Source organism: Arthrobacter sp. AB6 (genome assembly GCF_031844545.1).
Taxonomy (GTDB): Bacteria; Actinomycetota; Actinomycetes; order Actinomycetales; family Micrococcaceae; genus Arthrobacter.
Genome location: NZ_JAUZVL010000003.1, coordinates 225,416 through 279,432 on the forward strand (window position 1 = coordinate 225,416; position 54,017 = coordinate 279,432).

49 protein-coding genes, 1 pseudogene and 1 riboswitch (1 of these 51 cut by a window edge) are annotated in these 54,017 nt (G+C 66.3%); of the genes and pseudogenes, 33 read left to right on the plus strand and 17 right to left on the minus strand.

What is annotated here, in order from left to right; translation table 11 throughout:
• Together Q9R30_RS03800 and Q9R30_RS03805 are read right to left on the minus strand one after the other, a co-directional pair.
• Positions 1-473: the 5' portion of an RNA polymerase sigma factor gene (locus tag Q9R30_RS03800; protein WP_104999286.1), read on the minus strand. 106 nt of this gene lie to the left of the window's left edge; only the first 473 of its 579 coding nucleotides appear in the window; the start codon lies at positions 471-473; its stop codon lies off the left edge, out of view.
• 191 nt (positions 474-664) lie between these two features.
• Positions 665-1,336, minus strand: coding sequence for a protein tyrosine phosphatase (locus Q9R30_RS03805; protein ID WP_311216821.1), 672 nt, complete (start codon positions 1,334-1,336; stop codon positions 665-667).
• Positions 1,337-1,506: 170 nt separating this feature from the next.
• Between Q9R30_RS03805 and Q9R30_RS03810 the strand changes: the two genes are divergently transcribed.
• Positions 1,507-2,100: a DUF5655 domain-containing protein gene (locus Q9R30_RS03810; RefSeq protein WP_311216822.1), complete on the plus strand. Its 594-nt coding sequence runs from the start codon at positions 1,507-1,509 to the stop codon at positions 2,098-2,100.
• A gap of 73 nt (positions 2,101-2,173) precedes the next feature.
• Here Q9R30_RS03810 and Q9R30_RS03815 read toward each other — a convergent pair whose 3' ends face one another.
• Complete coding sequence (locus Q9R30_RS03815) at positions 2,174-3,025, minus strand: hypothetical protein (RefSeq protein WP_104999288.1); 852 nt, start codon at positions 3,023-3,025, stop codon at positions 2,174-2,176.
• Positions 3,026-3,282: 257 nt separating this feature from the next.
• Between Q9R30_RS03815 and Q9R30_RS03820 the strand changes: the two genes are divergently transcribed.
• Positions 3,283-6,720: a DEAD/DEAH box helicase gene (locus tag Q9R30_RS03820; protein WP_311216848.1), complete on the plus strand. Its 3,438-nt coding sequence runs from the start codon at positions 3,283-3,285 to the stop codon at positions 6,718-6,720.
• A 260-nt stretch (positions 6,721-6,980) separates the two neighbouring features.
• On the opposite strand, the gene Q9R30_RS03825 is transcribed toward Q9R30_RS03820, so the two are convergent.
• The gene (locus Q9R30_RS03825; RefSeq protein ID WP_104999290.1) at positions 6,981-8,270 is read right to left on the minus strand and encodes an ammonium transporter; all 1,290 of its coding nucleotides are present in this window, start codon (positions 8,268-8,270) and stop codon (positions 6,981-6,983) included.
• Positions 8,271-8,676: 406 nt separating this feature from the next.
• Here Q9R30_RS03825 and Q9R30_RS03830 point away from each other — a divergent pair, with 406 nt between their 5' ends.
• The 6 genes from Q9R30_RS03830 to Q9R30_RS03855 all read left to right on the plus strand — a co-directional run bounded on the left by Q9R30_RS03830 (position 8,677) and on the right by Q9R30_RS03855 (position 18,625).
• Positions 8,677-9,729, plus strand: a complete 1,053-nt coding sequence (locus tag Q9R30_RS03830; RefSeq protein ID WP_311216823.1) for a HupE/UreJ family protein — start codon at positions 8,677-8,679, stop codon at positions 9,727-9,729.
• Complete coding sequence (locus tag Q9R30_RS03835) at positions 9,726-13,367, plus strand: PQQ-binding-like beta-propeller repeat protein (RefSeq protein WP_311216824.1); 3,642 nt, start codon at positions 9,726-9,728, stop codon at positions 13,365-13,367. Before Q9R30_RS03830 ends, Q9R30_RS03835 begins: the two co-directional genes overlap by 4 nt.
• Positions 13,368-13,609: 242 nt before the next feature.
• On the plus strand, positions 13,610-14,743 hold the full coding sequence (locus Q9R30_RS03840; protein ID WP_311216825.1) for a Gfo/Idh/MocA family oxidoreductase: 1,134 nt from the start codon (positions 13,610-13,612) through the stop codon (positions 14,741-14,743).
• On the plus strand, positions 14,743-15,486 hold the full coding sequence (locus Q9R30_RS03845; protein WP_311216826.1) for a ThuA domain-containing protein: 744 nt from the start codon (positions 14,743-14,745) through the stop codon (positions 15,484-15,486). Before Q9R30_RS03840 ends, Q9R30_RS03845 begins: the two co-directional genes overlap by 1 nt.
• Before the next feature lie 270 nt (positions 15,487-15,756).
• Positions 15,757-17,658, plus strand: coding sequence for an alpha-amylase family glycosyl hydrolase (locus Q9R30_RS03850; RefSeq protein WP_311216827.1), 1,902 nt, complete (start codon positions 15,757-15,759; stop codon positions 17,656-17,658).
• Between the two features lie 109 nt (positions 17,659-17,767).
• A complete protein-coding gene (locus tag Q9R30_RS03855) occupies positions 17,768-18,625 on the plus strand; it encodes a prephenate dehydratase (protein ID WP_311216828.1) in 858 nt (285 codons plus the stop codon).
• Here the strand turns inward: Q9R30_RS03855 and Q9R30_RS03860 are convergent.
• Entirely contained in the window at positions 18,607-20,517 is a 1,911-nt protein-coding gene (locus Q9R30_RS03860; protein WP_311216829.1) for an FAD-binding monooxygenase, read from the minus strand. The two genes, Q9R30_RS03855 and Q9R30_RS03860, sit on opposite strands and share 19 nt — an antisense overlap.
• Positions 20,518-20,737: 220 nt before the next feature.
• Between Q9R30_RS03860 and Q9R30_RS03865 the strand changes: the two genes are divergently transcribed.
• From Q9R30_RS03865 to Q9R30_RS03890, 6 genes are read left to right on the plus strand one after another with little or no spacing between them, the layout of a single operon-like run.
• Positions 20,738-22,213: a fumarylacetoacetate hydrolase family protein gene (locus Q9R30_RS03865; protein ID WP_311216830.1), complete on the plus strand. Its 1,476-nt coding sequence runs from the start codon at positions 20,738-20,740 to the stop codon at positions 22,211-22,213.
• Positions 22,206-22,901, plus strand: a complete 696-nt coding sequence (locus Q9R30_RS03870) for a GntR family transcriptional regulator (protein WP_104999297.1) — start codon at positions 22,206-22,208, stop codon at positions 22,899-22,901. The genes Q9R30_RS03865 and Q9R30_RS03870 overlap by 8 nt, the downstream gene beginning before the upstream one ends.
• 58 nt (positions 22,902-22,959) lie before the next feature.
• Entirely contained in the window at positions 22,960-24,474 is a 1,515-nt protein-coding gene (gene hpaE, locus Q9R30_RS03875; RefSeq protein ID WP_311216831.1) for a 5-carboxymethyl-2-hydroxymuconate semialdehyde dehydrogenase, read from the plus strand.
• A gap of 38 nt (positions 24,475-24,512) precedes the next feature.
• Positions 24,513-25,610, plus strand: a complete 1,098-nt coding sequence (hpaD, locus tag Q9R30_RS03880; RefSeq protein WP_311216832.1) for a 3,4-dihydroxyphenylacetate 2,3-dioxygenase — start codon at positions 24,513-24,515, stop codon at positions 25,608-25,610.
• Between the two features lie 3 nt (positions 25,611-25,613).
• Positions 25,614-26,399: a 2-oxo-hept-4-ene-1,7-dioate hydratase gene (gene hpaH / locus Q9R30_RS03885; RefSeq protein WP_311216833.1), complete on the plus strand. Its 786-nt coding sequence runs from the start codon at positions 25,614-25,616 to the stop codon at positions 26,397-26,399.
• Positions 26,384-27,187: an HpcH/HpaI aldolase/citrate lyase family protein gene (locus Q9R30_RS03890; protein WP_311216834.1), complete on the plus strand. Its 804-nt coding sequence runs from the start codon at positions 26,384-26,386 to the stop codon at positions 27,185-27,187. The genes hpaH and Q9R30_RS03890 overlap by 16 nt, the downstream gene beginning before the upstream one ends.
• A 73-nt stretch (positions 27,188-27,260) precedes the next feature.
• On the opposite strand, the gene Q9R30_RS03895 is transcribed toward Q9R30_RS03890, so the two are convergent.
• Positions 27,261-27,518, minus strand: coding sequence for a metal-sensitive transcriptional regulator (locus Q9R30_RS03895; RefSeq protein ID WP_104999301.1), 258 nt, complete (start codon positions 27,516-27,518; stop codon positions 27,261-27,263).
• 121 nt (positions 27,519-27,639) lie between these two features.
• Here Q9R30_RS03895 and Q9R30_RS03900 point away from each other — a divergent pair, with 121 nt between their 5' ends.
• The 3 genes from Q9R30_RS03900 to Q9R30_RS03910 all read left to right on the plus strand — a co-directional run bounded on the left by Q9R30_RS03900 (position 27,640) and on the right by Q9R30_RS03910 (position 29,579).
• Positions 27,640-28,272, plus strand: coding sequence for a rhodanese-like domain-containing protein (locus Q9R30_RS03900; RefSeq protein WP_104999302.1), 633 nt, complete (start codon positions 27,640-27,642; stop codon positions 28,270-28,272).
• A complete protein-coding gene (locus Q9R30_RS03905) occupies positions 28,269-29,165 on the plus strand; it encodes a sulfite exporter TauE/SafE family protein (protein ID WP_104999303.1) in 897 nt (298 codons plus the stop codon). The genes Q9R30_RS03900 and Q9R30_RS03905 overlap by 4 nt, the downstream gene beginning before the upstream one ends.
• A 117-nt stretch (positions 29,166-29,282) precedes the next feature.
• Entirely contained in the window at positions 29,283-29,579 is a 297-nt protein-coding gene (locus Q9R30_RS03910) for a rhodanese-like domain-containing protein (protein WP_157240539.1), read from the plus strand.
• Between the two features lie 73 nt (positions 29,580-29,652).
• On the opposite strand, the gene Q9R30_RS19340 is transcribed toward Q9R30_RS03910, so the two are convergent.
• Positions 29,653-29,934, minus strand: coding sequence for a hypothetical protein (locus Q9R30_RS19340; protein ID WP_396136688.1), 282 nt, complete (start codon positions 29,932-29,934; stop codon positions 29,653-29,655).
• Positions 29,935-30,047: 113 nt separating this feature from the next.
• Here Q9R30_RS19340 and Q9R30_RS03920 point away from each other — a divergent pair, with 113 nt between their 5' ends.
• Together Q9R30_RS03920 and Q9R30_RS03925 are read left to right on the plus strand one after the other, a co-directional pair.
• Complete coding sequence (locus Q9R30_RS03920) at positions 30,048-31,457, plus strand: MBL fold metallo-hydrolase (protein WP_311216835.1); 1,410 nt, start codon at positions 30,048-30,050, stop codon at positions 31,455-31,457.
• An 11-nt stretch (positions 31,458-31,468) separates the two neighbouring features.
• The gene (locus Q9R30_RS03925) at positions 31,469-32,710 is read left to right on the plus strand and encodes an MFS transporter (RefSeq protein WP_311216836.1); all 1,242 of its coding nucleotides are present in this window, start codon (positions 31,469-31,471) and stop codon (positions 32,708-32,710) included.
• An 11-nt stretch (positions 32,711-32,721) separates the two neighbouring features.
• Here the strand turns inward: Q9R30_RS03925 and Q9R30_RS03930 are convergent, their stop codons facing one another.
• The 7 genes from Q9R30_RS03930 to Q9R30_RS03960 all read right to left on the minus strand — a co-directional run bounded on the left by Q9R30_RS03930 (position 32,722) and on the right by Q9R30_RS03960 (position 40,258).
• Positions 32,722-33,108 carry a hypothetical protein gene (locus Q9R30_RS03930; protein WP_104999307.1) on the minus strand — a complete coding sequence of 129 codons (387 nt, stop codon included), beginning with the start codon at positions 33,106-33,108 and terminating at the stop codon, positions 32,722-32,724.
• A 206-nt stretch (positions 33,109-33,314) separates the two neighbouring features.
• On the minus strand, positions 33,315-33,740 hold the full coding sequence (locus tag Q9R30_RS03935) for a heat shock protein transcriptional repressor HspR (protein ID WP_104999308.1): 426 nt from the start codon (positions 33,738-33,740) through the stop codon (positions 33,315-33,317).
• Positions 33,741-33,754: 14 nt separating this feature from the next.
• On the minus strand, positions 33,755-34,726 hold the full coding sequence (locus Q9R30_RS03940) for a DnaJ C-terminal domain-containing protein (protein ID WP_311216837.1): 972 nt from the start codon (positions 34,724-34,726) through the stop codon (positions 33,755-33,757).
• Between the two features lie 95 nt (positions 34,727-34,821).
• Positions 34,822-35,502 carry a nucleotide exchange factor GrpE gene (locus Q9R30_RS03945; protein WP_104999310.1) on the minus strand — a complete coding sequence of 227 codons (681 nt, stop codon included), beginning with the start codon at positions 35,500-35,502 and terminating at the stop codon, positions 34,822-34,824.
• 2 nt (positions 35,503-35,504) lie between these two features.
• The gene (dnaK, locus tag Q9R30_RS03950) at positions 35,505-37,382 is read right to left on the minus strand and encodes a molecular chaperone DnaK (protein WP_104999311.1); all 1,878 of its coding nucleotides are present in this window, start codon (positions 37,380-37,382) and stop codon (positions 35,505-35,507) included.
• 250 nt (positions 37,383-37,632) lie between these two features.
• Positions 37,633-37,923, minus strand: coding sequence for a hypothetical protein (locus Q9R30_RS03955; protein ID WP_104999312.1), 291 nt, complete (start codon positions 37,921-37,923; stop codon positions 37,633-37,635).
• 127 nt (positions 37,924-38,050) lie between these two features.
• Positions 38,051-40,258 (minus strand): efflux RND transporter permease subunit, encoded by a 2,208-nt coding sequence (locus Q9R30_RS03960; RefSeq protein WP_311216838.1) that lies wholly within the window; start codon positions 40,256-40,258, stop codon positions 38,051-38,053.
• A gap of 201 nt (positions 40,259-40,459) precedes the next feature.
• Here Q9R30_RS03960 and Q9R30_RS03965 point away from each other — a divergent pair, with 201 nt between their 5' ends.
• From Q9R30_RS03965 to pabB, 7 genes are all read left to right on the plus strand, one after another.
• A complete protein-coding gene (locus tag Q9R30_RS03965) occupies positions 40,460-40,993 on the plus strand; it encodes a MarR family transcriptional regulator (protein WP_311216839.1) in 534 nt (177 codons plus the stop codon).
• Positions 40,994-41,064: 71 nt separating this feature from the next.
• Positions 41,065-41,883, plus strand: a complete 819-nt coding sequence (locus tag Q9R30_RS03970) for a methyltransferase domain-containing protein (RefSeq protein ID WP_104999315.1) — start codon at positions 41,065-41,067, stop codon at positions 41,881-41,883.
• A gap of 50 nt (positions 41,884-41,933) precedes the next feature.
• A complete protein-coding gene (locus Q9R30_RS03975; protein WP_104999316.1) occupies positions 41,934-42,557 on the plus strand; it encodes a LysE family transporter in 624 nt (207 codons plus the stop codon).
• A 128-nt stretch (positions 42,558-42,685) separates the two neighbouring features.
• Entirely contained in the window at positions 42,686-43,219 is a 534-nt protein-coding gene (locus Q9R30_RS03980; RefSeq protein WP_311216840.1) for a low molecular weight protein-tyrosine-phosphatase, read from the plus strand.
• A 110-nt stretch (positions 43,220-43,329) separates the two neighbouring features.
• The gene (locus Q9R30_RS03985; RefSeq protein ID WP_311216841.1) at positions 43,330-44,406 is read left to right on the plus strand and encodes a GTP-binding protein; all 1,077 of its coding nucleotides are present in this window, start codon (positions 43,330-43,332) and stop codon (positions 44,404-44,406) included.
• A complete protein-coding gene (ykgO, locus tag Q9R30_RS03990) occupies positions 44,403-44,525 on the plus strand; it encodes a type B 50S ribosomal protein L36 (protein WP_104999318.1) in 123 nt (40 codons plus the stop codon). Before Q9R30_RS03985 ends, ykgO begins: the two co-directional genes overlap by 4 nt.
• Positions 44,526-44,541: 16 nt before the next feature.
• A complete protein-coding gene (gene pabB, locus Q9R30_RS03995; RefSeq protein WP_311216842.1) occupies positions 44,542-46,629 on the plus strand; it encodes an aminodeoxychorismate synthase component I in 2,088 nt (695 codons plus the stop codon).
• A gap of 6 nt (positions 46,630-46,635) precedes the next feature.
• Here the strand turns inward: pabB and cls are convergent, their stop codons facing one another.
• Positions 46,636-48,075 (minus strand): cardiolipin synthase, encoded by a 1,440-nt coding sequence (gene cls / locus Q9R30_RS04000; protein WP_104999320.1) that lies wholly within the window; start codon positions 48,073-48,075, stop codon positions 46,636-46,638.
• 133 nt (positions 48,076-48,208) lie between these two features.
• Between cls and Q9R30_RS04005 the strand changes: the two genes are divergently transcribed.
• Together Q9R30_RS04005 and Q9R30_RS04010 are read left to right on the plus strand one after the other, a co-directional pair.
• Positions 48,209-49,138 (plus strand): aminodeoxychorismate lyase, encoded by a 930-nt coding sequence (locus Q9R30_RS04005; protein WP_104999321.1) that lies wholly within the window; start codon positions 48,209-48,211, stop codon positions 49,136-49,138.
• Positions 49,139-49,203: 65 nt separating this feature from the next.
• Positions 49,204-49,668 carry a pyridoxamine 5'-phosphate oxidase family protein gene (locus Q9R30_RS04010; RefSeq protein WP_311216843.1) on the plus strand — a complete coding sequence of 155 codons (465 nt, stop codon included), beginning with the start codon at positions 49,204-49,206 and terminating at the stop codon, positions 49,666-49,668.
• A gap of 42 nt (positions 49,669-49,710) precedes the next feature.
• Here Q9R30_RS04010 and Q9R30_RS04015 read toward each other — a convergent pair whose 3' ends face one another.
• Entirely contained in the window at positions 49,711-50,409 is a 699-nt protein-coding gene (locus tag Q9R30_RS04015; RefSeq protein ID WP_104999322.1) for a TetR/AcrR family transcriptional regulator C-terminal domain-containing protein, read from the minus strand.
• A gap of 246 nt (positions 50,410-50,655) precedes the next feature.
• Here Q9R30_RS04015 and Q9R30_RS04020 point away from each other — a divergent pair, with 246 nt between their 5' ends.
• From Q9R30_RS04020 to Q9R30_RS04035, 4 genes are all read left to right on the plus strand, one after another.
• Entirely contained in the window at positions 50,656-50,910 is a 255-nt protein-coding gene (locus tag Q9R30_RS04020; RefSeq protein ID WP_104999323.1) for a hypothetical protein, read from the plus strand.
• A 293-nt stretch (positions 50,911-51,203) separates the two neighbouring features.
• Positions 51,204-51,318: riboswitch (SAM riboswitch) on the plus strand.
• Positions 51,319-51,331: 13 nt separating this feature from the next.
• On the plus strand, positions 51,332-51,610 hold the full coding sequence (locus Q9R30_RS04025) for a DUF1737 domain-containing protein (protein WP_104999324.1): 279 nt from the start codon (positions 51,332-51,334) through the stop codon (positions 51,608-51,610).
• On the plus strand, positions 51,607-52,017 hold the full coding sequence (locus Q9R30_RS04030) for a rhodanese-like domain-containing protein (protein WP_104999325.1): 411 nt from the start codon (positions 51,607-51,609) through the stop codon (positions 52,015-52,017). Before Q9R30_RS04025 ends, Q9R30_RS04030 begins: the two co-directional genes overlap by 4 nt.
• Positions 52,017-53,225: an O-succinylhomoserine sulfhydrylase gene (locus Q9R30_RS04035; protein WP_311216844.1), complete on the plus strand. Its 1,209-nt coding sequence runs from the start codon at positions 52,017-52,019 to the stop codon at positions 53,223-53,225. The genes Q9R30_RS04030 and Q9R30_RS04035 overlap by 1 nt, the downstream gene beginning before the upstream one ends.
• 41 nt (positions 53,226-53,266) lie before the next feature.
• Here Q9R30_RS04035 and Q9R30_RS04040 read toward each other — a convergent pair whose 3' ends face one another.
• Positions 53,267-53,701, minus strand: coding sequence for a DUF1905 domain-containing protein (locus Q9R30_RS04040; RefSeq protein ID WP_311216845.1), 435 nt, complete (start codon positions 53,699-53,701; stop codon positions 53,267-53,269).
• 52 nt (positions 53,702-53,753) lie between these two features.
• Between Q9R30_RS04040 and Q9R30_RS04045 the strand changes: the two are divergent.
• Positions 53,754-54,017, plus strand: a pseudogene (locus tag Q9R30_RS04045) (hypothetical protein); the annotation flags it as partial.

Here is a 54,017-nt window from a genome sequence, read left to right on the forward strand (position 1 = left end):
GCCACCTGTTCTATGGACAGGTCGGCCACTACGCGGAGGGCCAGGACTTCCTGGTGTTCATCGCTGAGTCCGTCCAGCATTGCGGCGGCGCCGCCATGAAGTTCAACGGCGTGTTCTTCTGCCGACGGCGTGGTCCTGGCGTCCAGCTCGGGATCGTAGGGGCTCAGCTGGGGCCTGCGCTCCAGCCGGCGGTAATAATCAACCATCCGCGCATGTGCCATGGAAAAAAGCAGTGACTTGGCGCCTTGAAGACCGCCCGTGAGATCGCCGATTTTCGGGTAGAAGGCAAGGAAGACGTCCTGGGTGACCGCCTCCGGATCATCCACCCCGCGCGCCCGGAGGTACCCCTGGACGGGGCCGGCGAAGGACCGGTAGGCAGCACCGAACAGCACAGCCGGATCTGTTCCGGCCGTACCCTCGAGTATGTCGGTCTCTTCTTGGGCCAAAGTGCTTAGCACCAGCGGCTCCTCCATCCCGGGACGCGGCTCACGCCTGTCCCGGTCTCGGGTTCGGACTGCCAGTCTCCATGGTGTTGCGTGCCGTCATTCGGCATCTGGTCCGGGCACGTTGCCGCACGTGCGGCTGGCGTTCGTGCAGACCCGGACTGCCGTACTGCGGGAACGGAGCCACTGCCGTTCCCGCAGTACAGACTACCGACTGGCGGTTAGCGGACCGAAACGGAGGGGGTGTCCACTACGCTGCCGGCTTCGGCGGGGACAGCCGGAACGGCGGGAACGGCGGGTTCGCCGTCGACACCGGGAACGGCGGGAACTGCCGGAACAGCAGGCGCTTCGGGAAGTTCAACATCAACAGCTGCGGACCCTGTAGCGGCGGCGCCGGCCTCGGCGGCGGCGTCAGCCTCGGCAACGACGTCGGCGCAGAAGCTTTCGATGTTTGCCTCGCCTTCAGCGGCGATCACCAGCGAGGAGAAGCCCTCGGAGGAAGCGTTGAGGCCGCCGTTGGTGAAGGCGGTGCACAGGCCGAAGGCTGCGGCGCCGGCTGCATCAACGGCAGTGTTGGCACCAGCGGAGGCGGAGGCCTGGGCGGAAGCGTTGTCGCCGGTAACGGTGGCGTCGCCTGCGGCTGCAGCGTCGGCGTCAGCGTCTGCGGAAGCGTCGGTGCCGGCAGCGGCGTCGGCAGTTGCCTGCGCGTCGCCTGCTGCTTCTGCTGCCAGCTTCGGGGCCGGTGCGCCGAAAAGGTCGTGGGCGGTCTGCTGCGCCTCGGCGGGGAGGACACCGGAAACGGCGGCGGCGCCGGTTCCGCCGACGGCAATGGTGCCTGCTGCCAGGACTCCGGCGGCTACTTTGCTGGTGGCAAGAACGGTGAACAACGACATAAGACACTCCAGAAACTAGACAACAGGTTTGATTCGGGCCCGGCGGGCGGACCCATCACCTCCTACATCGCAGGGGACGGCGGAAAGGTTACGGGTAGCCAAAAAATCTTTTCGCGGCCTCCTGCAGGAGGCTGCAGGGCGGCCGGGACCGGCAGCGCTACGATCGACCCATGCCTACGGATCCGGAACCAACAAAGAAGGCCAGCACCTGGCAAACAATGGTGGACAGCAATAAGGCGCTGCTTCTGCGGAAGACAGGCAAGGACACCGCTCACTGGGCAGGGCAGGCCCGCGCCGCCGGCATCAAGGACGACGGCGAGCTCCGCACCTGGATGCGGGACGGCTTCGGGGTGACGGGTTACGCCCGGTATGCAGTGTCTTGGGAAATGTTCGGATACCCGGACTTCATGCTCCGGGACGCCGATGAACTGATCGACGGGCAGTACGCCAACCACCCCCAGTTAAGGCCCATCGCGGACGCCATCCTGGGCTGGGCGTCCGCCACCGAAGGCGTGCAGATCCAGATGCGGAAGGGCTACGTCTCACTGCACAGCCCGCGGCGCAAGTTTGCCCAGGTTACCCGCACCACCAATACGGCCGTGGATGTCACCCTCCGGCTCAACGCCCCTGCTGAAGGCAGGATCGAGGCAGCCAGGACCCGGGCGGACGATCCCTTCACCCGGAAGGTGCGCCTGACATCCGTGGACCAGGTGGACGACGAACTGCTGGACATCCTGGTGGCCGCTTTGGAGCAGAACAGCTGACCGGCTAAGGGCACGGACCCGGGCACGCCTGGAACATGGCGGCCCGGGCCATCAAATGCGGCCAACAATGCCCCTAGGCGTTGGCCATCTCCGTGTCGGCTTCCTCGAACTCCACCGCGGCCACGATCTCCCGGGTTTCCGGGTTGATCATGAAGGCCTCGTCCTCCTCCTCCACCATGAGGAAGTCGCCGTGATCGGTGGAGAAGTGCCACGCAAGGACCCGCTCGCCGTCGTGGACGTAGTTGGGGTCGCCCATGGTGATCTTGAGGAGCTCATACCCCGCGATGCTGCAGAGCTCGCGGATGATGAGCTCAAAGTCGGGGGCCTCCTCCAGCGCTTCGGCTTCGGCCTGGGCCTTGCGCTCGGGCAGGTCGGTGATCATCGACACCAGCCGCTCGATGTACGCCCCGACCTCTTCGTCGTCAAGCACCAGCAGTTCAGCCTGGCCGCGCAGCCAGGCGGCGTTGAGCGCGGTGATGTTTTCGCTCTCCAGCAGCTCCTCGAACTCGCCGTCGAGCTCCTCCATCCGGAGGACGCCGTCGGGCGTGTCCTCCGTATCATCCAGGCCGCCGTCGAGGTAGTGCTCCTCGTCTTCTTCGGACAGGTCGTCGAACGCCTCAACTGCCCTGTTGAAGAGGTCAAGGTGGGCAGCGGCGCCCATGCCCGCCATGCCTTCGCGGATCAGCGTGTCAGTTTCGGACCTGTCGACGGCGGTGAACACGTACTGCGCGAAACCGCCCTCCAGGGCCTGGGTGAGGTAGAAGTCCACGTAGTAGCTGCGGACGGCCACGGGTGACATCTCTTCGGTCCGGAGCAGGGCGGTGTGCATGGCATCCACGATGCTGACGTTGGCCTCGACGACGTCCTCGTCGCTTGAGTCGATGCTGCTGCTGGTCAGGACGACGGGCTGCTGGCTGGTGATCATGGCAATCCTCACTGCTGTTGACGGGTGGTGCAGGGTACGTTTTCACGCTACGTCGGGCGGGCCGACGCGTTGCTGAGGAAGAAATGAACGTCGGGCGAAGTTTGCGGGGCGGAGAAGTTTCCGGCTCCGGGGACAGCCGGGGCCAGGCGCGAGCCGCGGGAACGGCGGCACGCCACGCCCGGCCGGCGAACTAAGATGGATCAGATAACCACCCACCGGCCGCGGCCCCCCGCGGCCTGCTGAAAGTAGCGCGCACCATTCCATCCCAACCGGACGAAAGTACGGCACTGGCAATACAGACCCCCGCCATCAACGACCGTTCCCTGGCGGCCGGGCTGGCGTACGCCATGGGCAGCCGCGTCTCGGGCATCTCGTTCGACGCCGCCACCGGGCTCATGCTGGGCAAGGTCCGCGGCGGGGCGGATGTGCCCTACTCCACCACTGCCAAGCTGGTCCGCAAGGCAGGCGGCTGGAGCTGCACCGTGGGCGTGTGCAGCTGCCCGGTCCGCAAGGACTGCAAGCACGTGGCCGCGCTGCTTTTCGCCGCCGAGGACAACCCCGCCATCCGCGTGCAGCTGCTGGCGCCGTCAACGTCCACACAGCTGTCCCGCAGCCCGTCCGCTCCCGCCCTGTCCGACTGGGAGCAGGCGCTCAGCCCGCTGATCTCGCAGGGAACCACTCCCTCAAGCGCCGGCGTTCCGCTGGCGCTGCAGTTCGAGATCGAAGAGCCCGCCCCGCATTTCTCCTACACCGGCCGGCGGGATCCGCTCCGCAGCGTGCGCCAGCTCAAGGCCCGGCCGGTGATCATGGGCGCCAAGGGCAAGTGGATCCGCGGCGACGTCTCCTGGACCACCCTGAACTACCTGAACTTCCGGCGCGAGTGCAACCCGGCGCACGTGGAGTGGATGCAGGAGTTCCTGGCCAGCCATTCCGCCGCTGCCGGCCGGACGTACAACCCCTCCGGCTTCTGGCTCAGCCTGAACTCCTACGCCGGCAAGAATCTGTGGAGCCTGCTGGCAGACGCCCGCAAAGTGGGCCTCGCCCTGGTGCATTCCCGCGGCACTGAACCGGTGCGGCTCGCTGAAGCCCCTGCCGCCGTCGGCCTTAACCTGGGCCGCTACGGCTCCCCGGCCACGGAACCTTCCGCCGGTGCCGCAGGTTCCCAGGGCACCACAGCCGCCGACGGCGGGCTGGAGCTGGTGCCCACCATCAACGTGGAGGGGGCCGAGGTTGATCCGGCGTCCGTGGGGACCATCGGCCGGCCCGCCCACGGAATCTTCTTCACCGCCGGAGAAGCGTCGTTGCCCGGCGTCCCCGACCCCGACGGGATCATCACCCTTGCACCGCTGGAAAGCGGACTGAGCGAGGAGCTGCTGGCGTTCGTGACGGCCGGCAGCACCCTGCACATCCCGGCCAAGGACGAATCGCGCTTCCTGACCGGTTTTTATCCGAAGCTGAAGCAGACTGCCCGGGTCACTGCCCGGGACGAGTCCGTCGAGCTGCCGGCGCTGGCTGTCCCCACCCTGTCCCTGCTGGCAAACTACGGCGCGGACCACCGGGTGCGGCTGCACTGGGAGTGGCACTACAAAACGGGAACCCTTGTCACCGCCCAGCCCCTCTGGCGCCACCCCGGGGACCATGGATACCGCGACGACACCGCCGAGGCACGCATCCTGGAAGGCATCGGCCAGCCGTGGGACATGGTGCCGGCGCTGGGTGAGTCCGCCGCCGGCGGCTGGGGCACCCCCCGGCTCGCGGCCTCCGCCGAGCTGAAGGGCCTGGACACCCTGGCCTTCACCGAGGAGGTCCTGCCGCGCCTGCGCGAGGCGCCCGACGTCGAGGTGGACACCGTGGGCGACATCGCCGACTACCGCGAGGCCGAGGAAGCTCCGGTGGTGTCCATCTCCACCAAGGCCACCGAGCAGCGCGACTGGTTCGACCTCGGCATCCAGATCTCGCTGGAAGGCCAGCCGGTGTCCTTCGCCGCGGTGTTCTCAGCACTGGCCGCCGGGCAGACCAAAATGCTGCTGCCCAGTGGCGCCTATTTCTCCCTGGACCTGCCCGAGCTGCACCAGCTGCGCGCGCTCATCGAGGAAGCCCGCTCGCTGCAGGACAACAAGGATGCGCCGCTACAGATCAGCCGCTTCCAGGCCGGCCTCTGGGATGAGCTGGCCCAGCTGGGGGTGGTGGACGAGCAGGCGGCCGCGTGGCGGTCCGCGGTGGGCGGCCTGCTGGAGGGCGGCATGGACGGCCTGCCGCTCCCCGCCACCCTCAACGCGGAGCTGCGCCCGTACCAGCTGGAGGGCTTCAACTGGCTCACCTTCCTGTACCGGCACAGCCTGGGCGGCATCCTCGCTGATGACATGGGCCTCGGCAAGACCGTGCAGGCGCTGGCCCTGATGTGCGCCGCCAAGGAGCTGGCGCTGGCGGCAGCTGATTCAGCGTCCGACGCCGGCGCTCCCTTTTTGGTGGTTGCGCCCACCAGTGTGGTGGGCAACTGGGCCGCGGAGGCGGCGCGCTTTGCGCCCGGCCTGAAGGTGCATGCCGTCAGCGAGACGTTCGGAAAGAGCGGGCAGGACGCCGCGGAGGTCCTGGCCGGGGCGGACATCGTGATCACGTCCTACGCCCTGTTCCGGATTGATTACGAGGCCTACGCTTCACGCACGTGGTCCGGCCTGGTGCTGGACGAGGCGCAGTTCGTGAAGAACCACCAGTCCAAGGCGTACCAATGCGCCCGCAAACTGCCGGCGGCGTTCAAGCTGGCCATCACGGGCACGCCCCTGGAAAACAACCTCATGGAGTTCTGGGCCCTGACGTCGATTGTTGCACCGGGGCTGTTTTCCAGCCCCAAGCGCTTCGCCGAGTACTACCAGAAGCCGGTGGAAAAGAACGGTGACAAGGGGCAGCTGGACAAGCTCCGCCGCCGGGTCCGTCCGCTCATGATGCGCCGCACCAAGGACCAGGTGATCAAGGACCTGCCGCCCAAGCAGGAGCAGATCCTGGAAGTGGTGCTGAACCCGCGCCACCAGAAGGTGTACCAGACCCACCTGCAGCGCGAACGGCAGAAGATCCTGGGGCTGATCGAGGACGTGAACAAGAACCGGTTCACCATCTTCCAGTCGCTGACCCTGCTGCGCCAGCTGAGCCTGGACGCCTCGCTGATTGACCCGTCGCTCTCCGGCGTGCGCTCAAGCAAGCTGGACGTGCTGTTCGAGCAGCTGGAGGACCTGGTGGCGGAGGGCCACCGTGCCCTCATTTTCAGCCAGTTCACCGGTTTCCTGGGCAAGGTGCGGGAGCGCCTGGACGAGGAAAAGATCGAGTACTGCTACCTCGACGGCGGCACCCGCAACCGTGCGGACGTGGTCAACGAGTTCAAGAACGGCGGCGCGCCGGTGTTCCTGATTTCGCTGAAGGCCGGCGGGTTTGGGCTCAACCTCACGGAGGCGGATTACGTGTTCCTGCTGGATCCCTGGTGGAACCCGGCCTCGGAGGCGCAGGCCGTGGACCGGACCCACCGGATCGGGCAGGCCCGGAACGTGATGGTCTACCGGCTCGTGGCCAAGGACACCATCGAGGAAAAGGTCATGGCCCTGAAGGCCCGGAAGTCGCAGCTGTTTTCGGATGTCATGGAAGGTGACGCCCTTGCGGGCGGAGCCATTACTGCGGAAGACCTTGCCGGCCTGTTCAAGGAGTAGCGGCGAAGGCGGGGCTTCGTGCCCTACGTCCGGTTCAGGGCTGCGCTTCAGCCTCAAACCGTCAGAGCGGCCGGGCGCCTGCCGGCTTCCCGATTGCGATCTGCACCGCTGTGGGAGGCTCCCCGGATCGGTGTTCCTGGGAGCGGCAAAAGGGCCAGGCCCCCGGAACTATAAGCCAGCTGCTGCTGGCACCGGTCCGGAGGCTGGCCCTCTGCCTGAATCGTCATCCGGATGGCATGCACCCGGACTTCTGGGTATCCCTACACGCGCTGCGGAGAGCCCAGCTCCACCGGATCCTCATCCGTAAGGTACGCGAGCTCGGAGTGTGCTGCGAGGTCGATGCCGCGCATCTCGTCCTCGGGATTGATCCGCAGGCCAATCGTCTTGTCCAGGATCTTTGCGAGGACCCAGGTGATGCCGAACGAGTAAACCAGCACCGTCACAGTGGCGAGGGCCTGGACACCGAGCAGTTCCACGCCGCCGCCGTAGAAGAGTCCGCTGACTGCGTTCGGTGCTGCGTCGGTGGCGAAGAGGCCGATCAGCAGGGTGCCAAGGATGCCGCCCACAAGGTGGACGCCAACAACGTCGAGCGAGTCGTCGTAGCCGAGGCGGTACTTCAGTTCAATGGCCAGCGAGCATACGGCCCCGGCGATCGCCCCGATGGCCAGGGCGCCCAGCGGGCTTACTGAGCCGCAGGCGGGGGTGATGGCCACGAGCGCTGAGATCAGGCCGGACGCTGCACCCATGCTGGTGGCTGCCCCGCGGCGGAGCCGTTCCACCAGGGACCAGGCCAGGAGGCCTGCCGCGGCAGCTACGGCGGTGTTGAGGAAAACCACCGACGCCGACTGGCCGGCGGACAACGCGGAGCCGGCGTTGAAGCCGAACCAGCCAACCCAGAGGAGGCCTGCGCCCACCAGCACCAGCGGGCGGCTGTGCGGCTTTGCATGCTCCACTTTCGGCCAGCCGGAGCTCTTGCCGAGCACCAGGGCCAGCGCCAGGGCTGCCGCGCCGGCATTCATGTGCACGGCGGTTCCGCCGGCGAAGTCGATGGCCTTGATCCCGCTGGCGATCCAGCCGCCGGTCACGCTGCCGTCCGCCGAAGTGAAGGCGAAGACCCAGTGCGCGATGGGGAAGTAGACGATTGTGGCCCAGATGCCGGCGAACAGCATCCAGGCGCCGAACTTCATGCGGCCCGCTGCTGCGCCTGCCACCAGCGCCGTGGTGACGCAGGCGAAGAACAGCTGGAAGGCGGCAAACAGGATGACCGGGATGGACGCCTCCTCATCAGCGGCCAGCAGCTGCCCCATGCCGGGGAATTCGGTGACGTCACCGATCAGCCCCAGACCGCCTACCGAGTTTCCGAAGGCCATCGAGTACCCGAACAGTGCCCAGAGGACGGCCACCAGGCTGGCGCCGCCAAAACACATCATCATCATGTTGAGAATGCGGCGCGACCCCACCATGCCCCCGTAGAACAGGGCCAGGGCGGGGATCATCATGCAAACCAGCGCCGAGCTGGCCAGTATCCAAGCGACATTTCCCGAATCCATGGGAAACCCCTTTCGTGATGCGAAGAGAGAACGGAAATCGCCCGTTGAGGCACTCCGGGGGAGGGACGCGGAGTCAGTACCACGTTCATCGGAGGGCAGCTATTGCCGTCTGGTTCCAACTGTAGGGCGGCCGTGATGGGGTGGGTTTCCGGTGTGTTAAATCATCGTTTCAGTCAGCCGCATGCGAGTTTCAGGCGTCCCGCTGAGCGCAGGAGCAGTGGTCCCTTGAGCGAAACCTGAGCTGATGTCCGCACACCGGCTCCCTGCCGTTCACTGCATATTCACAATCCTGTCAGTGGCGCGGTGTGGATTGGAGATACCTTTTACTCCGCACCCTGAATTGAGCATCCCCGTGCCACCCGTGTCCCTACTGCGCCAAGGCGCCGGGCTTCTGTTATTGGTCATCATGTTCCTGGTATCCGGGGGCCTTCCCGCCTCCGCCCATGTCAGGGATTCGACGGGGTACTCGGATATCACGGCCAATGGGGCAGAGGTTTCCTACGCGCTGAGCCTCGAATACGAAATGCTGGCGCGGGCGGTAGACCTTGGGCCGGAGGCCTTGTCGGCCAGCGACGACTCCCAAAGGCGTGCTGTCCTGGTGGCTGCGACGGGCAACCTCGAAGCCTACCTTTCGGAGCGGGTCACCATCTTCCTCGACGGGGCATTGTGCAAGCCCGCATTGGAAGGTACGGCCATCAGGAGCCGTGAAGAGGTTCCCTACGCCGAGCTGGACCTGGCGTACGACTGCGGCGGGTCCTCCGGCTCCTACCTGGTCAAATACGGCGTCTTCAGCGCCGGCGACGCCGCAGCCGATGACCATTCGAACATTGTGGAATACAGCCTGGGCGGCCACGAAGGCCAGACGGTCCTGGACAGCGGCCACACGGAATTCACTGCCGGCGGCGGGTCCGTGGTAACAGCCGCCGCCCGCTTCGGGGCCATGGGCGTGGAACATATCCTGTCAGGTCTGGACCACGTGCTGTTCGTCGTCGCCCTGGCCCTGGGCGCGGCCACCCTGCGGAGCCTGCTGGGGGTGGTCTCCATGTTTACCCTGGCGCACAGCGCGACCCTCATCAGCGCCCTCCTCGGCTGGATCAGCGTTCCCTCAGAGGTGGTGGAACCGCTGATCGCCCTGTCCATTGCCTTCGTAGCCATCGAGAACCTGCTGGGCGCAACGCGCCGGCGCCTGCCGGTGGTGTTCGTCTTCGGCCTGCTCCACGGGCTGGGGTTCGCCGGATCCCTCCGTGTCACCGAAGACTTCAGTTGGAGCCTGGCCACGTCCCTGCTCAGCTTCAACGCCGGAATCGAGGCGGGGCAGGCGCTGCTGCTCCTTGCCGCCTTTCCCCTGATCCTGCTCGTGCGCCGGAGCGGCTGGTCCGTTCCGGTGTTGCGTGGGGCGACCGTCGCGGTCACAGCTGTTGGTCTCTTCTGGTTCATTGAAAGGTTCCTTTTCGCATGAAACTCACACGCCCGGTACCCGACGCGGGTTCCGGGAAGCGCAACCTACGCCTGGCCCTCTATGCCGGCACAGCCGCCCTCGGCGGCCTTGTCATCGCCGCACCGGTGAGCACCGCCGTCGGCGAGGCCCTCAATCCCCCTTTGGCAGCGGTCTCCGGCACGGTCTTCGAAGACCGCAACGGCAACGATGCCTTCGACCCGGGCGAACCTGCCCTTCCCGGCGTTTCCGTGTCCGACGGCGCCACAATCGCAGTGACCGATGCCAACGGCAAGTACAGCCTGGAGACGCGCACGGAGCGGCGGAACACGGACATCGTCTTCATCACCCAGCCCGCCGGATACTCCGTGGGCACCGACGAGTTCATGGCCCCCCGTTTCTACCGCAATCTGGGCCTCCTGGCAGCGGACGAGAAGAAGACTGCCGACTTCGCGCTGACCAAGGACGCGAAGTCGGCACAGAGCAACTTCACTTTCGGCAACATCGCCGACCCGCATGTGAACGCGCAACTCCCGGAACAGATCCAGGAAATCAACGCAACGGGCCAGGAACTCGGCTTCATCCAGGTAAGCGGTGACCTCACCAACAACGCCACCGACGCCGAATTCAACGCTTACAAAACCGCCACCGCCCTGTCCAAGGTTCCGGTGTGGCCTGCCGTGGGCAACCATGAATACGCCTCCGGAACCGGCTACGCCAACCGCATCAACAACTACCGCAACCACGTGGGCCCCGAGTGGTACTCCTTTGACTACGGGAACCGCCACTTCCTGGTGCTTGAAAACAACGGCAGCGCCCCCTTCGACGAGCAGCTGGCGTGGGCAAAAGAAGACCTGGCCAAGAACGTCGGGGACAAGGAACTGGTGGTCTTGGCACACCAGCCGATGAACGTGCCCTTCGGCTCGCAGAACATGTACGACCAGTACGGCGCCCTGCTGGAGCAGTACAAAGCCCAGCTCATCCTGGTAGGCCATGAGCACTCCAACGACGTGGAGCCGGACAGTGCGTTCGCGGGCACTGCCAAGCACGTCCAGACCACCTCGAGCTCCTACAGCATCGACAACTCACCTCGCGGCTTCCGCTACGTGTCCATGACGGACGAATCCTTCGAAAACCCGGTCCGCAACTACGGCGCGGAGAAGGACCTGACCATCACCAGCCCGGCTGACGGCAGCACCGTTCCCCTGGACGGTTTTCCGGGCATCCAGGCGAACGCCTACGACACCACGGACGCTCCCGTGAAGGCCCAGTTCAGGATCGACGGCGGTAACTGGCGCCCGCTGGCATCCACCGGCGAGTTCACCTGGCATTCCGACCTGCAGGGTGACCTGCGGAAGGTGGGCAAGCACACCCTCGAGGTCCAGGCCACGGACGCCACCGGAGCCTCCTGGACCAAAACCTCTACATTCACCTTCACCGCTGACAAGGCCATCACCCCGGTGAAGGGCGCCGACTGGTCACAGCACCACGGCGACCAAGGCCACACCGGCGTCACGGCAGACCGCATTGATGCAGGACAGCGCCTGGCCTGGTCCTACCGGACGGAGGGCACCTTCCTGACGGGTTCACCCGCGATCGTCAACGGCGTGGTCTACGCCGGCACCCGGGACGAGAACGGCGAGGGCAACAGCGCGGTGCACGCAGTGGACCAGGCCACCGGCAAGCAGCTGTGGAGCTACACGGTGCCGTCCTCGGTGCACGGAAGCATCGCCGTCTCCGACGGGCTGGTCTTTGTTCCCACCCTCCGCGGCAGCCTCTTCGCCGTTGACGCCGCCACGGGGCAGCTGAAGTGGCAGCACGATCCGGAGCCCGCGCCCGAAGGCTACAACCAGCGCACGTACGGCTACTACGGCGTGACCGTGGCCGACGGCAAGGTCCTCTACCCGTACCAGACGCGCCACGGCGAAGCGAAGCAGGGGCTCCTGATAGCCCTGGACGTGAAGACCGGCTCGCGGGTATGGGCTTCGCCGATGAGCGGCAGCACCATGAGTGACGGAACGCCTGCAGTGGCCGATGGCCGCGTGTACGTGGGCAACCAAACGGCGGACCGCGTCATGGCCTACGACCTGGCTACCGGCCAGTCACTGTGGACAGGAGCTGCCACCCTGGGCGGCTGGCAGGACGGCATTCCCTCCGCAGCTGACGGCCGCGTCTACATCGGCTCCGGCAACGGGATCATTGCCCGGGACGGCGCCACAGGCCAGACCCTGTGGACCTACCGGAGCCAGCACCCGTCCTTGGTCAACGGCAACGCCACCCCGGCCGCGCCCGCCATTGCCGGCAATGTCATTTACATGGGCTTCCCCTCGGGTGCCGTGACGGCCCTGGACGCCACCACCGGCGCAGTGCTGTGGGACCGGCTGCTTCCCGGTGAGCGGTACCGCGGAGGCGTGCACACCTCGCCTGCGCTGAGCGGTGACACCCTGTTCGTCGGAGCGAACAACGGCAACTTCTACGCCCTGGATGCCCGCACCGGCCAGCCCCTCTGGCAGCACAACATCGGCACATGGGTGGCAGCGGGCCCCGCGGTCAGCGGCAACACCGTTGTGGCAGGCGCCCTGGACGGCAACCTCTACGCCTTCACCCCCGGCGGCACCGCCGCCGAACGTTGGTCCTCCGTTTCGGGGACGGTAACCCAGGCGGGCACCGGCCAACCGGCGTCAGGGATCACCGTCCAGGTGATGCGTGACGGCGTCCCGGCGGGCACCACCACCACCGCAACTGACGGAACGTACCGGCTCGGCCTTGAACAGGGCGCCGGCACATACACTGTCCAGGCTGCCCAGCTCGGTTCGGCCACAGCCGCCAAGCAGATCGAAGTGCCGGCAGGGCAGTCACCAACCGTGGACCTTGAATTGCGACCGGTGAACGTGGATGCCAGCACGGGCAAGCGCCTGGCCGGCAGCCTGGTGGAAGCCGGAGTCCAGGACATCGTGATCGAAAACAGGAAACTGGCCCTGGCCATTTCCAGGGTGTTCAATGACCCGCAACTGGACCAGTCCACTGCCGGCAAGCCGCTGGACATGGCCATCACCGGCCAGCCGGACCAGTTGGACTGGATCAACCTGCCGTACGTTGCCACAGCTGAACCTACAGGCGGGAATGCGTGGGCGCAGACCCAGGTCCGCACCGATTCCGTGGAAATACTGGAGAACACCGGCGAGCGCGCCGTTGTCCGGGCATCGGGTACCTCCGCGGAGCACCCGGGACTCATGGTGACCACAACCTATTCGGCGAATGCCGGGGACCAGTGGATCACGGCGAAATCAGAATTCCGGAACACCTCCCAGGCTGCGCTTCCGCTCTGGGTTGGTGACGCCATGGACCATGACGGCACCGGCCAGCGAAGCGGCGTGGCCGGCCACCCCGTAATCAACACGGGCACCGCGGCCGGCTATGAGCCCAGCGGAAACTGGATCGGCCAGGCCGGAACAGGTGCGGACCAGCAGACGTACGGGCTGGTCTACACGGCGGAGAGCGGCAGGTTCACCGGATACGGCTTCCGCAACTGGATCATGAGCAAGTTCCAGGTTGAGATCCCCGCCGGCGGCAGCCACACCCTGGACCGCAGGATTGTGGTGGCACCGAACGGGGGAGCTGAAAACCCGTTCGCGGTACTCGACCAATTGGCCGCCCAATAGGTTAGGCACCACACAAGACCATCAGGGGGAGGGCCGGCTCACGGCCCTCCCCCTGATGCGTTCCTGAAACAGGACCTCGTCGCGGTGATTTTGGGCGGTCGCCCGCCGACCACCTCGCTAATCATCCTTGTGCTCCTTTGCCAAAGGCGTATCGTGTCCGGCATGACTGCCGGTGCCGTCAACGGCTGAGAGAACTCCCCAACCCAAGTACCAGTAACACCGACACAAGATAAGGAAAATCCGTGAGCCACGAGCAGTCCCCCGGACAGCATGCCGCATCCCGCGAAGAACCACGGCCCGCCGAACTGAGGGTGGGCGTGGTAGGCATCGGCTGGGCCGGCCAGCAGCACCTGAAGGCCTACCACTCCCTTGACGGCGTCAGCATCGTTTCGCTTGCCGGCATGGAGCAGGAACTCCGCGACTCGCTGCAGGCCGAATACGCCATTCCGAACGGATTCGCGGACTGGAAAGACATGCTGGACCACGGCGGACTCGACGCCGTCAGCGTGGCAGTGCCAACCTTCCTGCACGCCCCCATCACCGTCGCCGCCCTGGAACGGGGAATCCACGTCCTGAGTGAGAAGCCCATCGCCCGCAACGCCGTCGAAGGCCAAGCCATGGTGGACGCTGCCCGCAAGGCCGGGCGCGTCCTGGACGTCGCCTTCAACCACCGCCGCCGCGGCGACATCCAGGCGCTGAAGGGCGTCATCGATGCGGGCGGGCTTGGCCGGCCGTACTACGCCAAGGCATCGTGGCTGCGCCGCTCCGGCATCCCTACCCTGGGCAGCTGGTTCACCAACCCGGAACTTGCCGGCGGCGGACCGCTCGCGGACATCGGCGTCCACGCCCTGGACTACGCACTGCACCTGCTGGGCGAACCGAAAGTTGTGGCAGTCTCCGCCGCCACCCACTCCGAGCTGGGCCCGCACGGGCGCGGCGGCGGCAGCGCCTACTCCGCCCTGGCATCCAGCCACGCGTTCGACGTGGAGGACTTCGCCTCGGCGTTCCTCCGGCTCGAGGGCGGCGGAACCCTGGTGATCGAGGCGAGCTGGGCCACCTACCGGGAAACGGACGACCTCCTGGACTTCACGGTTTACGGAACCGACGGCGGCGCGGAGCTCAAGGTGCAGGGCGCGCCTTTCCCGCCTGTGGGCCAGCTGCGGGTGTTCACGGACAAGGACGGCGAAAGCGCCGACTACGTCCCGCCGGTACTGCCCGGCCGCGCCCACGATGCAGTGGTGGAAGACTTTATATCGGCAGTCCGCGGCGGCGGGGCAACCTGGGCAGAGCACGACGGCTCGCTGGCGCTCTACCGGGCCCAGATCATCGACGCGTGCTACAAGTCAGCGCTGGAGCAGAGGGAGGTTCGGCTCTAATGAACGGCAAACTGAGGATCCGGGTGTGGAACGAAGGTGTCCACGAGGCCATCAACGAGCCATCCCACATCGGGGAGATCTACCCTGAGGGCATCCATGGCGCCATCGCCGCGGGACTCCGTTCCTTCTACCCCGAGGCAGACATAACGACGGCGGTCCTGGCCACCGATGATCAGCATGGCCTTGACGAGGAGGTGCTCGCGGAGACGGACGTCCTGCTGTGGTGGGGACACATGGCCCATCATGAGGTGAGCGATGCCGTCGTCGAACGCGTCCACCGGCACGTCTTGGGCGGCATGGGCCTGATCGTGCTCCACTCGGGGCACTTCGCCAAGGTGTTCACCAGGCTGCTGGGCACCAGCTGCTCGCTCGCCTGGCGGAACGACGGCGAGCGAGAGCTCGTGTGGACCGTGAAGCCCTCGCACCCCATCGCCGAAGGCGTGGACAGCCCCATCGTCATCCCGGAGCAGGAGATGTACGGCGAGCTGTTCGATATCCCGGAGCCGGACGACCTCATCTTCATCAGCTCCTTCGCGGGCGGCGAGGTGTTCCGTTCCGGCGTCACGTTCACCCGGGGCAAGGGACGCATCTTCTACTTCAGCCCCGGCGACCAGGAGTACCCGGTGTACCACCACCCGCAGGTCAAGCGGGTCCTGGCCAACGGCGTGAAGTGGGCGGCCCGCCCCGGCGTGCACCGCTCGGCCCCGGAGGTCACCAACCCGGCCCGGGACTGGTTCAGCTAAGGCTGGCTGCAGCCTGCTGCCGGTCTGGGAACCTGGCAACACAGCTGCGGGTTTTCCCATAGCCGGTGCCAGCGGGTTCAACTCGGGGATGACTACCCCGGCACTGGTGCCAGGCCCCGAGGTAACCGTCGCCGCGCGCAAAACCGGGGAACCCGCCGTCGGCCGCTCCTAGTTTCACCCCGCCGGCGCGCCGCGGCAGCCGCACCGTGGAATACTTCCGTACAGGTTTTGCATGCCGGATCCGCCGGCACACCGGAAGGGGTCTGGGCCATGGAGGAATTCGCCAGTGTGGACGAAACAGTGCGGCAGCACGTCGTCGATGCCCTCGCGCAGGCGGGCACCGCCCCCGATCGCGCCTTTCAGCAGCGGTTCGACGCGCACTTCCCGGACCTGTGCCGCCTCTTCAGCACGCTGTACGGATCCCGGCCGGACTGGCAGGACCAGCTGGCCGCTTTGGTGGTCCAGGGTGCGCGTTCGTGGGAGGAACGCCGGGCCGAGCTGAAGGCCCTGGACGCCGAACGGGAGGCCAACGGCGGCTGGTTCCTGTCCAACAACATGCTCGGCGGCGTCTGCTATGTGGACCGGTACGCAGAAAGCCTGGAGGGGCTGCGCAGCCACATCCCGTACTTCAAGGAGCTGGGCCTCACCTACCTGCACCTCATGCCGCTGTTCCTGGCGCCCGAGCCGCACTCCGACGGCGGCTACGCAGTCTCCAGCTACCGCCAGGTCAACCCGAAACTGGGCACCATGGAACAGCTTCGTGAGCTTGCCTCCGAGTTCCGCGCCCACGGCATCAGCCTGGTGGTGGACTTCATCTTCAACCACACGAGCGACGAACACGAGTGGGCCCGCAAGGCGGCTTCGGGGGATCCGGAATACAGCGACTACTACTGGATCTTCCCGGACCGCACCATGCCGGACGCCTTCGAGCAGAACGTCCGAGAAATCTTCCCGGAAAACCACCCGGGGTCCTTCATCCGGATGGAGGACGGCCGCTGGGTCTGGGCAACCTTCCACACCTACCAATGGGACCTGAACTATTCCAACCCGGACGTCTTCCGGGCCATGGCCGGGGAGATGCTCTTCCTGGCCAACCAGGGCGTGGACATCCTGCGCATGGATGCCGTGGCGTTCATCTGGAAGCAGCTGGGCACCCCTTGCGAAAACCTGCCCGAGGCCCACATCCTCCTCCAGGCCTTCAATGCCGTCTGCCGGCTGGCCGCGCCGTCGCTGCTGTTCAAGTCCGAGGCAATCGTGCATCCGGACGAGGTGGCCCTCTACATCGATCCGGCCGAGTGCCAGCTGTCCTACAATCCGCTCCAGATGGCGCTGATCTGGGAATCCCTGGCCACCCGGGACGTCTCGCTGCTGGCACAGGCCCTGAAGCGGCGGCACAACATCCCGGACGGCACCTCCTGGGTCAATTACGTGCGCAGCCACGACGACATCGGCTGGACCTTCGCCGACGAGGACGCGGCAGAGCTGGGCATCAACGGCTTCGACCACCGACGTTTCCTGAACTCCTTCTACGTCAACCGCTTCCCCGGCAGCTTCGCCCGCGGCGTCCCGTTCCAGGACAATCCCAAGACCGGCGACTGCCGGATTTCAGGTACCACGGCGTCCCTGTGCGGCATGGAGGTGGACCCGGCCGAGGCGGTGGAGCGGATCCTCCTTGCCCACTCGATGGCCTTCAGCACCGGCGGCATCCCGCTCCTGTACCTGGGGGACGAGGTGGGGCAGGTCAACGACTACGGGTATGCAGAAGAGGAAGGGCACGACGCCGACAGCCGCTGGGTGCACCGGCCCCACTACCCGGCGGGCCAGTACGCCCTCCGCCACGACCCGTCCACCCCCGCGGGCGCGGTGTACGCCGGCTTGAAGCGGATGATCGAGGTCCGGGCGGCCACGCCTGAACTGGCCGGTACCCGGCTGGTCGATTTTGCCACCAACAACCGTTCCGTCCTTGCCTACCAGCGGCCCGGTGCCGCGGGTGAAACACGGGTCCTGGCCCTGGCCAACTTCAGCGACCACCCCCAGGCCCTGCCCGCCGAAACATTCTCCGGATACTCCCCTGCCGCCGTCGACCTTCTCTCCGAAGCCGCGCTGCAGCTGGACGAGGGAATTACGCTCCTCCCCCGCCAGTACCTCTGGCTGCGCGTCACTCCCGTTTAGCCCGTCCCATCCCAACTAGGTAGCGCTAAGTGTCGTTTTGGCCGCCCAAAACGACACTTAGCGCTACCCAGTTGGGCGGGCGGGGGCGGGGCGTGAAACCATACGGATCATGGCCCAGAAGATTGCGTACCAGGGTGAGCCCGGCGCCAACTCCAATATCGCGTGCAAGCAGATGTTCCCCGACATGGAAAGCGTGCCGTGCGCGAGCTTTGAGGACGCGTTTGAACTCGTGTCCAGCGGCGAGGCCGAGCTGGCCATGATCCCCATCGAGAACTCCATCGCCGGCCGGGTGGCGGACATCCACATCCTGCTGCCGCAGTCCAACCTGCAGATCGTCGGCGAGTTCTTCCTGCCCATCCACTTCGACCTGCTGGGCATCCCGGGCAGCACCATCGAAGGTGCCACCGAGGTGCACAGCCACATCCACGCCCTGGGCCAGTGCCGCAAGCTCATCCGCGAGCACGGCCTCAAGCCCGTCATCGCCGGCGACACCGCGGGTTCCGCCCGGGAAGTGGCCGAGTGGAACGATCCGCGCAAGCTGTCCCTTGCTCCCCCGCTCGCCGCGCAGATCTATGGCCTGGAGGTGCTGGCTTCCCGGGTTGAGGACGATCCCTCCAACACCACGCGCTTCGTGGTCCTGGCCCGGGAAAAGGAGCTGCCGGCGCGGGATGAGCTTCCCGGACCGGCAGTCACCAGCTTTGTGTTCCGTGTCCGCAACGTCCCCTCGGCCCTGTACAAGGCGCTGGGCGGCTTCGCCACCAACGGCGTGAACATGACCCGGCTGGAAAGCTACATGGTGGGCAACGAATTCGCGGCCACCATGTTCATGGCCGACGTCGAAGGCCACCCCGGGGACCTGCCGTTGAAGCTGGCCCTCGAGGAACTGGACTTCTTCACCACCGAGGTGCGGATCCTGGGCGTCTACTCCGCCGCGGACTACAGGACTGCTCAGACCGTCAGCGGCTGACCCGCTGCATGGCGCGGCTTCAGGAGACCGTCGAAGAACTCTGCCAGCTCCGCCGTCGCCGTGAGTGGCAGGACGTTGGCCACGTACTGGTCCGGGCGGACCACCACCACCACGCCGCCGCGGTCCAGGCCCCGCAGCTCGAAGATGTCCGCCTTGGGATCGGTGCCGTACACCTTCTCGTAGTCGGTCAGCTTGAACGGGCCCACCTGCGGCTTGAACACCGCCGGCACCGCGTTGATGTCGAGGTCCGTGTGGGGCTGCTGGTAGACCACCTTCACGTCGAACCAGGCGTCGGGATCAGCGTCCGACGGCGTCGCGGCCAGCGGTGACTGCGGCGAGTTCGCCAGCCACTCGGCGAAGTCCGCCACACCTGAGTGCCCGCCTGCCGGTGCCGCGTCGGCGAAAACGTAGATCCGCCACCGGCCGTCCGCGGTTGCATGGTGGCCCAGGTGCATCGGGTTGGTGTCGCTGACCCGGACCACCGGCGCCGATTTGAAGCGTTTGCCCACGGGAAAGCCCGTGGCGAGGGCCTGGTGGGCAGCGGGCGCAACGAGCATCGAGGGGGCGTACTCGGTCATGAACCCGGCAGGGAACTCGGCGGTACGCACATAGAAGTCCTCCAGGTCCGAGGGGTGGGCGAACTCCTCGGGCTTCTTCGCCATCATGGCGGACCACTCTTTGTCGAAGTCGATGAGGTTCTTCGCCACCACCTGCCGCTCCTCCGAATAGGTGGAGAGCAGCGCCTCCGGGCTGCGGCCTTCGAGCACGTGCCCCAGCTTCCACGCCAGGTTGAAACCGTCCTGCATCGAGACGTTCATCCCCTGGCCCGCCTTGGCGCTGTGCGTGTGGCAGGCGTCGCCGGCAATGAAAACCCGCGGGGTCCGGGTACCGCGCTCCTCCGGAAGGACGTCGTCGAACCTGTCCGTCAGCCGGTGCCCCACCTCGTACACGCTGTGCCAGGCGACGTCGCGGACGTCCAGCGTGTAGGGATGGAGAATCTCGTTGGCCTTGTGGATGATCTGCTCGATGGTGGTGCTGCGGACGGCGTGCTTGGTGCTGGGGTCCACTTCGCCGAGGTCCACATACATCCGGAAGAGGAAACCCCCCTCGCGGGGGATCAGCAGGATGCTGCCCTTTTCGCCCTGGATGGCGCATTTGGTGCGGATATCGGGGAAGTCCGTGACCGCCAGGACATCCATGACACCCCAGGCGTGGTTGGCGGTGTCTCCGGCCAGGTGGCAGCCGATCGCTTCCCGGACCTTGCTCCTGGCGCCATCCGCGCCGATGACATATTTGGCGCGGACCGTGCGTTCCTTGCCCTCGTCCGGGCCCGAGGTGCGGAGCAGGGTTGCCCGCACGGGGTACTCCCCCTCGTCTTCGACCACCAGGCTGCGGAATTCGTAGCCGTAGTCCGGGGTCAGTCGGGTGGGGGAATTCGCCGCGACCTCGGCAAAATAGTCCAGCACGCGGGCCTGGTTGACGATCAGGTGCGGGAACTCGCTGATGCCCGTTTCGTCGTCCACCGCCCGGGCGCTGCGCACAATGCGGGAGCGGTCCGCGGGATCCGGCTTCCAGAACGCCATCTCGGTGATCCGGTACGCCTCGGCGGTGATCCGCTCGGCGAAGCCAAAGGCCTGGAAGGTCTCCACGCTCCGGGCCTGGATCCCATCAGCCTGGCCGATGGGAAGCCTGCCCGCGCGGCGCTCGATGATGCGCGTGGTGACATTCGGGAACTGGGACAGTTGCGCGGCTGCGAGCATGCCGGCAGGTCCGGTGCCCACAATCAGCACGTCCACTTCGTCCGGAAGGTCAGCAGGGCGGTCAATGCCCACGCCTGCCGCGGGCTTGACCCGAGGGTCTCCGGACACGTAACCGTGGTGGTGAAACTGCACGGGATTCCTCACTTCATTGTGTGGCGGCTCAGCTGCCGTAGCTGTTCGATAATAGAATTTCGGGTTCCATATAAGAAACCACTGCGATCGAGCACCACAGTACGCCACCTATGACGGGGACTACAAGGGATGCCTGATTCGGCCGGAGAAGGGGGTTGACGAACGCCAGCGCCAGGGTGATAGTGATCGTATACGATTTTGTACTTGATGAGGAGACGCTTTGGAGCAGGTCAGCGGGGACACCCTTGCAGCGGCACGCAAGGTGATCGCGGTGCACATCAACTACCCCAGCCGCGCCGCGCAGCGTGGACGCACCCCGGCCCAGCCGTCGTACTTCCTCAAGCCGTCGTCGTCGCTCTCGTTGAGCGGCAGCACCGTGGAGCGGCCTGCCGGCTGCGAGCTCCTGGGCTATGAAGGGGAGATCGCCCTGGTCATCGGCAAGGCCGCCCGCCGCGTAGGGCTCGAGGACGCGTGGAGCCATGTGGCTGCCGTGACTGCCAGCAACGACCTCGGCGTCTACGACCTCCGCTACGCGGACAAAGGCTCGAACCTCCGGTCCAAGGGCGGCGACGGTTTCACCCCCGTGGGCCCGGCACTGATCCCGGCAGACGCCGTCGACCCCGCCCGGCTGCGCATCCGCACTTGGCACAACGGCCAGCTCGTCCAGGACGACACCACGGAGGAACTGCTTTTCCCGTTCGCCCGCCTGGTGGCCGACCTCTCCCAGCTGCTCACCCTCGAGGAAGGGGACATCATCCTCACGGGCACCCCCGCCGGCGCCTCCGTGGCCAGGCCCGGGGACGTGCTGGAAGTGGAAGTCTCCGCCGGTGAGCTCACCACGGGCCGCCTGGTCACCAGGGTGGAGGAAGGCACGACGCCGTTCGCCGACTTTGGTGCCGGGCCGAAGGTTGATGACGTGCAGCGGGAGGAGGCATGGGGTTCGCGCGAAGCGGCCGGACTTCCCGCTGAGGTGACGGCCGCCGTCGAGCCCTCTCTCTCCCCCGGACTGAAGGCAAAACTCGAAAGCGTCGCCACGGCCACCCTGTCGTCGCAGCTGCGCAAGCGCGGCCTTAACAACGTCAGCATCGACGGGCTGCAGGCCACCCGCCCGGACCGGCGCGTCGTCGGGCTGGCCCGGACCCTGCGCTACGTCCCTAACCGGGAGGACCTGTTCAAGTCCCACGGCGGCGGGTTCAACGCGCAGAAGCGCGCCATCGACTCCGTGAATGAGGGCGAAATCCTGGTCATGGAGGCCCGCGGTGAAAAGGGCACCGGGACGGTGGGTGACATCCTGGCCCTGCGCGCGCAGGTCCGGGGCGCCGCGGCGATCATCACGGACGGCGGCGTCAGGGACTACGCCGCCGTGGCCGGGCTGGACATGCCCACCTATTTCGCGAATCCGCATCCGGCTGTGCTGGGCCGCCGCCACGTTCCGTGGGACACGGACATCACCATCGCCTGCGGCGGTACGACAGTGCAGCCCGGCGACATCATCGTGGCCGACTCCGACGGCATCCTGGTGATCCCGCCGGCCATCGCCGGGGAACTCGTCGAGGACTGCATTCGGCAGGAACAGGAAGAAGCCTTCATCTTCGAGATGGTGAAGCAGGGCCACAGCGTTGACGGCCTCTACCCCATGAACGCCCAGTGGCAGGCACGGTACGAGGACTGGAAAGCGGGCAGGAGCAATGACTGAAACAGCCCTGGCCGCCGGCAGCAAGTCCCAACAGGCCTACGACGCAGTGAAGGCCCGGATTGTGGAGGGAACCTACTCTCCCGGGTACCGGCTGGTGCTCGGCAGCATCGCCAAGGACCTCGGGTTCAGCGTAGTCCCGGTCCGGGAAGCCATCCGACGGCTCGAGGCCGAAGGACTGGTGACGTTCGAACGCAACGTGGGCGCCACCGTGGCCGGGATCGACCCCACTGAATACCTCTACACCATGCAGACCCTGAGCATCGTGGAAGGTGCCGCCACCGCACTGTCCGCACCACTCATTGGTGACGCGGACATCGCACGTGCCCGTGCCGTGAATGAGGAGATGCGCGAGTGCCTCGAGCATTTTGACCCCGTCCGCTTCACCCGGCTCAACCAGGACTTCCACAGCGTCCTGTTCGAGCACTGCCCCAACCCGCACATCCTGGACCTGGTGCACCGCGGCTGGAACCGGCTGGCAGCACTGCGGTCCTCCACGTTCCGCTTTGTCCCCGGCCGTGCCCGCGAATCCGTGGACGAGCACGAAGGGCTGCTGCAGCTCATCGAATCCGGAGCAGACGCCGATTCCATCGAGAAGGCCGCCCGCCTGCACCGCTCCGCCACGCTGGACGCCTACCTCGCCCAGGCCACCCCCACAACCAGCAACGCGGGGTCACTAAACACCCAATAAACGGCCCCGATCGGGCCGGAAGTGACCCCGCGTTGCCCTACCACGAAGGAAAAGAACGATGACGTTTACCGCTCCCGTGACCACCAGCCATTACGTGCCGCAGGACCTTCCCACCTCCATCCAGCACTACATCAACGGCCAGTTCGTTGACTCGGTCTCCGGGAAGACCTTCGACGTCCTGGACCCGGTCTCCAACACCAACTACGCCACCGCCGCTGCCGGCCAGAAGGAGGACATCGACCTCGCTGTTGCCGCAGCCCGGGAAGCGTTCACCAACGGCCCGTGGCCGAAGATGAAGCCCCGCGAACGCGCCCGCATCCTGAACAGGATCGCGGACGCCGTCGAGGCCCAGGAATCCCGGCTCGCCGAACTGGAAACCTTCGACACTGGCCTTCCCATCACCCAGGCCAAGGGCCAGGCCCTCCGCGCAGCCGAGAACTTCCGCTTCTTCGCGGACCTGATCGTGGCCCAGTTCGACGACGCCATGAAGGTCCCCGGCTCGCAGATCAACTACGTGAACCGCAAGCCGATCGGCGTGGCGGGCCTGATCACGCCCTGGAACACCCCCTTCATGCTCGAGTCCTGGAAGCTTGCCCCGGCGCTGGCCACCGGCAACACCGTGGTCCTGAAGCCCGCCGAGTTCACCCCGCTCTCGGCCTCGCTCTGGGCCACCATCTTCAAGGACGCAGGACTTCCCGACGGCGTGTTCAACCTGGTCAACGGCCTCGGCGAGGAAGCCGGCGACGCCCTGGTCAAGCACCCTGATGTCCCGCTGATCTCCTTCACCGGCGAGACCACCACGGGCCAGACCATCTTCCGGAACGCCGCCGCCAACCTTAAGGGCCTGTCCATGGAGCTCGGCGGCAAGTCACCCTGCGTGGTCTTCGCCGACGCCGACATGGACGCCGCGATCGACTCCGCCCTGTTCGGCGTGTTCTCACTCAACGGCGAACGCTGCACCGCAGGCTCGCGCATCCTGGTGGAGCGGAGCATCTATGACCAGTTCTGCGAGAAGTACGCCGCCCGCGCCAGGAACATCGTGGTGGGCGATCCGCACGATCCCATGACCCAGGTTGGCGCCCTGGTCCACCCCGAACACTACGAGAAGGTGGCCTCCTACGTGGAGATCGGCAAGTCCGAGGGCCGGCTCCTGGCAGGCGGCGGCCGCCCCGATCACCTGCCCGAAGGCAACTACATCGCCCCCACCGTGTTCGCCGACGTCGCACCCGACGCCCGGATCTTCCAGGAGGAAATCTTCGGTCCCGTAGTGGCCATCACGCCGTTCGAGAACGACGACGAAGCCCTCGCCCTGGCGAACAACACCAAGTACGGCCTCGCCGCCTACATCTGGACCCAGAACCTCACCCGCGCCCACAACTTCGCGCAGAACGTCGAAGCCGGCATGGTCTGGCTGAACAGCCACAACGTCCGCGACCTCCGGACCCCGTTCGGCGGCGTCAAGGCCTCGGGCCTGGGCCACGAGGGCGGCTACCGCTCCATCGACTTCTACACGGACCAGCAGGCCGTCCACATCACCCTCGGCAGTGTCCACACCCCTAAATTCGGCGCCTAGCAGCGCTTCCAGACCCCTTTCAACGAAGAGAGACCATCATGAGCAACCCCTTCACCGGCCCCATCCCCACCCCCAGCGTCCCGGCACCGGACATCGTCCGCTGCGCCTACATGGAAATCGTGGTCACCGACCTCGCCAAATCCCGCGCGTTCTACGTGGACATGCTCGGCCTGCACGTCACCGAGGAAGATGAAAACGCCATCTACCTGCGCACGCTCGAGGAGTTCATCCACCACAACCTGGTGCTCCGCAAGGGACCCATCGCCGCCGTCGCCGCTTTCGCCTACCGGGTGAAGTCCCCCGCCGAGGTGGACGCCGCGGAGGCCTACTACAAGGAACTGGGCTGCCGGACGGAGCGCCGCAAGGAAGGCTTCACCAAGGGCATCGGCGACTCCGTCCGCGTGGAGGACCCGCTGGGCTTCCCCTACGAGTTCTTCTACGACGTGGAGCACGTGGAGCGCCTCACCCAGCGCTACGACCTCTACTCCGCCGGGGAACTGGTCCGCCTGGACCACTTCAACCAGGTCACCCCTGACGTCCCGCGCGGCCGCAAATACCTTGAAGACCTGGGCTTCCGCGTCTCGGAGGACATACAGGATTCCGACGGCGTCACGTACGCTGCGTGGATGCACCGCAAGCAGACCGTGCACGACACCGCGCTCACCGGCGGCAATGGCCCGCGCATGCACCACATCGCGTTCGCCACGCACGAGAAGCACAACATCATCCAGATCTGCGACAAGATGGGCGCCCTGCGCATCAGCGACCGGATCGAACGCGGTCCCGGCCGGCACGGAGTGTCCAACGCGTTTTACCTCTACATCCTGGACCCGGACGGCCACCGCGTAGAGATCTACACCCAGGACTACTACACCGGCGACCCTGACAACCCCACCATCACCTGGGACGTCCACGACAACCAGCGCCGCGACTGGTGGGGCAACCCCGTGGTCCCGTCCTGGTACACCGAGGCCTCCCTGGTCCTGGACCTGGACGGAAACCCGCAGCCGGTCGTCGTCCGTGAAGAGAAGAGCGAAATGGCCGTCACCGTGGGCGCCGACGGCTTCTCCTACACCCGGAAGGCCGGCTCCCCCGAAGGTGACCGGACCGGCTTCAAGCTGGGGGCGCAGGTCTAGGTCATGCTGGATGACAGGACGATCGAGGCCATTGCCGATGAACTGCTCGAAGCCGGCCGCAACCGGAAACCCGTGCCGCGCCTGACAGCCCGGTACCCGGAGATGACGGTGGAGGACTCATACGCCGTGCAGCAGTTGTGGCGGCGCCGGAACGAGGAGGCCGGCCGGACCCTGGTGGGGCGAAAGATCGGCCTCACGTCCAAGGCAATGCAGGATGCCACCGGCATTACCGAACCTGATTACGGCGCCATCTTTGACGACATGGTGCTGGAAACCGGCTGCTCCGTGGAGTGGGACCAATACACCCACCCGCGGGTGGAAGTCGAGCTCGCTTTTGTCCTCAAGGAGGGGCTGAAAGGCCCTGGCTGCACCATCTTCGATGTCCTGAACGCCACCGATTACGTGGTTCCGGCCCTCGAAATCCTGGACTCCCGGATCGAGATGGAGGGCCGGACCATCGTGGACACCATCGCGGACAACGCGGCCATGGGTGCGATGGTGGTGGGCGGCCGTCCGGTGAAGCCCGACGCCGTGGACCTCCGCTGGGTCTCCGCGATCCTCTACAAAAACCAGACAGTGGAGGAGACCGGCGTCGCAGCCGGCGTCCTCGACCACCCCGCCAACGGGGTGCACTGGCTGGCAAACAAAATCGCCGCGCACGGGGATGCACTGAACGCCGGCGACATCATCCTGGCCGGCTCCTTCACCCGCCCGCTCTGGGTGTACAAGGGAGATACTGTCCACGCCGACTACGGACCCCTGGGGAGTGTCACATGCCGCTTCGAATAACCGACACCTTCCGGTCCGCTTTGGCCGCCGCCGACCGGCCCCTCGCCGGGATGTGGGTGTGCTCCGGCAGTCCGCTCATAGCCGAACTATGCGCCGGGTCCGGCCTGGACTGGCTCCTGGTGGATGCCGAGCACAGCCCCAACGGGCTCGAATCCATCCTTGCCCAGCTCCAGGCCACCCACGGCTACCCGGTCCACACCGTGGTCCGGCCGCCGGTCAACGACACCGTGGTGATCAAACAGTACCTGGACCTGGGCGTGCAGAACCTGCTCATCCCCATGGTCAACTCGGCCGCTGAAGCGGAAGCCGCCGTGGCCGCAACCCGCTACCCGCCGCAGGGCGTCCGCGGGGTCGGTTCGGCGCTGGCCAGGGCGGCCCGCTGGAACCGGGTGCCGGAATACCTCGCCAGGGCCGGCGAGACCATCAGCGTCACCGTCCAGATCGAATCCGAAGCCGCGGTAGCCGTCGTGGAAAACATCCTGGCGGTCGACGGCGTGGACGCCATCTTCGTGGGCCCGTCCGACCTCGCCGCCTCCATGGGCCTGCTGGGACAGCAGGAACACCCCGAGGTGCGCGCCGCCGTCGAACACTGCCTTGCCGCCGCCAAGGGCGCCGGGACGCCGGCCGGCGTCAACGCCTTCAACCCGGACACCGCAAAGCACTACCTGGACAACGGGGCGGACTTCATCCTGGTGGGCGCCGACGTCGCCCTCCTCGCAAGAGGTTCCGAAGCCCTCGCCGCGCAATACATTAAGCCGGGCGGCGGCGACACTCCGGCCAGCTACTGACTTAACGCAAAGGGCCGCGCCGGGGACAGTTTGGGGGATCTGCCCCCGGCGCGGGGTCTGTTGTTCCGCCTGCCTAGGCGAGGGAGAGGAAAAGCTTCTCCAGCTCTTTCCTGTCCATGGTGGCGTCCTCGCGGACGATGCACTGCTCCAGGCCGCTGGCGATGATCGCGAAGCCTGCCCTGTCCAGCGCCTTCGATACGGCGGCGAGCTGCGTGACGATGTCCTTGCAGTCCCTGCCCTCCTCCAGCATCCGCGTAACAGCGGCAAGCTGGCCCTGGGCGCGCTTGAGGCGGTTGACCACTGGGGCCAGTTCAGTCGAGTCGAGTTCCATGAGGTCTCCGTGGGTGGGGTTCTTGCCTCCAACTATATACCCCTCGGGGTGTTTTGCGTACCCCAGGGGGTATCTGTAATACTCGGTGGGGTATTCAACTTCCCCCGACGAGAGGCCAGCAATGACTTCCCCTTCCACGGCACCGGCGGCTACCGCCCTTGCTCCCGAGACCCTGCGCACCTGGATCGAACAGCACCAGGACCTCGTCGTGATCGACGTGCGCTCCGCCGCAGAATTCGAGTCGATGCACATCCGGGGCTCATACAACGTGCCCCTGCCACTGTTGTCCGAGCACAGCGACGAGCTCGCCGCCCGCCTGGGCTCCCGCGTGGTCCTGGTATGCCAGTCCGGAGCGCGAGCCGAGCAGGCACGGCAACGGCTGGGCAAGTCGGGGATCGACGGCGCCTATGTCCTGACCGGCGGGGCGCCCGGCTTCGCCGCCGCCGGCGGGGACGTCGTCAAGGGCAAGGACCGCTGGGACCTGGAGCGCCAGGTCCGCCTCGCCGCAGGGTCCCTCGTGGTCCTGGGCCTGGCCGGCGGCAGGTTCGTCTCCCCGAAGATCCGCATGCTCGCCGGCGCCATCGGCACCGGCCTCACGTTTTCGGCGGCCACCAACACCTGCGCCATGGGCCAGGCCCTCTCGGCGATGCCGTGGAACAAGGCCGCCAAGGAACCCACGCGCGAAAGCGCCATTCTGACCCTCCCCGTCGCCAACTCTCCCGCCGCTGGAAACGAGGAGGCAAAGGCCTCATGACCGTCACCCTCCTCCTGGTCCTTGCCTTGTCAGTGGTAATCGGGCTCTCGCTCGGTATCCTGGGCGGCGGCGGATCGATCCTGACAGTCCCGATCCTGGTGTACGTGGCCGGGTTTGAGGCCAAGGAAGCCATCGCAGCCTCGCTGTTCGTCGTCGGCGTCACGTCCGCGGTCAGCGTGTTCAGCCACGCCCGCGGCGGCAGGGTGATGTGGCGGACCGGCCTGATTTTCGGCACGGCCGGCATGGCCGGCGCCTTCGTCGGCGGCCTGCTCGGGGGCCATATCCCGGGCCAGGTCCTGCTCATCGCGTTCGCCATCATGATGGTGGCCACCTCAGCGGCCATGCTTCGCGGCAGGAAGAAGAACGACGACGGCGCGGCACCAGTGAAGCATGAGCTTCCCCTTGGCAGGGTGCTGCTGGACGGGGCCATCGTCGGGCTCGTGACCGGCCTGGTGGGCGCGGGCGGCGGATTCCTTGTGGTCCCGGCGCTTGCGCTCCTGGGCGGCCTGCCGATGTCGGTTGCCGTGGGCACCTCCCTGGTGGTCATCGCCATGAAGTCCTTCGCCGGGCTCGCCGGATACCTCACCACGGTGCAGCTCGACTGGGGCATCACCCTCGGCGTGACCGCCGCGGCAATCGTGGGCACCCTTGCCGGCTCCAGGCTCGCCGCACGCATCCCCGAAACTGCGCTGCGCAAGGCTTTCGGCTGGTTCGTCCTGGCCATGGGGACCTTCGTCCTTGTCCAGCAGGCCCCTGCCGACCTGCGGTGGTTCCTCGCCGCCGGGATAGCCGCCCTTACCGCCGCCACCGCCGGCGTCTGCTGGTTCTTCATCAGCTCCTGCCCACTGCGCAACCGGAGCAGCAAGCGCAGCAACGTCCCCTCACCCGCCTGAACCCGCCACCACCAGCCAAGGAGAACCCCATGGGCCTCATCCCGCTGGACCGGCTGCAGGCCGGCACCGCCGGCATCAACAGGAACAACAGCCCACACCATTTCGAAGGAGAATCCCATGGCTGAAATCACCGTCACCGACGCCGAACAACGTCTATCCACCGCCCGCATCCTTGATGTCCGCGAGGACTTCGAGGTCGAGGAAGGCATGATCCCCGGCGCCCTGCACATCCCCATGGGCCAGCTGCAGGCACGCCTGTCCGAATTGGACCCTGCCGTCCCCGTCATAGTGGTCTGCCGGAGCGGCAACCGTTCAGCCCGCGTCGCCGATGCCCTTAACGGCGCCGGCTTCACCGCCGACACCATGGCCGGCGGCATGGTCGCTTGGACCCGCGCCGGCCTGCCCACCACCTGACTCCTGCACCCCGCCAAGAACCGCCACAACAAAAAGCCCGAAAGGACACGAAAGACCATGGCTACCATCGACGTCACGGAGCAGAGCTTCGCTGAGATCCCTGATGGCCTTCAAGGACAGGACACTCGTCTTCTCCCAGCCGGGAGCCCTCAACGCCACCGGCCTCGAAGAAGTCATCCAGGAAGTAAGGAAGCCGGGCAGGGACAAGCTTCGCGCGGATGCAGCCCAACAGCCAGCCGGAGGCACGGACTGCGGCGCCACCGTGGCGCACCATGCTCGCCGAACGCCGATACAGCACCGTGAACGTCTCCGGCGGAATCACCGAGTGGTACACAGCGGCCGCCCCGTCGCCCACTCACCGCCGCCACGCCGTTCCTGACAGGCAGCAGCATGCTTGCGGTATACCCCAGGGGGTATTATTATTGATACCAGAGACCGCCCCACCCCTTTCACGAAGGAGAGCAACAGATGCTTATCGAGCGTATTTACGATGAAGACCTCGCCCAGGCCAGCTACCTGATCGGCTGCCAGGCAAAGGGCGAAGCCGTTGTTGTCGACGGCCGCCGCGACATCGCGGTGTACCAGGACCTCGCCAGGAAGAACGGCATGAAGATCGTGGCCGTCACCGAAACCCACATCCACGCGGACTACCTTTCCGGCACCCGTGAACTGGCCGCCGCCACCGGGGCAACCATTTATGTCTCCGGCGAGGGCGGCCCGGACTGGCAGTACGCATTCGACGGCGAGCGCCTGTTCGACGGCGACACGATCACCCTCGGGAACATCAGCATCAAGGCGCTGCACACCCCCGGACACACTCCGGAGCATCTCTCCTTCCTGGTGACGGACGGCGCGTTCAGCGACCAGCCGGGCTACCTGCTCTCCGGGGATTTTGTCTTCTCCGGCGACCTGGGGCGTCCCGACCTGCTCGACGAGGCCGCCGGCGGCGTCGACACCCGCTTCGTGGGGGCGAAGCAGCTCTTCACCAGCCTCCGGGACAAGTTCCTGACCCTGCCGGACTATGTCCAGGTCCACCCTGCCCACGGTGCCGGCAGCGCCTGCGGCAAGGCGCTAGGCGCCATCCCGTCCTCCACAGTGGGCTACGAACGCCTCTACGCCTGGTGGGGCCCCTACCTCGCCGCCAACGACGAGCAGGGCTTCATCGACGAACTCCTCGATGGCCAGCCGGACGCCCACGCATACTTCGGCCGCATGAAGCGCGAAAACCGCGAGGGCCCGGCCGTCATGGGAGAACGCGCACCGCTGCCCCGACTCGCGCCCGGCATCGTGGCTGCAGGCCTGGCAGAGGACACCCTGACCTTCATTGACACCCGCCCCAACAGCGAAGTCCATGAAGGCACGGTGGCACGTTCCCTGAACGTCCCTGCCGGTAAGTCAGTGGCCAGCTACGGCGCCTGGGTGGTCAACCCGGAAACCGACAAGAACCCGTTGGTGCTGCTGGCATCGGACCAGGACACTGCCCAGGACATGTGGGACCACCTGGTGCGCGTCGGCATCGACAACGTCGCCGGCTACGTCACCAGCCTCGAAGGCCTCCCCACCGCGGTCCCGAAGCTCATCCAGCCCGAGGAACTCAAGGACTTCGACGCCGCGATGGTCCTGGACGTCCGCAACAAGACCGAGCACACTGCGGGACACATCCCCGGATCGCACCAGCTCAGCGGCGGCCGGGCCATGTGGCACCTGGATGAACTTCCCGCCAACGGCACCATCGTGACCTACTGCCAGAGCGGGGTACGCAACTCGGTCGCGGCCAGCGCGCTGCGCCGCGCCGGGTACGACGTCGTCGAACTGGACGGCAGCTACGCCGGCTGGAGCGCCTGGAAGCAGGCACGGGAATCCGTGTCCAGCAATTAAGCAAAGCAGGAATGACAGTGATCGCATTGGGACTGCGCCAGAACCTGGCGCAGTTCCTGCTGCTTGTGGCAGTCAACGCGCTGGTGGGCGGCACCCTTGGCCAGGAGCGGACGGTGTTGCCGATCCTGGCCAAAGAGGTCTTTGGGCTGGACCTCTACACGAGCGCCCTGACCTACATTTTGGCGTTCGGCGTGGCCAAAGCGGCCACCAACTACTTCGCCGGGACCCTCTCGGACCGCTTCGGGCGCAAGCCGGTGCTCGTCGCCGGCTGGCTTGTTGCCCTTCCCGTCCCGTTCCTCCTGATCTTCGCGGACTCCTGGAGCCTGATCGTGGCAGCCAATGTGGTCCTCGGCATCAGCCAGGGCCTCACCTGGTCCACCACCGTCATGATGAAAATGGACCTTGTGGGCCCGGAACGCCGGGGCCTTGCCATGGGACTGAACGAGGCGGCCGGCTACCTCGGGGTTGCCGGGACAGCGCTGGCCACCGGCTTCATCGCCTCCACGTACGGGCTGCGGCCCGGACCATTCCTGCTGGGCGCGGCGTTCATCGCCATCGGCCTCGGGCTGACCGTACTGTGCGTGCGGGAAACCCACCACCACGCCAAATCCGAGGCCGCCAGCCACATCCCTGTCCATGCCGGAACGCATGGCACCCTCAGCACCCGCCAAATCTTCACCCTCACCAGCTTCCGCGACAAATCGCTGTCATCAGTGAGCCAGGCCGGCATGGTGAACAACCTCAATGACGGACTGGCATGGGGGCTGTTCCCGGTCCTGTTCGCCGCGGCCGGGCTGGGCCTTGAGCGCATCGGCATCCTGGCCGCGGTGTATCCCGCCGTGTGGGGTGCGGGGCAGATGGTCACAGGCCCACTCTCGGACCGGATCGGCCGCAAGCCGCTGATCGCCGGGGGCATGCTGGTCCAGGCCGCAGCACTGGCCATGGTGGCCGTAGGACATGACTTCGGTACCTGGCTTGCCGCTGCCATCCTGCTCGGCGCGGGCACGGCGATGGTCTACCCCACCCTGCTCGCGGCGATCGGCGACGTCGCCCATCCCCTCTGGCGTGCGCGTTCAGTGGGAATCTACCGGCTCTGGCGCGACGCCGGCTTCGCGGTGGGCGCCCTGCTCTCCGGCATTCTCGCCGACGCTTACGGCATCCCGGCCGCCGTGGGCGCCGTCGCCGCGATCACCGCAGCGTCCGGCATCCTGGTGGCCGTACGGATGCGCCGCTCAGATCATCGGCGGGACTAAGGCGACGCCTGTTACCCCATTGCGGGGGCGACGGCGGTCCGGCCGGAGAGCTGGCGGCGCGCCCAGCGGGCAAGTTTCTTGCCCTTGCCCTTCCACCAGTTGTCCTCGTCCTTGTCGTGGTGCAGGCGGAAGATGATGGCCATCAGCACGAACATCCCCATCACCACATCGATCCAGGACGCCAGCACCAGTGCGATCAGGACGGTCAGTCCGTTGACGATGATGGACGGCACCGCCAGGGTCCGGAAGACGGTGCTTGCCAGGTAGCGCCGGTGGGACCTCGGGACGGACAGCGCGCGCACCATGTCGAAGCAGACGCACACCACCACAATCGTCTGCCCGAAGGCGAGCAGCAGTTGGCCCGGAAGCGAGCCGCTGAACGCTGCCACCGACTCCATCCCCGGGCTCATCGGTGCCCCCCGCGGGCAGGGCTGCTAAAAGCGGAACCACGCATGGAAAACCCCCAGAATCCTTGGAACCACTGCTGCTGATCCAGCAGTGGTTCCATTGAAGTTTCCGGGGGCTCCGGGGTCACGAGTAGTGAGTACTCTAATTCCGGCCGGCACCGGGGGCGCGGTACTTAGGTCCGGCCTGCCGCGAGCAGCTAAGTGCCGAGGGAACGGGGCCGCCAGAGCACCACGGCCTGCGAGCGGGGGCGCGGGCGCTGGCCCCGTGCCAGGCTCACCACGTCGCCGGCCGCGCCGGCCGCGAAGATCCGTGCGTCCAGGGGCTGCCGGCGCCGGCCGAGTTCCTCGGTCAGCTCCGCGATCCGGCCCTGCAGGGCGGCCACCTGGTTCTCGAGTTCCAGGATCCGCTTGATCCCTTCCAGCGACACGCCCTCCTGGGACAGCCGCTGCACTTCACGCAGCATGGTCACGTCCCGCTGGGAATAGCGGCGGGACTTTCCGGGAGCGCGGCTGGGCGAGACGATACCCAGGCGGTCGTACTGCCGCAGCGTCTGGGGGTGCATGTCCGCAAGCTCAGCCGCCACCGAAATCACGAAAATGGGCTGGTCAGCACTGACGTCCACTGCACACCTCCCTGCTACAACCGGGCCTTGGCGGCCAGGCCCTCACGGACATCGGCTCCCGCCGTGGCCTCGGCAAACGCCTTGACCGCCGATTCGGCTTCTTTGTTCAGGTTCTTGGGAACGGCGACGTCGATGGTCACCAGCAGGTCGCCGGTCCCCTTCGGCGTCTTCACGCCTTTGCCCTTGACCCGCAACGTACGGCCCGACGGCGTCCCGGCCGGCACGCGGACCCGTACCTTTTCGCCGTCGATGGTGGGCACCTCGATGTCCGCTCCCAACGCAGCCTCGGGGAAGGTGACTGGGACATGGATGCGGAGGTTGTCGCCGTCGCGCGTGTAGAAGGGGTGCGGCTGGACCGAGACGGACACCACCAGGTCCCCGTATCCGGCAGAACCGGGCTGGCCCTTGCCCCGGACCCGGACCTTTTGGCCGTCCTTGATGCCGGCGGGCACCCGGACGTCAATGACTTCACCGCTCGGTTCCCGCAGGCCAATGGTGGTGCCGCGAATGGAACCGGCAAAGGAAATGCTCGTGGAGGCCGTGCGGTCCGCACCCTTCTGGGGCGTCCGCTGGAACCCGGTCTGGCCAAAGCCGCCGCCGAACAGATCGGCGAACTCCGGCGGAATGCCGCCGGCGGAAGGGTTGAAGCCGCCGGCATGCCGGCCGGTGTTGCCCGTGAACAGGCCGCCGAACATGTCCTCGAAGCCGCCGTTGCCCGCTCCGGCACCGCCCGGAGCAAAGCGCGCGCCGCCGCCCATGGCCCGGATGGCGTCGTACTGCTGGCGCTCGTCGGGGTCCGAAAGCACCGAGTAAGCCTCGGAGATGTCCTTGAACTTCTTCTCGGAAGCCGTGTTCCCCGCGTTCGTATCAGGGTGGTGCTGCCGGGCCAGCTTCCGATAGGCCTTCTTGATATCGGCGTCGGAAGCGTCCTTGGCAACACCAAGGATCTTGTAAAAGTCCTTGTCCACCCAATCCTGGCTAGCCAATGGCGTTTCCTTTCAAGAATCTGTGCCGAGATGACAGTTCGCGCCAATGTTCTGTCGAACCACTGCCGCGAACTGTCATCCCGATGGGAGTAATGCTAGGCCGGAACGGCCACGATCACCTGCGCGGCCCGGAGGACGCGTTCGCCTGACTTGTAGCCGGAGCGGAGCACCTGGCTGACGGTGTCAACCTCGATGTCCTCGCCGGGCTGCTGGATCAGGGCCTCGTGGATCGTGGGATCGAACTCCACGCCGGTCTCGTCGATCCGAACCAGGCCGTACGTCTTCAGCGCGTTCTCCAGCTTGGCGGCGATCGCGGCGAACGGACCGTCAACGAGGTCGCCGTGCTGGCGGGCCGCATCCACGTCGTCCAGGACCGGCAGCAGGGAGTTCAGGACGCCGATGACGGCCATTTCCCCGGCCACCGCGCGGTCGCGTTCAACGCGCTTGCGGTAGTTGACGTACTCGGCCTGCAGGCGGAGGAGGTCGTTCCTTAGCTCGGCGGCCTCAGCCGTTGAGCCTGCAGAACCAGCGCCCTGGGCCACGGACTCCTCGGCCGGCACCTCCACCCCGTTGAGGATCTCCTCAGCCTGGGCGAGCGCATCGCCGTCGGAATCCTTGGCAGCGGCGGCATGGCCGCCCTCGGGATGCCGGGCCTGCCCGGTCACCGGGTCAACCTTGCGGTTGTCCCGGATGACCGGCTCACGGCTGTCGCCCCGCTGGTCCGTGTTCTCATGGCCTGCGGAAGTGTGCTCTTCCTCGTTACCGTGATGGGGCATGGCTACTTCTTCGCTTCGTCTTCGTCGATGATCTCGGCGTCGACAATGTCCTCATCGGACGCAGAGCCTGCCTTGGCCCCTGCCGAAGCACCTTCCGCGCCGGCAGCACCGGTAGCGCCGTCGGGGGAACCCGCCTGGGCGTAGATGGCCTCGCCCAGCTTGCCCTGGGAAGCCTGCAGCTTCTCGAAGGCGGCCTTCACGGCAGCGTCGTCGGTACCTTCAAGTGCCTTCTTGAGGCTGTCGACGTCGGCCTGGACCTCGGTCTTGACCTCTTCAGGCAGCTTGTCGGCGTTGTCCGCGATGAGCTTGTCCACCGAGTACGCGAGCTGCTCGGCAGTGTTGCGGGTGTCGGTTGCCTCGCGGCGGGCCTTGTCCTCGGCTGCGTGCTCCTCGGCGTCACGGACCATGCGGTCGATGTCTTCCTTGGAGAGCGCGGTGCCGCCCGTGATGGTCATGGACTGTTCCTTGCCGGTGCCCTTGTCCTTCGCGGAGACGTGGACAATACCGTTGGCGTCGATGTCGAAGGTGACCTCGATCTGCGGGATGCCGCGCGGGGCCGGGGCGATGCCGGTCAGCTCGAACGTGCCCAGCGGCTTGTTGTCGCGGGTGAATTCGCGCTCACCCTGGAAGACCTGGATGGCCACCGACGGCTGGTTGTCGTCGGCAGTGGTGAAGGTCTCGGACCGCTTGGTGGGAATGGCGGTGTTGCGCTCGATCAGGTGCGTCATCACGCCACCCTTGGTTTCGATGCCGAGGGACAGCGGAGTGACGTCGATCAGCAGGACGTCCTTGCGCTCACCCTTCAGCACGCCGGCCTGGAGTGCTGCGCCAACAGCCACAACCTCATCCGGGTTCACGCCCTTGTTGGGTTCCTTGCCGCCGGCGAGTTCCTTGACGAGCTCGTAAACGGCGGGCATACGCGTGGAACCGCCCACCAGCACGATGTGGTCGATATCGGAGAGCTTGATGCCGGCTTCCTTGATCACGTCGTGGAACGGCTTCTTGGTGCGCTCCAGCAGGTCCTTGGTGAGGTCCTGGAACTTGGCGCGGGTCAGCTGCTCGTCCAGGTGGACCGGGCCGTCGGGGGTGACGGACAGGTACTGGAGGGAGACGTTGGTGCTGGTGGAGGAGGAAAGCTCCTTCTTGGCCTGCTCAGCCGCTTCACGGAGGCGCTGCAGGGCGATCTTGTCCTTGGACAGGTCGATGCCCTTGACCTTGAGCTGGTTCAGCAGGTAGTCAACAACGCGCTGGTCCCAGTCGTCGCCGCCGAGGCGGTTGTCACCGGCCGTGGCGCGGACCTGGATGGTGGAGAAGTTGTCCTCGTCCTTGCCGACTTCCAGCAGGGAGACGTCGAAGGTGCCGCCGCCGAGGTCGAAGACCAGGATGAGTTCGTCTTCCTTGCCCTTGTCCAGGCCGTAGGCCAGCGCCGCGGCGGTGGGCTCGTTGACGATGCGCAGCACGTTCATGCCCGCGATTTCGCCGGCTTCCTTGGTTGCCTGGCGCTCGGCGTCGTTGAAGTAGGCCGGGACGGTGATGACGGCGTCGGTGACCTTTTCACCCAGGTAGGACTCGGCGTCGTTCTTCAGCTTCATGAGGATACGCGCGGAAATTTCCTGCGGGGTGTACTTCTTGTCATCGATGGACTTGGTCCAGTCGGTGCCCATGTGGCGCTTGACCGAGGCGATAGTGCGCTCGATGTTGTTGACGGCCTGGCGCTTGGCGATCTCTCCCACCAGGACTTCACCGGACTTGGAGAATGCAACGACGGACGGCGTGGTGCGGCCGCCCTCGGCGTTGGCAATAACGGTGGGCTCGCCACCTTCGAGAACGGAGACGACGGAGTTGGTGGTTCCGAGGTCAATACCTACTGCACGTGACATGAGTTGCTTCCTTCTTTCCTTGGAAACTGGTTGGCGCCCACTGATTGAGCGTTCTGCACTCAACTTTACTCAGCGCACAGATGATGTCAATCCGAAGTTGAGCGTACTGCACTCAACTTCTAGCCTGGGGGCAGCGGCAAAGGCCCCCACTCCCGCCCAATGGCGCGGTTTCCGGACCTTAAATGCGGACGACGGCGGTTCCCCGTTTCGCTCCTGGAGAACCTGCCGCCGCGCTGCTTTTGCAGCCGTGTTACCTGTCGCCGTCCGGGCGTCCGTGCAGGGGCCCCCGCTCCTCAGCAGTGGTGTTCACCTGCCCGTCGGTGAGCCCTTCGCGGATGGTGTCAGCTTCGTGCGCCGTGCCCACAGTACCGGCGCCCCCATAATCGCCGTCCTCATATTCGCCGTCCTCACGGTTCACGGCGGCGTCCCCCACAGTGCCGGCATCGCCGTAGTCGCCATCCACATACTGCCCGCCTTCGCCTTCCAGGCCCGGCGCTGTATTGCCCTTGCGGGGCTGCTCATCGGCGTGATGTTCCGTCATGATGACTTCTCTCCCTTGAGATTCCGCGTCCATACGGGCGCATTTGCAGTCTATCGAGCGGGCCTTTTAGCCAACAGGGCCGCGGCGCAGGGGCTTCAGGGGACACGGCACGGGCCGGGTCCGGCGTTTAGCGGCGGCCTGCACCCTCCACCACGGGCTCGGGGCTGCCGCCGGCTTCCTGCTGGATGGCCGCATCCGGTTCCGGCCGCCCCGGTCTGCCCGGCCACCAGATGCGGGGCCCGATGTCGTAGGCGAGCGCCGGAACCAGCAGCGACCGGACCAGGACAGTGTCCAGCAGCACCCCGAACGCCACGATAAAGGCCAGCTGCACCAGGAACATGATCGGAATGACGCCCAGCGCGGCGAACGTGGCCGCCAGGACCACCCCGGCGGAGGTGATGACGCCGCCGGTGACGCCCAGCCCGCGAAGGATGCCGGGCCGGGTGCCGTGCTTCAGGGACTCCTCCCGGACCCTGCTCATCAGGAAGATGTTGTAGTCAACGCCAAGGGCAACCAGGAACACAAAACCGAACAGCGGAACTGTGGCATCTGCCCCCGGGAAGCCAAGGATGTTGTTGAAAACAAACGCGGAAACGCCCATGGCCGCGGCGTAGGACAGCACCACCGAGAGCACCAGCAGCACCGGCGCCAGGATGGAGCGGAGCAGCAGCATCAGGATGAAGAGGATCACCACCAGGACCACCGGGATGATGATCACCAGGTCCCGCTGTGCGGTGGTGTTGGTATCCAGCGCCGTCGCCGTTACGCCGCCCACCAGCGCATCGGGGTCCACGGCCTTGACGTCCGCGCGCAGCGCCTTGACCGCTTCCTCCGCTTCAAGGGAGTCCGCGGCGGAGTTGAGGGTGGCGTTGATGAGCACTTTCCCGTCGCGGACGTCCGGTGCGCTGGGAGCGCCGGGGGCTCCGGTGATGGGCACGGAACCCTGGGCAAGGAGATAAGCCTCGCCCACGCCGTCGGCCGCTTTCACGGTGTCCAGTACTTCCTGCGCCTTGCCTTGGTCCGCAACCACGACGGCGGGGCTGCCGCTGCCGGCGTCGAAATGCCGCGCCAAAGCATCCTGGCCGTCAACGGCGTTGGATGCCGTGAGGATGACGTCGGTTTGTGGAACGCCGTTGGCCTTGAGCTGCAGGACGCCGGCCGAGGCAACCACGAGCAGCAGGACCGAGGCGATCCACACCAGGCGGGGCCGCCGGGAGACCAGGGACCCGGTGGCACGCCACAGGCCCTTCTGGCCTTCCAGCCCGGTGACCAGCTCGGGTTCGCGCTGGTCCGCGGGGAGCAGCTTGGGACGGAAGGGCCAGAAGGCAGCCCGGCCCAGCAACGCCATCAGGGCAGGGAGCAGCGTCAGCGCGGCAAACAGCGAACAGAGGATGCCGGCTGCGGCCACGGGACCCAGCGCCTTGTTGGAGTTGAGGTCGGAAAAGAGCAGGCACAGCAGGGCGATGATCACCGTTGCGCCGGAGGCCAGGATGGGCTCGAAAGACGCTTTCCACGCGGTCAGGACCGCGGCAGTGCGGTTGGTGGTGTGGGTCAAGGCTTCGCGGAACCGCGCCACGTACAGCAGGGCATAATCCGTGGCGGCGCCGATGACAAGGATGGACAGGATGCCCTGGCTCTGGCCGTTCAGCTGGATCCATCCGGCCTTCGCCATGCCGAACACCAGCAGGATGGCGGCACACAGCGCAAAGACGGACGTCAGGAGCACCATGACGGGCAGCAGGAGGGAGCGGTACACCACCAGCAGGATCACGAACACCGCAGCCAGGGCCACCAGCAGGAGGATGCCGTCGATTCCGGCGAACGCGGCAGTGAGGTCCGCCGCAAGCCCGGCCGGGCCGGTCACGAAGGCCTGCATGCCCGCCGGGGCCCTCTCGGCTATGGTGTCCCGCAACTCCTGCACGGCTTCCGTGACGTCGGCCGAGGAATCGATGGACGCGATGAACTGGACGGCTTTGCCGTCCTCGGAGGGGATGGGTCCGATTACCGCGCCGCCGAGCTGCAGCTCCTCAAGTTCCGCCCGCAGTCCCGCAACCTCCCCCAGCTGGACCGGGGTGAAGGCCTCGCTGCTTTCGATCACGACGACGCCCGGAACCTCATCCGAGTCACGGAATTTGGCCTGCCGGTCCTGCGCCTCAGTGGCCTCGGCGCCTGCCGGAAGGAAGGAGGCCTGGTCGTTGGAGGAGACCTCTTCGAGCCGCCCGAATGTTGGGCCTCCGACCCCCGCCAGCGCCAGCCATGTCAGCACCAGGATCACGGGAAGCAGCCAGCGCAACCAGAACGGGACACGTTCCTTGCTGGTTGAAGCGGTTCTCATTTCATGCCTTCCAGGGGAGGGATGCGGATAGATTGCTTCCATCTTAGATTATCTCCATGATAGAGATAAGTGGTTGGCTAGCTTTTCTCGTTCCCGCCCGCACCTCCATGCCGGCCGGGCTCAAGTAATATCCGTCAGGACGGACGGCCAACGGCCGAGCGCCGGCGCCGTGCACCGGCGCCCTAAACTCAGGAGGTGGACATGGCAGGCAATACCGGCCCGGCCTTGCAGGGACCTCCCTCCGGCCCGCCCGCGGGACCGCACCCGCTGGTCCTGCTCCTGCAGGAGTTCACGTTGGAAGCCAACCGGTACGTGGATGCAGCAGGCGGGCGGAAGGACATGCACCGCACGGACCTCAATGCCCTGGCCGCGATCATGCGCCACACGGCGAAGGGGAACGTGGTGACGCCCGGGCTCCTGCGCAAGGAACTGCACCTGAGCTCGCCCGCCACCACAGCCCTGATCGACCGGCTGGACAATTCGGGTCACGTGACCCGCGAACGGCTTGGCCCGGACCGCCGGCAGGTCCAGCTGAAGATGACCCCCAAGGCCTTCCAGGACGGCGGCACCATATTCGCCCCGCTGGCGCGCCACTTGGGAACTGCCATGGCCGCGTTCACTCCGGAGGAACTGGAGACTGTCAGCCGTTTCATGACCGCCATGGTGGAAGCCACGGTTGCTGCGCGGGAAGAATCGTCCGCAGGCCAATCGGACACCGCCGCCCCACCCAACTAGGTAGCGCTAAGTGTCGTTTTGAGGGGCCAAAACGACACTTAGCGCTACCTAGTTGGGGGTAGCGTTTGGTTATGAGTGCGCAGCAGCCTGAAGACGACGTTTACACGCACGGCCACCACGAATCGGTGGTCCGCGCCCATGCCGCCAGGACAGCCGAGAATTCGGCAGCGTTCGTCCTGCCGCACCTCACGCCCGGCTGCAACGTGCTCGACGTCGGCTGCGGCCCGGGCACCATCACGTGCGACTTCGCCGCCCTGGTGGCGCCGGGAAAAGTGACCGGCCTGGACCGTTCACCGGACATCATCGCGCAGGCCAAGGCCCTCGCCATGGAGCGCGAGGTGCCGAACGTCGAGTTCGTGGCCGGCAATATCTACGATCTGGACTTCGAGGACGAGACTTTCGACGTCGTCCACGCCCACCAGGTGCTTCAGCACCTCACAGACCCCGTGGAGGCGCTGCGTGAGATGCGGCGGGTGGCCAAGCCCGGCGGCATCGTTGCCGTGCGCGACGCCGACTTCCACGGCATGAGCTGGTACCCCGCCATCCCGGAGCTCGACGAGTGGATGGAGCTGTACCAGCGCATCGCCCGCAGGAACGGGGCAGAACCCGACGCCGGGCGGCGCCTTGTCAGCTGGGCGCAGGCCGCCGGCTTCACCGACGTCGCGCCCTCCAGCAGCAACTGGCTCTACGCCACCGGCCAGCAGCGCCGGTGGCAAGCCCGGGTCTGGGGCGAACGCGTGCTGCACTCGGCGTTCGCGGAGCAGGCACTGGAGTACGGCTTCGCCAACCCGGCGGACCTGGCAAGGATTTCCGCGGGCTGGCACCGCTGGGGATCCACCGACGACGGCTGGTTCCTGATCCCCAACGGCGAGGTAATCGCGCGGGCGTAGGGCCCGCCCATCCGCCAGGCAGCCATGGCGGGCACACGTAGGATTGACTGGTGCAATTCTCCCTTTGGCTCGCCCTGGCGGGCGCCGGCGTCCTGATCAGCTTCACCCCCGGCGCCGGAGCCATCAATACCATGAGCAACTCGCTCAATGCCGGGTTTCGGCGTTCCATGTGGGGAATCCTCGGCCAGCAGGCAGCACTGGTGATCCACGTGGTGATCGTTGCCCTTGGCGTGGGGGTGCTCGTTGCCAGCTCGCCCGTCGCCTTCAACGTGATCCGCTATTCGGGCGCCGCCTACCTGGTGTACCTGGGCATCCGGCAGTTCCTCAGCAAGCCGGACCTCGAACAGGAGAAGATTGCCGGCCTTCGGAACGAGCCCGCCTGGTCCATCTTCCGGCGCGGGTTCTGGGTGAATCTGCTGAACCCGAAGGCCATCATTTTCTTCCTCGCCTTCATGCCCCAGTTCATTCGGCCGGAGCAGCCCCTCCTGGCGCAGTACGCCGTACTGACGGCAACCATCGTCGCCATTGACATCCTGGTGATGTGGTTCTTCTTCGCCGCCGCGGCCCGGTCCTTTGAGCGGTTCACCCACAGCGCCCGCGGCCAACTTGTCCTCAACCGGTCCTTCGGGGTGCTGTTCGTGGCCGTGGGCATCTTGCTGGCCTTCCTCCACTGAGAGGCGGCGCGCTCCGGCCGGTCCAGGGAAGGGCATCTGACCGAAAAGTCCAGAATCTTTACAAACCAGTCAAGCATTGTGAATCACCCGCTAGCCAACAGGAGCAAATAGCGCGCATGCTTAGCATCATGAACTCACCGTCGAGCCCATACCGCGTGATCGCCGTCTGCACCGGGAACATCTGCCGGTCCCCCATGGCCGAGTTGATGCTCGCCGCGGCCCTGGGCCACGCAGGGCTGGGTGGCCTGGTCACGGTGGACTCCGCGGGAACAACCGGATACGAGGCCGGACGGCCCATAGACCCGCGGGCGGCCAGGCGGCTGGCAACGACGCAACTTACCTCCAACCGGCACATTGCCCGCCAGTGGCAGCCGAAATGGTTCCGCGAACGGGACCTGATCCTGGCACTCGACATCGACCACCACGCCTGGTTGAGCGAGTCCGCCCCGGGCCAGGAGGCCCGGGACAAGATCCGGATGCTGCGCAGCTTCGACCCGCAACTGGCGGAGAAAGACCTTCTTGACCAGGGCATCGAAGACCCCTGGTACGGCGGCCATGCCGATTTCGACACCGTCTGGCATCAGATACACGCCGCACTTCCCGGACTGGTGGATTACATCAAAGTGGCCGCCGTCCGGAACGCCGAGCTCCAGCAGGCTTAGGCAGGCAGGGCGGGACAGCCAGGCGGAGCAAAAAGGCGCGACGACGGCAGGCAGCCAAAGGCTGACCCTCCATTTGTAGTTGAGAACCATTCTCAACTAAGTTGGACAGCATGAACCTCACCGTCATCAGTTCCCTTGATGCACTCTGCCGGCAGCAGGCGTGCGAAGACCTTGCGGCAGCCCATCCCGGCAGCCTGGTGGTCCTTCATGACCTCATGGAGGACGGGCTCGTGGTCCGACGCATATTCAGCGGCCGGATCCTCCTGGAACGCGAAGAGACCATGCTGGAACACGGCTGCCTCAGCTGCGCGGTCCGGCTGGATCTTGTCCCCAGCATCGAACGGCTGCTCCGGCACAGCAAGGCCCCCATTATCATCGGCCTGCCGCCTGCCGTCCCCGCATCAGCCGCGGTGTCCGCACTGCGGCGCGGCCCCACCCGCGCAGCCACCGTGGGTACCGTGCTCCTCGCGTGTTCCCCGGATGCTTTGGAAGACCAGATTTGGGATGCCCACACCTTGTTTGAATCAGGCTTCACTCCCGCACCGGAAGACGAGCGGACGCCGGGCGAATTCCTGGTGGGCGAACTCGCCTTCGCGGATACCGTGTTGCTCACCGAGCCGGACATTGTGCCGCCGGATCCACTTGGCCGCGAACGCGGGCTGCACCTGCTCCGTGAACTCGCTCCGCACGCGGAGGTGGCCCGTGATGCGGCAGCAGTCCGGCAGGGACTGCACCGCTACGCCGACGCGGTGGCCAGGACAGCACCCGGACACGCGCACCCGCCCGGTTCCCCGGCCCGCAGCACGGAGTCGCCGTTTGCCACGGTGTTCCACCGCATCGAGCGGCCGCTGCACCCCGGGCGGTTCCGGGACGCACTGGCAGCTCTGGCAGAGGGATGCTGCCTCCTGCGCGGCCAGCTGTGGATAGCTTCCGCCCCGGCCTGCCGGATAGGGATCCAGGGCATCGGCCCCCGCGTGTGGCTGGAGAACCTCGGTGCCTGGCCAGAGGGCGATGCCGCACCCAGGGCGGGAAACCAGGCGGCCGGCTACGGCGCCCCGGCCTCCTCTGTCATCGCAGCGACAGGCGAGGACCTTGACGCAGGGGAATTCGGGAACCTGCTGATGTCCTGCCAGCTCACCGACGAAGAACTGGCATTGCACCACCACCAAACAAGGAGCACGGCATGAAGGTACGGAATTCACTCCGCGCACTGAAAAGGATCCCCGGCGCACAGGTTGTCCGGCGGCGCGGGAGGACCTTTGTCATCAACAAGAAAAACCCCCGGATGAAAGCGCGGCAGGGATGACGGTACTCTCTAATCCATGAGCCCAGCCCCCGTCATCATTGCCATCGACGGCCGCTCGGGCGCAGGAAAGACCACCCTTGCCATTGAACTGGCAGCGCGTCTGCGCGCCCACCACCGGGTTTCGCTGTTCCACCTCGAGGACCTCTACCCCGGCTGGAACGGCCTGATGGTCGGCATCGACCGCTACGTTGCCACGGTGCTGGAACCCCTGAGCCGAGGCGAGGCCGCCACCTGGACCAGCTGGGACTGGGAGAAACATTACGACGGCGACTCCCGGGTCACGCTGCCGGCCGAGATTGTCATCGTTGAGGGAGTGGGCGCCGCCGCGGCTGCGGCCCGGCCCCTGCTCAGCGCCGTCATCTGGGCGGACTCACCGGAGGAGATCCGCCGCACCCGGGCGCTGGACCGCGACGGCAGCACCTACGAACCCTACTGGGACCAGTGGGCGGCGCAGGAAGAGGAATGGCTGCGCGCCGACGACGTCCCGCAGCATGCCGACGTACGCGTAATGAACCGCGCGGACGGGGCTGCCCCCGCGGACGTCCTGCAACTCCTGCCGTACCTTCCCGCCCTTGCCCCTGCGCTGTCCCCCGAACTTTCGGCGCGCCGGGGCCTCAGCGTGCGCACTGAACAGCTGGACGGCAGTCCGGATCCAGCAGCGCTGTTCAAGTCCCTCTACGGCACCTCGGCCAACGCCGTCTGGCTCGACTCCTCGGACACGGGCTTGGCCGGGCTTTCCCCGAGTGGCCAAGCGGGCTCCGGGGCGGCAGGGCGGAGCCGTTTCAGCATCATGGCGGACGACGCCGGGATGCATGGCCAGTCCATGACGCACCGTTCCGGACATAGTGAGCTCAGGGCAGGCTGCGCCACCGCCACGGTGGACGGCCCCTTCTTCCGCTGGCTGGACACAGTCTGGGGCAACCCGGCGGTCAGCACCCCTGACGGCTACCCCGGCGAGTTCACCCTGGGCTGGCTGGGCTGCCTGGGCTACGAACTCAAACGGGAGACCGGCGGCTCCGATCAATCCGCACCCACCCCTGATGCTTCGTTGATCTTCGCCGGCAGGGCCGTCGTTTTGGACCACGCTGCCGGGACTGCCTGGCTCCTGGCGCTCGACGCCCCGGATGCAGGCGAGTGGCTGGAGGACGGGCGCGCAGCCGTCGAAGCAGCGTTCCATCCCGCCGCGCAGGCGGCCGCGGCGGCCCAAGCCGGCGGCAGCAACGGCGTCGTACTTCCGGAAACGCCTGCATTCCGCAGCCGCGATACCGGCGGGCGGTACCGGGAGAAAATCGCTGCCGCCCAGCACGAAATCGCCGAGGGAAACACGTACGAGGTCTGCCTGACCACCACTCTGTCAGCGAAGGTTTCGGCGGCCACGATGGATCCGTGGCAGGCATACCTGGCTCTGCGCCGGAGGAATCCGGCCCCGTTCGCCAGTTACCTGACGTTCGGCGGGCTCTCGGTGGCCAGCACCTCGCCCGAGCGGTTCCTGAAGATAGCGTCCGACGGCGGCATGCGCGCCGAGCCCATCAAAGGCACCCGCCGCCGGGGTGCCGACCCGCAGGAGGACGCGCAGCTTCGCACGGAGCTGGCGGCGTCGCTGAAGGACCGCGCCGAGAACATCATGATTGTGGACCTGCTGCGGAACGACCTAAGCCATTTCGCTGTCCCGGGCTCCGTCACGGTCAGCAGGCTCTGCGCCATCGAAAGCTACGCCACGGTGCACCAGATGGTCAGCACCATCGATGCGCAGCTGAAGCGGGGATCCTCGCGGGCCGAAGCCGTGGCTGCCTGCTTCCCGGCGGGCTCGATGACCGGCGCGCCCAAGATCAGCACCATGGCCATCCTGGACCGGCTCGAAGGTGGCGGGCGCGGGCTCTACTCCGGCGCCATCGGCTACTTCTCGCTGAACGGCGCCACGGACCTCGCCGTCGCCATCCGGACCCTGGTGGTTGACGCGCCCGGCGACGGAACGGCGGAACTGACGCTCGGCGTCGGGGGCGCCATCACCGCCGACTCGGTCCCGGACGAGGAGTACGACGAAATCCGGACCAAGGCGTTCGGGGTGCTCTCGGCGCTGGGGACGGAATTCCCGGATTCCTGAAGGCTGCTACTGGACCGTTGCCGTCAGCCGCGCCACGTTGTCCACGTAACGTGCCGCGAGCGGCCGCTGGAGCCAGTCCGCCAGTCTCAGCTCGTGGGAGATGTCCCGGTAGGTATCCTCCACTGCACGCATCTTGGTAACGATGTCCTCGCCCAGCAGCATCACGGACACCTCAAGGTTCAGGGAGAAGGAGCGCATGTCCATGTTGCTGGAGCCCAGGACCGCCACTTCGTCGTCGATGGTGAAGTGCTTGGCATGGAGCACGAACGGGGCCTTGTACAGGTAGATCCGGACGCCGGCTTCGAGCAGCGCCTCATAGTAGGAGCGCTGGGCGTGGTGGACCAGGAACTGGTCGCCCTTCTCGGAGACGAACAGCTCCACTTCCACGCCGCGCTGGGCGGCGGTGGTGATGGCATAAAGCAGCGAATCATCCGGGACGAAGTACGGGCTGCAGATCGAGATCCGGTGCTGGGCGGAGTAGATGAGCGTGTTGAAAAGCCGAAGGTTGTTCTCGGTGATGAACCCCGGGCCGCTCGGCACCACCTGTGCAGTCACGTTCCCCGGGTGCGGGTTGGACGGGAGCTGCAGCTGGTGCTCCAGGGATTCGTCGGTTTCGCTGAGCCAGTCGGTGGCGAAGACGACGTTCAATGTGGTCACGATGGGCCCGTGCAGGCGCGCCATCAGCTCCACCCATTCGCGGCCCGCCTTGCGGTGCCGGGGGTTGTTGTAGGAGGGCTCGATCAGGTTCTGCGAGCCGGTGAAGGCAATCTCGCCGTCGATCACCATGATTTTGCGATGGTTCCGCAGGTCCGGCCTGCGCCACTGGCCGTGGATGGGCAGGAGCGGAAGCATACGCTTCCACTGGATCTTGCCTGCCCGTAGCCGCTTCAGGAGCTTCCGGTAACCCTTGACCCGCAGGGTACCGATGTGGTCGAAGAGTACGCGGACCTCGACGCCGCGCTCGGCCGCCTCCTCCAGCGCTGTGAGGAGATCGTCGGTGATGTGGTCCGTGCTCATGATGTAGAACTCGGCGTTGACAAACTTTTTCGCCTTGCGCACGGCCTCGGTCATCTGCAGGATCGAGTCCGGATAGCCGGGGATCAGGTCCACGGAGTTGCCGTCCACCATGGGCAGGGAGCCGAGCCGGCGGTTCAGTTCCGCGGCGGACTTCACCCATTCAGGTCCGGGGTAGTCGCTTTCGACGTCGGCAAGCGAGGAGATCCCGGCGCGCACCCGGTCGTTCACCTGCTCCTGCTGCGCCCGGCGGCGGCTGGACAGCTTGAAGTTGCCGAACAGCAGGAACAGCAGGATGCCCAAGAACGGTACGAAGAAGATGCCCAGCAGCCACGCCATCGCCGTGGTGGGACGCCTGTTTCCCGGAATGATGCCCAGAGCCAGCACCCTGATCAGGAGATCGGCGACGCCCAGCAGCACCACCACCCACATCGGCGCGGTGCCGGCAAGCGAGAATGGCCACAACACGAAATTAAACCCCCGGAGGATGGGCTCCCGGCGGACCGTTTCCAGCCAGGGCGCTCTGCCCAGCTTATCCGTTGCGGCAGCGCACTAAGCTGGAGCCATGACCTCTCCCGCTTCCGTGGTTCTCGTTTTCCTCGATCCCGCGTTCCCGGACGGCCGGCTCGCCGATGCCTCCAAACCCCAGCTCATGGTCACGGACCAGGGCGCAACCCGGGGGGACGGGATCTTTGAAACCATGCTGGCTGTAGGCGGCAATGTGCGGAAGATCCAGGCCCACCTGGACCGCCTGGCCGGTTCCGCGGACGCCCTTGACCTGGTTATCCCGGCTGAGGACGGATGGCGCAGGGCCATCACCACTGCATTGAACGAGCACCGGTCCCGGCATCCGGCCGCCTCTGCCGCCGAGGACGAACTCGTCGTCAAACTGGTAGTGACCCGCGGAGCGGAGGGCGCCGCGGCGCCCACCGCCTGGGTCCAGGTGTCCCCCACCGGGGCGTTGGCGCGGCGCCAGCGCGAGACGGGAATCGACGTCATCCTCCTTGACCGTGGCTACGACAGCGGCGCCGCCGAGCGCGCCCCCTGGCTGCTGCTCGGCGCGAAGACGCTGTCCTACGCGGTCAACATGGCCGCACTGCGCCATGCCCACAAACAGGGCGCGGACGACGTCATCTTCATCTCCTCCGACGGCCGGGTGCTGGAGGGGCCCACCTCCACCGTGCTGCTGGCCCACGCAGGAACGTCCGACGACGGCGCTTCCGTCAAGCGCCTCATCACACCCCAGCTGGACAGCGGCATCCTGGCAGGCACCTCGCAGGGCGCGCTGTTCACCGCGGCGAAGGCTGCGGGCTGGGAACTGGGCTACGGCCCGCTTGAGCCGCAGGACCTGCTGGACGCCGACGCCGTGTGGCTGATCTCCAGCGTCCGTTTACTGGCGCCGGTGAACCGGATCGACGGCAAGGAAATCGGCACGCCGTCCGTCCAGAAGGAGCTGACCGCCGAACTGAACGAGTTGTTCGCGGGCATCCAATAAGGGGCCCGTGATTCCGGCCCCTGCACCCTAGGTCCGGCGGGGGAAGTGGCCGTAAGGTGTGGTTCATGGACTCGCAGACGCAGCCGAATGACAACCTGACCTTTGACGAATGCTGGGAACTCCTGGCCAATGACACTGTCGGCCGCCTTGCACTGGTGGTTGACGGCCACCCCGAGATCTTTCCGATCAACTACGTAGTGCACCGCCGCAGCATCGCGTTCCGTACCGCCGGCGTCACCAAGCTGTGGAGTGCCCTGGCAGAGAGGCCTGCCGCCCTGGAGATCGACGGCTACGATACCCATACCGAAGAGGCCTGGAGCGTGGTGCTGCGCGGCGATACGGCGGTCATCGAGGACCAGGCGGACAAGGACGCCGTGGACAGACTGGGGCTGGAGCCATGGCAGCCGGGAGAAAAGGCAAACTACATCCGCCTGACAGCCCGCGCCCTGACCGGCCGCCGTTTCAAGGTTAACCGGCCGGACGTCTGGGCCACGCGGCAACAGGACAAGCGGCGGGCCTCGTTCGAATAACCCGACCGGAACGCCTGCCCCGACGGCGGGCTAGCCGGCTGGCTAGGCGTCCTGAAGGGACAGTTGGGCTTCAAGGCCGGAGAGCAGGATACTCAGCCCTTGGTCGAGTTCCGCGGATCCTTCGTAGTCCGCCAGGGCGGGGGCCAGCGCACGCAGCCGCGGGAACTCCTTGGCAGGCAACCGGTGCAGTCCCAGCCGCAGTAGCACTTCGTTTTCCTCCGGGTCCACAACGAATTCCTGCAGCTCATTCAGGATGTGGCCGTAGAGGAAGCCGTAGTAAGCGCGGTAGACGTGGAGGGCATCCGCCGGGCTGAACCCTGCCCCAATCAGCAGGGACAGGATCTGTTCGAGAGGACGGAGCGTGCCCAGCGGCCGCAGCCCCAGCGGGGTGGAGAGCGGCCTGGTCACGAGCAGCGGCACCACATTGGGGTGCTGGAGCGCAAGGTTCCGAAGGTCGTGCGCGATGCGGCGCAGCTGGGCTTTCCAATCGGGATCTTCGGGGTGGATAGTGAGTTCGTTGAGCACCAGTTCGGTGACGCCGTCCAGCAGTGCGGCGCGGTTCTCCGCATAGCGGTAAAGGCTCATTGGGTCCCGGCCCAACTCCTGGCCAAGGCGGCGCATGGTCAGCGCCTCCAAACCTTCCTCGTCAACGACTTCGAGCGCCTTGGTCAGCACGAGCTGCCTGCTCAGCTTTTGCTTTTGGGCCGGCCCGGCGGGGGACTGGGTTTTCGGGGAGGCCATGATTTCCGTCCTGGAAGGCAGCAAGCCCTCTTACCCGAAGAGGTAATCCATTCGCTTGCCGAATTGGTTGTCTACGAGTAAAGTCTACATTGTAGATGCGGCCGTGACACCGCCCCGTAGCCCTTGATTTCACCTAGCCCCTGATTTCCGCGGGCATTCTCAACACTCGATGCCCCGTGCACGGCATTGAGGTCCGCTGCTGTAGCCGAACGGCGGCACCACCGCACGTAGCGAAGGGAAGCCGTCATGGCGCATTCGCAGTTCGATCTCTTTCTCAAAGAAGCCACCTACATTGACCAGGCCTCCGACGCCACCCTCGACCGGGACCGCCTTTATGGCCTGTACACCAGCTGGTGCTTCATCAACCAGCAGCAGCCCGGCCCCGAGTCCGATTTCTGGATAGCCATGAACTGCCGCATCAGGCACGGCCGCAAAGGGCTGCGCATGAAAGGCCCCGCTGCTGCCGACTACATCCTGGCCAGCTACCCCGGCCTCGTCTAAGCACCAGCGTCGAAACGAATCCGGCGTGGACCACGTGCCTTGGGGCACGGCGTCCACGCCGTTCCTTTTGGGCGCGTCCTTTTGGGCGCGGCACCTACTGCTACATCAACTGATGCTGCCGCTCCCCCAGGTCCCGCACGGTGCCCTGACACCCAAGGAGGAGCCGCCGTCGTACTTTGGATGAAGATGCCGGACGGCGGCCAGGCTCCACTGCGGCGCCCTGGGTACTTCAGTTACGCAACATGACGACGGCGGCGGTGCGGGGCCGGGCGGCAAGTGTTACGTTCTTGGGGAGTAATGAGTACCGGCGCCAAGCCCTGACTGGCCGGTCGGCAACCCTCCTTTCGCGGCGGGGTGCCTCAGGTGAACACTCGGCATATCGACCCATTCGAGCTGCAAGCGTGAGAGAAGGAGATCCGTCGTGTCTGACGCACCTGCCCCTGAAGAGAAATTGTCGTACCGCCTCATCAGCGGGCCGGATGACCGGGCCTTTTGCGAGCGGATCTCCGCCGCGCTGGCGGAAGGCTATGTCCTGCACGGCAGCCCGGCGGCAACCTTCAACGGCAGCAGTGTGATCGTGGCGCAGGCGGTGGTCCTGCCCTCAGCCATCGCTTCCGCGGACGCTGCCGTGGCGGACGCTGTTGACGACCTCGAGTCCACCGGCGATGACCTCGACTTCGACGGCGAGGGCCACGCATGAGCTACGCCGGAGACCTGACCCCGCAGGAGGCCTGGGAAAAGCTCGAGCAGGGCGCCATCCTGGTGGACGTGCGCACGGAGGGCGAATGGGCCCACATCGGCATTCCTGACACCAAGGCCACCGAGAACGATCCGCTGTTCATCCAGTGGACCTTCCCGGGCGGAATCCCCAACCCTGACTTCATCACCGACCTTAGCCGGCAGGCGCCCGAGGACAAGTCGACCGAACTGGTGTTCCTGTGCCGTTCCGGCCAGCGTTCCATCGCGGCCGCAATGGCCGCCACGCAGGCCGGCTTCACCTCCTACAACGTCCTGGAGGGCTTTGAGGGCGAGCCGGACCGTTACGGAGAACGTACCGTCAACGGCTGGAAGAACCGCGGCCTGCCGACCAACCTGGGAAAGAACTAGTGACCTTCAACGAAGACGCCGCCGGCTGGAGCCCCGACACCCAGGCCGTCCGCGGCGGGCTGGACCGCACCAACTTCCAGGAAACCAGCGAGGCTGTCTTCCTGAACTCCGGTTTTGTATACGAATCCGCCGCCGCTGCGGAGCGGGCCTTCACGGGCGAGGACGAACGCTTTGTCTACTCGCGCTACGGCAACCCCTCCGTGGCCACGTTCCAGGAGCGGCTCCGCCTCCTGGAAGGCACGGAGGCGTGCTTTGCGACGGCGTCCGGCATGTCCGCGGTGTTCACCGCCTTGGGTGCGCTGCTGGCTGCCGGGGACCGCGTGGTTGCGGCTCGTTCGCTGTTCGGCTCCTGCTTCGTGATCCTCAACGAAATCCTTCCGCGCTGGGGCGTGGAGACCGTCTTCGTGGACGGTCCGGACCTGGAACAGTGGCGCGAGGCCCTCTCCCAGCCCACCGCCGCCGTCTTCTTCGAATCGCCGTCCAATCCGATGCAGGAGATCGTGGACATCGCTGCGGTCAGCGACCTGGCGCATGCGGCAGGGGCCACCGTCGTCGTCGACAACGTCTTTGCCACACCCCTGCTGCAGCGGTGCGGACAGTTAGGCGCCGACGTGGTTGTCTACTCGGGAACCAAGCACATTGACGGCCAGGGCCGGGTGCTGGGCGGCGCCATCCTGGGCACCAAGGAGTTTATTGACGGGCCGGTGAAGCAGCTGATGCGCCACACCGGACCGGCGCTGTCCGCGTTCAACGCCTGGGTCCTGACCAAGGGCCTCGAGACCATGGCGCTGCGCGTCAACCACTCCTCGGCGTCAGCCCTGCGCCTCGCGGAATGGCTGGAGGAACAGCCTGCCGTCAGCTGGGTGAAGTACCCGCTCCTGAAGTCGCACCCGCAGTACGAGCTGGCCGCAAAGCAGATGAGCGCCGGCGGAACGGTCCTCACCTTGGAACTCGCCCCCTCCGGCGGGCGCTCGGGCAAGGAGGCGGCGTTTGCGCTGCTGGACGGCCTGCGGATCATCGACATCTCCAACAACCTGGGCGACGCCAAGTCGCTCATCACGCACCCTGCCACCACCACGCACCGGGCGATGGGACCTGAGGGCCGGGCCGCCATTGGCTTGAGCGACGGCGTGGTGCGGCTTTCGGTGGGGCTGGAGGACGTGGACGATCTGATTGGCGACCTGGAGCAGGCGCTGAAGCAGATCTAGCAGTCCGGCTGCGGCACCCGGGCCGAGCCGCGGCCCGGGCCTCAAAGGTTATGCAGGGAAAGGTGGACGGCTACTTCGTCACCGGCGCTAATCATTGCCTTGTCCCTGATGTCCTTTTTGACGGGCAAAAGGTACGTGCCGGTCTTGGTATCCGCGAAGAGCGAGGTTTGCCATGCCTGGCCGGCGATTTCCGCTGTAACTTTGACCGAACCGAAGGCTTTGCTGTGGCCAGCGCTTCGCGCGCGGATATCGTCCGCGACGTTGACCGGCAGGGTCAGGAAATGCCAACCGGCTTCCCCGGGATAGAGCCACAACCCGGCCTTAAAGGAATACGACGCCGTCACGCGCTGAGTATGGCACGGGACGTTGGCAGGGCACCACAGCTCGTCGCACCTGCAACCGGCATTTTGTCCCGGAAAGGCTAGGACGCCGCTTCCTCGAATAGATGGCGCAAAAAAATTCAAAAGTATTTTCATGAAGGCGGTGGTAGGGCCTAATAATGTCGGACCCCCTCACGATGATGGAGGTATGGAATCGAGCGCGGCGGTGGCGCAGGCGGAGGAAGCGGTTGACGCTTCTGTCGCTGCGTTTATGGCTGCGCTTGGTGAAAGTTCCTCCGCTTCCGGTCGTTTTGGCGAAGGCGGGCCTGCCGCTTCCGGTGACGGTGACGCCGGCGTGCTCGGTGATGATCCGTTGCAGCGGGTTGTTGATGCGGCCTTGGACGTCCTGGGCGGGGTGGCGCGGTCGGAAGCGAAGTTGGCGGCGGCGAAGGCGCTGGCTGCGGCGGTCCTG

Excerpts from the sequence above, each read along its gene's own strand:
- Q9R30_RS03805 (WP_311216821.1), bottom strand. The coding sequence starts at position 1,336 with ATGTCGTTGTTCACCGTTCTTGCCACCAGCAAAGTAGCCGCCGGAGTC.
- Q9R30_RS03810 (WP_311216822.1), top strand. The coding sequence starts at position 1,507 with ATGCCTACGGATCCGGAACCAACAAAGAAGGCCAGCACCTGGCAAACA.
- Q9R30_RS03815 (WP_104999288.1), bottom strand. The coding sequence starts at position 3,025 with ATGATCACCAGCCAGCAGCCCGTCGTCCTGACCAGCAGCAGCATCGAC.
- Q9R30_RS03825 (WP_104999290.1), bottom strand. The coding sequence starts at position 8,270 with ATGGATTCGGGAAATGTCGCTTGGATACTGGCCAGCTCGGCGCTGGTT.
- Q9R30_RS03830 (WP_311216823.1), top strand. The coding sequence starts at position 8,677 with ATGTTCCTGGTATCCGGGGGCCTTCCCGCCTCCGCCCATGTCAGGGAT.
- Q9R30_RS03835 (WP_311216824.1), top strand. The coding sequence starts at position 9,726 with ATGAAACTCACACGCCCGGTACCCGACGCGGGTTCCGGGAAGCGCAAC.
- Q9R30_RS03845 (WP_311216826.1), top strand. The coding sequence starts at position 14,743 with ATGAACGGCAAACTGAGGATCCGGGTGTGGAACGAAGGTGTCCACGAG.
- Q9R30_RS03850 (WP_311216827.1), top strand. The coding sequence starts at position 15,757 with ATGGAGGAATTCGCCAGTGTGGACGAAACAGTGCGGCAGCACGTCGTC.
- Q9R30_RS03855 (WP_311216828.1), top strand. The coding sequence starts at position 17,768 with ATGGCCCAGAAGATTGCGTACCAGGGTGAGCCCGGCGCCAACTCCAAT.
- Q9R30_RS03870 (WP_104999297.1), top strand. The coding sequence starts at position 22,206 with ATGACTGAAACAGCCCTGGCCGCCGGCAGCAAGTCCCAACAGGCCTAC.
- hpaE (WP_311216831.1), top strand. The coding sequence starts at position 22,960 with ATGACGTTTACCGCTCCCGTGACCACCAGCCATTACGTGCCGCAGGAC.
- hpaD (WP_311216832.1), top strand. The coding sequence starts at position 24,513 with ATGAGCAACCCCTTCACCGGCCCCATCCCCACCCCCAGCGTCCCGGCA.
- hpaH (WP_311216833.1), top strand. The coding sequence starts at position 25,614 with ATGCTGGATGACAGGACGATCGAGGCCATTGCCGATGAACTGCTCGAA.
- Q9R30_RS03890 (WP_311216834.1), top strand. The coding sequence starts at position 26,384 with ATGCCGCTTCGAATAACCGACACCTTCCGGTCCGCTTTGGCCGCCGCC.
- Q9R30_RS03895 (WP_104999301.1), bottom strand. The coding sequence starts at position 27,518 with ATGGAACTCGACTCGACTGAACTGGCCCCAGTGGTCAACCGCCTCAAG.
- Q9R30_RS03900 (WP_104999302.1), top strand. The coding sequence starts at position 27,640 with ATGACTTCCCCTTCCACGGCACCGGCGGCTACCGCCCTTGCTCCCGAG.
- Q9R30_RS03905 (WP_104999303.1), top strand. The coding sequence starts at position 28,269 with ATGACCGTCACCCTCCTCCTGGTCCTTGCCTTGTCAGTGGTAATCGGG.
- Q9R30_RS03910 (WP_157240539.1), top strand. The coding sequence starts at position 29,283 with ATGGCTGAAATCACCGTCACCGACGCCGAACAACGTCTATCCACCGCC.
- Q9R30_RS03920 (WP_311216835.1), top strand. The coding sequence starts at position 30,048 with ATGCTTATCGAGCGTATTTACGATGAAGACCTCGCCCAGGCCAGCTAC.
- Q9R30_RS03925 (WP_311216836.1), top strand. The coding sequence starts at position 31,469 with ATGACAGTGATCGCATTGGGACTGCGCCAGAACCTGGCGCAGTTCCTG.
- Q9R30_RS03930 (WP_104999307.1), bottom strand. The coding sequence starts at position 33,108 with ATGGAGTCGGTGGCAGCGTTCAGCGGCTCGCTTCCGGGCCAACTGCTG.
- Q9R30_RS03945 (WP_104999310.1), bottom strand. The coding sequence starts at position 35,502 with ATGCCCCATCACGGTAACGAGGAAGAGCACACTTCCGCAGGCCATGAG.
- dnaK (WP_104999311.1), bottom strand. The coding sequence starts at position 37,382 with ATGTCACGTGCAGTAGGTATTGACCTCGGAACCACCAACTCCGTCGTC.
- Q9R30_RS03955 (WP_104999312.1), bottom strand. The coding sequence starts at position 37,923 with ATGACGGAACATCACGCCGATGAGCAGCCCCGCAAGGGCAATACAGCG.
- Q9R30_RS03960 (WP_311216838.1), bottom strand. The coding sequence starts at position 40,258 with ATGAGAACCGCTTCAACCAGCAAGGAACGTGTCCCGTTCTGGTTGCGC.
- Q9R30_RS03965 (WP_311216839.1), top strand. The coding sequence starts at position 40,460 with ATGGCAGGCAATACCGGCCCGGCCTTGCAGGGACCTCCCTCCGGCCCG.
- Q9R30_RS03970 (WP_104999315.1), top strand. The coding sequence starts at position 41,065 with ATGAGTGCGCAGCAGCCTGAAGACGACGTTTACACGCACGGCCACCAC.
- Q9R30_RS03980 (WP_311216840.1), top strand. The coding sequence starts at position 42,686 with ATGAACTCACCGTCGAGCCCATACCGCGTGATCGCCGTCTGCACCGGG.
- Q9R30_RS03985 (WP_311216841.1), top strand. The coding sequence starts at position 43,330 with ATGAACCTCACCGTCATCAGTTCCCTTGATGCACTCTGCCGGCAGCAG.
- ykgO (WP_104999318.1), top strand. The coding sequence starts at position 44,403 with ATGAAGGTACGGAATTCACTCCGCGCACTGAAAAGGATCCCCGGCGCA.
- pabB (WP_311216842.1), top strand. The coding sequence starts at position 44,542 with ATGAGCCCAGCCCCCGTCATCATTGCCATCGACGGCCGCTCGGGCGCA.
- cls (WP_104999320.1), bottom strand. The coding sequence starts at position 48,075 with ATGTGGGTGGTGGTGCTGCTGGGCGTCGCCGATCTCCTGATCAGGGTG.
- Q9R30_RS04005 (WP_104999321.1), top strand. The coding sequence starts at position 48,209 with ATGACCTCTCCCGCTTCCGTGGTTCTCGTTTTCCTCGATCCCGCGTTC.
- Q9R30_RS04010 (WP_311216843.1), top strand. The coding sequence starts at position 49,204 with ATGGACTCGCAGACGCAGCCGAATGACAACCTGACCTTTGACGAATGC.
- Q9R30_RS04015 (WP_104999322.1), bottom strand. The coding sequence starts at position 50,409 with ATGGCCTCCCCGAAAACCCAGTCCCCCGCCGGGCCGGCCCAAAAGCAA.
- Q9R30_RS04020 (WP_104999323.1), top strand. The coding sequence starts at position 50,656 with ATGGCGCATTCGCAGTTCGATCTCTTTCTCAAAGAAGCCACCTACATT.
- Q9R30_RS04030 (WP_104999325.1), top strand. The coding sequence starts at position 51,607 with ATGAGCTACGCCGGAGACCTGACCCCGCAGGAGGCCTGGGAAAAGCTC.
- Q9R30_RS04040 (WP_311216845.1), bottom strand. The coding sequence starts at position 53,701 with ATGAAAATACTTTTGAATTTTTTTGCGCCATCTATTCGAGGAAGCGGC.